Origin of the sequence: Streptomyces humidus (assembly GCF_014649655.1) — a bacterium.
GTDB classification, from domain to species: Bacteria; Actinomycetota; Actinomycetes; order Streptomycetales; family Streptomycetaceae; genus Streptomyces; species Streptomyces humidus.
Genome location: NZ_BMTL01000036.1, coordinates 1 through 56441, shown reverse-complemented (window position 1 = coordinate 56441; position 56441 = coordinate 1). Strand labels below are relative to the sequence as shown.

The window sequence follows — 56441 nt, the reverse complement described above, 5'->3', positions numbered from 1 at the left end:
GGCGCAGCCGTAGCCGTCCAGGTGCATGCCGAGTACGCCCAGCTTGCCGAGTTCCGGGGCGAGTTCGCGGGCGAAGTGGGCGTTCTCGAACCATTCGCCGATGTGCGGGCGCACCCGGTCGGCGAGGAACTTGGCGACGGTGGCCTGGATCTCGCGCTCCTCGTCGCTGAGGACGAAGGAGAGGTCGATGAGGTCCAGGGGGTCCTTCATCGGTTGGGCGCTGCTCATCATGTGCTCCTGAAGGGGGTGGTCGGGGCGCGGAAGGGGGTGCGGCCGGTGGTCAGGCGTCCAGCCAGGCCCTGAGGTCGTCGGTGTGCTCACCGAGGCGGGGCGGGCGGCGTTCGTAGCGGGGCGGGGTGCGGGAGAGACCGATCGGGTTGGCGACCAGGTCCATGGGGGCGCCGTCCGGCCCGGTGACCGTGGCACGGGGGCTCAGGCCGAGCGTGTCGGCCAGGTCGAAGGCCTGCGCAAGGTCGTTCACGGGTCCGCAGGGCACGCCGAGCGGTGTGAGGTGGTCGAACCATGCCGCCGCGGTCCGCGCCGACAGCGCCTCCCCCAGCGTTTGCGTGAGTTCGTCGACGTGTGCCACCCGGTCCGTGTTGGTCGCGAAGCGGGGGTCGTCGGCCAGTTCCGGGGTGTCGAGACCTTGGCACAGGGCGCGGAACTGCCGGTCGTTGCCGACGGCGACGACCATCGGCCGGTCCTTCGTCGGGAAGACGTCGTACGGTGCGATCGAGGGGTGCCGGTTGCCCAGGATGCCCGGCACTTCGCCGGCCAGGGTGTAGCCGCCGGCCTGGTTGACCAGGCCGGACAGCAGGCAGGAGAGGAGATTGACCTGCACGTGCTGGCCTTCTCCCGTGGCCTCACGGTGCCGCAGTGCGGCCAGCACGCCGATCGACGCGTGCAGCCCGGTCAGGACGTCCACGAGTGCCACGCCCGTCTTCACGGGCTGCCCGGGGGCCGGCCCGGTGACGCTCATCAGGCCGCCGACCGCCTGGATCAGCAGATCGTAACCGGGCAGGGCGGCACCGGCCCCGGCGCCGAAGCCGGAGATCGAGCAGTAGACCAGGTGCGGGTTCAGCTCACGCGCCCGGTCGTAGCCGAGCCCGTACCCGGCCATGGTGGCAGGCCGGAAATTCTCGAACAGGACGTCGGCTCGGCGTACCAGCTCCCGCGCCCTGCGCAGGTCCTGCTCTTCGCGCAGGTCGAGGGCGAGGGAGCGTTTGTTGCGGTTGACCGAGAGGTAGTACGTGGCTTCGCCTTGGGCGTGGGGCGGCCCCCAGGCCCGTGTGTCGTCCCCGTGGACCGGGTGCTCGACCTTGATCACGTCGGCGCCGAGGTCGGCCAGCAGCATCGTGGCGTACGGGGCGGCCAGGACCCGCCCGAAGTCGGCGACGAGCACACCGGACAGGGGTCCGCCGGATGCCGCGCTCACCGGTCCCGCCTCTGCGAGGGGCGTACGCACAGCGTCTTGGTCCGGGTGAAGAAGTCGCGTGCCGCCCTGCCTCGCGCGCCCCGGACCTCGTCGTTCGCATCGAGGACGTCGGCGGCCCGGTCCCGTGTCCGGCCCCGTCCGTGGTGAGGCGCCGCCGCCCAGCGGGGGAAAGCGTCGCGGGCGGCCGTCACGTCCTGGTCGAGATCGTGCTCCTGCGCGAGCCGGCCGACAGCCACGCTCTCACGGGGACGTGCGGGAGGGTCGTCGAGCAGTTCGTCAGCGTCGCCCGTTCGCCCCTGCCCCGCGACCAGGTGGCGCAGGGACCGGGCGGACCGGTCGATTCCGCCTGCCGCCGCGTCGCTGCCTGCGCTCTGCCGCATCGGCCTTCCTTTCAAACGGTCGTACGCGCGAAACGTTCGGACGCGTCACGCGCGCCCGGACGCGCCACGCCGGCACCTCGGGTTCATGAGGACGCCATTCTCGGGACCGGACGGGCGCCACCGCACTCGACGAGATGTCCTGCGTTGCGCAGGAGGAGCACTCCGATCCGTCCATGGCCGACCGGGCGCCACGGTGTTTGGCTCGTCGCCCCCAGTCCTTTCGCATCCCGGAGGATGTTCCATGCCCGGTGCTTCCCGTCCGGTCGGCGGTCCCGGCCTCGCGCAGGTTCGGCGGGTCGTGAGCGAGATCCCCGGCCCCCGTTCCCGTGAGCTGCTGGCCCGTCAGCGCGGCTTGGTGCCGGCCGGCGTCGGCGCCGTCCTGCCCGTGTTCGTGGAAGCGGCCGGAGGCGGGGTGATCGTCGACGCCGACGGCAACTCCTTCATCGACTTCGGCAGCGGCATCGCGGTCACCACGGTGGGCAACTCCGCCCCGGCGGTGGCGGAGCGCGCCGCCGCGCAGCTGCGCCGGTTCACCCACACCTGCTTCCTGGTCAGCCCCTACGAGTCCTACCTGGACGTGTGCGAGAAGCTGAACGAGCTGGCGCCGATCCCGGGTGAGAAGCGCACGATTCTGGTGAACTCCGGGGCGGAGGCCGTGGAGAACGCCGTCAAGATCGCCCGAGCCGCCACCGGTCGCCCCGGCATCGTCGTCTTCGACCACGGCTTCCACGGGCGCACGCTGCTCACCATGAGCCTCACCGCGAAGAACAAGCCCTACAAGCAGGGCTTCGGCCCGTTCGCCCCCGAGGTCCACCGGGCGCCGATGGCGTACCCGTACCGTTGGCCCGGCAGTCCCGAACGCTGTGCCGAGGAGGCCGCGTCCGCCCTCGCCGACCTGCTGGACCGGCAGGTGGGCGCCGACAACGTGGCCGCGGTGCTGATCGAACCGATCCAGGGCGAGGGCGGCTTCATCGTCCCGGCGCCCGGCTTCCTCGGGCGCGTCGCCGAGATCTGCCGCAGCCGGGGCATCCTGCTGATCGTGGACGAGATCCAGGCCGGCATCGCCCGCACCGGCCGGATGTTCGCCTGCGAGCACGAGGGAATCCGGCCCGACCTGATCACCACCGCCAAGGGCCTCGCCGGCGGGCTGCCGCTGGGGGCCGTGACCGGCCGCGCCGAGCTGATGGACGCCGTCCCGGCGGGCGGACTCGGCGGCACGTTCAGCGGCAGCCCCGTGGCCTGCGAGGCAGCGCTCGGCGTCTTCGACGAGATCGAAGCGGGCGACCTGCTGGAACGCGCCCGGGAGATCGGCGACACCATGCTCGAATTCCTCGGCGGACTCAGCGACCGGCATCCGGTGATCGGAGACGTCAGGGGACGGGGCGCCATGATCGCCGTCGAGCTCGTGGAACAGGACGGTGACCGGGTGCCCGCTCCCGACCTCGCCGCCCGCATCGCCAAGCGCTGCCACGCGGACGGACTGCTGGTCCTGACCGCGGGCAGCTACGGCAACGTCCTGCGGTTCCTGCCCCCGCTGTCGATCTCGGACGCCCTGCTGGAAGAAGGGCTGACCGTTCTGGGCGAGGCGATCGCCAAGGAGACCGCCTGCGCCGGCTGAGCTCACTCTCTCCCGGCCGGGCGACGCCGAGCAGCCGTGGCCGAGCGGCCGTACCGGTCACGCTCGCCCGTGCCCTCGCCATGCCGACAGCGCCAGCAGCAGCTCGGCCCGTACATGGGCCGAGTCCAGATCCGCACCGAGCAGGCTCTGGACCCGGTCCACCCGGCTGCGCAGGGTGTGGCGGTGGACGCCGAGGGCCGTGGAGGCTGCCTCCCACTGACCGTTGTGTTCCAGGAAGGCGCGCAGCGATGCGAGCAGGTCGGTGCCGTTCTCCGCGTCGTACGCGGCCAGTGGGCCGAGGCGCGCCTCGGCCAGGGACTGCAGGAGCTTTCTCGTCTCGGGGACGCCGGTGAGCAGATGCCCGGCCAGCGACTCGAAGCCGACGACGTCCGCGCTTCCCCGGGCCTGGGCGATCGAGGCGGCGTTGCACGCCTCGGTCAGGGCGACGGGTCCCGCGGTCAGGCGGTGGACGGCGCTCAGACCGGCCCAGGTCTGCGACCTCGACCGGGCCCGCACGCCGTCCGTGACCGTCTGTGCCGTGATTCCGTGGCCGGCGGGCAGCAGCACGGCCGCGCAACCGTCGTGCACGCGACCGAAGAGGGGCAGGCCCCGCTCGGCCAGCTCCTCCCCCACCGCCTGGAGGGCCTGGCGCGGGCTGCCGCCTCGCAGAGCGAGAACGCGGATGCCGTCGCGGACGGGGAAACCCGCCTCGGTGAAATGGTCCAAGGCGGCAGCCGCCTCGACGGTCCCGTCGAGCAGCATCTTCAGAAGCATGGCGTTGACGCGGTTCTGCTCGTCACGCAGGCGCAGCGGCTTCTCCGCCTCCAGCGCGACCAGCGACGCGGCGTGGCCGAGCAGGAGGTGGTCGACGGGCGTGAGCGTCCGGTCGGCTGCCAGGGCCAGACGACCGTGGACGCGGGGCCCCACCCGGACCTGCTGCAGGGCCACCACGCCGTCCGGACCGGTGCTCACGGCGGACGCCGCCTCGTCCGGCGCAAGGACGCCGTCGAGGGCGTCCGCCTGCGGGACGACGGCGTCGGGCGGGTGCGCGGCGCGGGCTTTGCCCTCGTGGTCGAGGAAGACCACGGAGGCGCCGGTGGACACGGCCAGCTCCCGCACCACAGCCTGCGCCCCGCCGTGCAGCGCGGCCCGGGTCATGCGCGGCTGGATCCGTGACGCCTGGACGACACCCTCGTACTGCTGCTCGGCCAGGCGTTCCATGACCGCCTTGGTCACGGCCACGAACGGCGTGGGCAGCGGTACCTCCAGCAGAACGATCCCGGCCTCCTCGGCGGCCTCCGCCAACTCCTCGGGCACCTGGTCGTGCGACAGGCCGGTCCCGAAACCGACGGCGGTGACCCCGGCCTTCGCGAGACGCCGGATGTAGTCGGCGCTCGCCCCGGGCGACGTGGGCAGCCGCAGCCCGGTGGTGAGCACCAGCTCGCCGCCTGCAAGCCACGGTGCCGGGTCGGCGAGTTCGATGCTGTGCGCCCAGACCACTTCCCGGTGCAGCCCGCTGCGGCCCGCCACCAGCCTCAGGCCCAGCTCCGGGCGTCGCAGCAGCCAGGCAAGGGGGACTCCCATCCGATTCACCGCCCGACGTCGTGGGATTCACCTCCAAAGATAGAGCCAGGCATGCGGTGGGCCCATCGCACAAGGCCGCGCGGCGGGTTCACCACCGGGCTGCTGCACTCGGCCGTTGAGCCAGGTCAGAAGCCGATGTCGATCGTGGTGAGGGCAGGACGGCGTGGAGGCTCGCCGCAGTTCGGACCCTTGCCTCACGGCGTTCTGGCGGGGTGAACGTCTTGGGCCGGCCGCCTTGTCCTTCGGGCAGAGGGAGTCGAAGCCGTCGGCGTCGAAGCGGTGGATCACCTCCCGGACCCGGTCTGCGCTGTGAACGCCGCCTCGGCGATCTTCGCCACGGGCATGCCCTGCGCGGACGGCAGCACCGTCCGGGCCCGCCGCCGGAGTGGGATCCGGACGACGCGTCACCTCAGCGCAGCACAAGGGTCGATGACGCGGCGCTAACCGTGATTCAGCACCTCGTCGTCCGCGTGCGCGCCGAACTCGGCGACGCGCACCTCCGCGATCTGCTCGTACCGGCTGATCCGGTCGGTCCACTCCGCGTCGACACCGAACGCCGCCTGCGCGAAGCCCACCCGGCCGACGGCCTCGGCCAGGCCAGGATCACCGGGGGCCAGCAACCGCACCGGCGCGTCGAGCGCCACGGTGTGCGGCGGCACGAAGTACTCGTCCGGCAGAACGGTGCGCGCGTGGACGAGCGCGCCGACGGCGACGACCGAGCCCGCCCCCAACCGTGCGCACTGCAGAACCGTCGCCGTGGTCGCCACATAGACGCACCTGCCGACCTCGCAGCCCAGCAGCGTGGCATGCGGCCCCACGAAGACGTGGTCGCCGACGAGCACCGGCTGATCGCCGGCGACCGCGGACCCGCGCAGCACCGCGTTCTCGCAGATCACCGCCGCTTCCCCGACCTCGATCCGAGACCCCTCGGCATCGAGCACCGCACCGTACATCACCCGCGCCCTCGGCCCCACGCGGACATCACCGACCAGCGTGGCCGTCGGGGCGACGTAGGCGGTGGGATGGACCTGCGGTTCATGCCCGCGATGCCGGATGCGGATTCCCTGCGTTTCACCGATCATGAGCGGATTCTCACCCGACCGGCCGCGAGCGGGCTGGCGGTTTTCGGACATCGCTTTCGTCGAGGCATGCGGACGAGCCTCCTACCGCCTGTTCGCCGCCGACTAACCGCGGTCAGGCCGGCGCCGGGCCTCCGAGCCAGTGCACGGCCAGGAGCGCCGCGCGGACGTTGAAGTCGTCCTCCAGGCTGCGGCCCCCTCCCGGCAGCAGCGCCGTCGCCTGCTGCACCCGGTACTGGATCGAGTTCCGGTGCAGGTTCATCGCCTCTGCCGTGGCCGCGTGGCTGCGGTGGTGGGTGAGGAACGTCCGGAGGGTTTCGCGCAGCATGGCGTTTGCGTGCGCCGCCTTCCGCGAGGCGGCCCAGCGTCGTGACCGCGAATTCCCGGGCGGCGTCCACGTCACCGGCCATGAGCGCGACGGGTGCGAGGTCGTCGTAGCGCACCCACCTCGGTCCCACGGGGCGGTGGCCCCCGGCTCCGTTCGCCTCGGTCGGGCCGAGACGCATGACGGCGATCTCCTTGACTCGCGCGGCCTGGCGTGCCGAGGCGCGAAAGCCGGCCAGATCGGCCCCGGGCCGTCCGACGGCCGCGTGGAGAGGCGTTCTCGGCGGAGGCGCCAGGGCATCGAGCGCGACCGGGTCCCCCTCCGGCAGCGCGAACCACAACCGCGCCTCCCGCTCGTCCGTCGGCACGACGAGGGACGAACGGGCGCGGAGCACGGAGACCAGGTGCGCACGGGCCTCCTCGACGGCCGGCACCAGGTCGAACGGCGTCATTCTTCCGGCCGGCCACAGCACACAGGCGAGATGGACCGCGTCCAGCGGATAGCGCAGCGCCCGTTCGGCGGCGCCGCGGTCGGCCGGGCCGTCGCCGAGCAGTTCGTTGACCCATTGCTGACGGACCCCGCTCCGGCTGGCCACCCAGCGGTCGCGTTCGAGTTCATAGGCGCGGCCCACCTGCTCGGTGACCTGGTCGACGAACTCCGCCGTCCGCTGGACCACCGCGACGACCGTCGGGACCCGCGTCTCGGCGGGGATGTCGTCCAGGACGCTGAAGGCGAGCTCAAGGGCCTGGGAGTAGCCCATGCGGTATGCCCGCAGGAGCGCCGAGAGGGAGACATCGCGCTGGGCCAGGATTCGCGCGTAGGTCAGCGCCGCCGTCGGGGCCTCCACGTACGCGGCGTCGATGCCCTGGCGCAGGAAGTTCAGTCCGGCCACGACGTTCTCGGTGATGCTGGCTTCGAGCAGGGACCGCGCGGCCGCGTCGTGCTGGAGCACGCTGATCTGGTCGCGCGTCAGCCGCATCAGGTTCGCGATGAGGCTGTCGCGCGCTTCCCAGAGGCGGTCGGCGACCCGGGCGACCAGCGCCTGTTCTCCGTGCATGCCTCACAGGCTAGGACGCGGTCCCCGTACCGCGTTCATGCGCACAGCATGAAAAGGCGTCGCCGTCTCGTGCCCCGCACCCATGGCCGTCGTCCCGCAGACGGTTCAGGCTTCACCTGAGCTTCGCTGATCAGACCACCCTCAAGGGAAAAAGCCTCATGAACCTGAGCCGCCTGCCTGCCGTGCGCCGCGAACAAGACCCGGATGCCCCGGCCGTCGGGGACGATGCCAACGGCCTCCTCTCGAACGCCGCCTTCGACGACCTGATCGACGACTACGCCCGTCACTTCGCGGGCCGGGGCGTGGGCCGGGGAGACGTGGTCGCCGTCAGACTTCCCAACCGTGCCGAGCTCGTGGTCGCGATGTTCGCCGCCTGGCGCGTGGGGGCAGCGCTCACCCCGGTCAACCCGGCGCTGACGGCCCGGGAGACAAGCCACCAGCTCACGGACTCGGGGGCGAGACTCGTCGTCGTCGAGGCGACGATCGCGCCCGGCGAGCTGCCCGGCTCCGCGGCCGTGCTCACCCTCGACGACCTCGCCGGGCAGGCTCCCGACGTCGACCTGCCGGAGCCCCTCCCGGACCCGGACGCCGGCCTGGACGACCTCGCCCTGGTCATCTACACCAGCGGCACCACGGGCCGTCCCAAGGGAGTCGAACTCACCCACGGCAACATCGACGCCATGACGGCGGCCATGGTCGAGTCGATGCGGCTGACCTCCGACGACCACAGCATGCTGATCCTGCCGCTGTTCCACGTCAACGGCATCGTCGTCAGCGTTCTGTCGCCGCTGCGCGCCGGGGGCAGGGCCACCGTCGTCGGGCGTTTCAGCGTCAGGGACTTCTTCGCGGCGGTGGAGACGGCCCGCCCCACCTACTTCTCCGGGGTGCCGGCCATCTACGCGATGCTGGCGAACCTGCCGCCCGAGGTGCGGCCCGACACGTCGTCACTGCGCTTCGTCGTCTGCGGCGCCGCGCCGATGCCTCCGCAGCTCATCCAGGCGGTGGAGCAGCGCTACGGGGTGAGGCTCATCGAGGGCTACGGCCTTTCGGAGGCGACCTGCGCCTCGACCAGCAACCCGGTCGACGGCGTGCGCAGGCCCGGCACGGTCGGACTCCCCCTGCCCCACCAGCGCGTCGCGATCATGGACAGGGACGGCCGGCCGGTCCCCGACGGCGGCATCGGCGAAGTCGTCATCTCCGGCCCCACGGTCATGCGCGGTTACCTGGGACGACCGGAGGAGACCGCTCGGGCCGTCCGGGACGGCTGGCTGCACACCGGCGATGTCGGCCGGCTCGACGAGGACGGCTACCTGGTCCTCGTCGACCGGATGAAGGACATGATCATCCGGGGTGGCGAGAACATCTACCCCAAGGAGATCGAAACCGTCCTGCACGACCACCCCGCCGTGCTGGAAGCCGCCGTGGTGGGCCGTCCCGACGAGGTGATGGGCGAGGTCCCGATCGCCTTCCTCTCGGTCCACGGCTCCGACAGGCCGTCCGCCTCCGACATCCGTGAGTTCCTCACCGCCCGGCTGGCCCTCTACAAGATCCCGGACGAGGTCCTGATCGTCCCTGAGGTGCCCAAGAACGCCGTCGGCAAGATCGACAAGCCCGCGCTGCGCCGCCGCCTCTGCGAACGCGCCGGCTGAGCCGCCCAGCCCTTCGACACAACGTGTGAGGTTCTCGTGGGATTCATCGAACCCGACCTGCCGAGCGTGGACGCCGGCGCCTTCCGGAGCATGCCTCGCGGCGAACGGCTGAAGGTGCTCACCCGTCACTGGGTCGAGCACGGCTTCGGCAGCCCGTCCTCCGTCTACCTTCTCTACGTCGCAAAGTGCCTGCTGTACGCGGCGGGCGGGGCGTACGTGATCTCGCTGACGCCCGGCATCGGATCGCTCGCCGACTTCTCCGCCTGGTGGTCCGAGCCGGTCGTCTACCAGAAGCTCGTGGTCTTCACGCTCCTGTGGGAGGTGACCGGCCTGGGCTGCGGCTCGGGCCCGCTGACCGCACGCTTCAACCCGCCGATCGGCTCGGTCCTGTACTGGCTGCGGCCGGGCACCGTCCGGCTCCCTCCGTGGCCGGCCGCAGTGCCGCTGACGCGCGGCGACCGCCGTACCGGAGCCGACGTCCTGCTGTACGCCGGCGTGCTCGTCTCGGCCGGGTGGCTGATCAGCCGGCCCGGTGACGGCACCACCGTCGACGGCTTCGGTCACGTCGGTCTTCTCGACCCCTCGGCGGCGATCCCGCTCATCGCCTGCCTGGCCGCGCTGGGGCTGCGTGACAAGACCGTCTTCCTGGCCGCCCGCGGCGAGCAGTACGGGCTGTCACTGCTGGTCTTCTTCTTCCCCTACGGCGACATGTTCATCGGCTTCAAGCTCGTGATGCTGGCGATCTGGTGGGGGGCGGCGACCTCCAAACTCAACCACCACTTCCCCTACGTGGTGGCGACGATGATGAGCAACTCGCCCGTCCTGCGCTCCCGTCGTGCCAAGCGGCTCCTGTACCGCGACCCGCCCGGCGACCTGCGCCCCTCACGCGTGCCGTTCCTGCTGGCCCACATCGGCACGGCGACCGAGTACCTCGTCCCGCTCGGTCTGGTCTTCTTCTCCGACGGCGGCTTCTGGACCTGGGCGGCCCTGATCTACATGGTGGTCTTCCACCTGAACATCCTGTCCACCGTGCCGATGGGAGTGCCGCTGGAGTGGAACCTCTTCTTCGTCTTCTCGTTGTTCTTCCTCTTCGGCGCCCACACCGACGTCACGGTGTGGCAGTTGCACTCTCCGTGGCTGCTCGTGGTGCTCCTGCCGAGCCTGCTGTTCGTGCCCGTGCTCGGCAACCTGCGGCCCGACCTGGTGTCGTTCCTGCCGGCCATGCGCTACTACGCCGGCAACTGGGCCACCAGCACCTGGATCTTCACCGGCGATGCTCGCGACCGCCTGGAGGCGGGGCTCACCACGGCCTGCCGGCTTCCCGACCGCCAGCTGGAGCGCCTCTACGACGCCGACACCGCCATGTTCATGGGCCAGAAGTCGCCGGCCTGGAGGTCCATGCACTCCCACGGCCGCGCCCACAACGGACTCGTCGACCGCGTCACCGACGGCCAGAGCGACACCGTCACGGTGGACGGGGAGCTCATCGCCGGCTTCGCGATCGGCTGGAACTTCGGCGAGGGCCACTTCCACGGCGCCCAGTTGCTCCGCGCCGTGCAGGCCAGATGCGGTTTCGCGCCCGGCGAGGTGAGGGTGATCGTCCTCGAGGGCCAGCCGATCCACCGCCGGACCCAGGCCTACGAAGTCCACGACGCCGCCCTCGGTCTGCTCGAGAAGGGACAGGTGAAGGTCCGCGACATGCTGGACCGCCAGCCCTGGCCCACCGACGGCCCGCACTACCCCGTCTACGACGTGGAGTCCTTCGGACCGTTGCGCCCGACGCCCGGCGGCCCCCCTCACCCGGTGCCGAGGGCGTCCGGCACGGGCGAGCTCTCCGCGGATCCGGCGTCATGACGTCGGCCGTCGTCGTCGGCGGCGGGCCCAACGGGCTGGCGGCCGCGGCCCTGCTCGCCAGGTCCGGAGTGGAGGTCACCGTCCTGGAAGCCGCTGACGAGGCCGGCGGCGGCACCCGCAGCCACGAGGCACTCCTGCCCGGACTGGTGCACGACCACTGTTCGGCCGTCCACCCCATGGCGGTCACGTCACCGGCACTGCGGTCGCTGGACCTCGAACGGCACGGGCTGCGGTGGCGGCTGCCGCAGATCGACTGCGCGCATCCGCTGGACGACGGATCGGCCGGGGTGCTCCTGCGCTCCGTGGCCGGGACCGCCCGCCTGCTCGGCCCCGACCACGACCGCTACCTCGCCCTCCTCGAACCGTCGGTGCGTCGCTGGGACGCTCTCGCCGAGGACGTGATGGGACCGCTGTTGAAGGTCCCGGCACACCCGCTGTCGCTCGCGCGGTTCGGCCTGCCGACGCTCCTGCCCGCCACCGCCCTGGCCCGTGTCTTCCGGACCCCCCGGGCCCGGGCCCTGTGGGCCGGAGTCGCGGCACACGCCTTCCGGCCGCTGTCCCGGCCGTTCAGCTCCGCGGTGGGCCTCGGGATCCTCACCGCCGGCCACGCCGCCGGGTGGGCCGTCGCCGAGGGAGGCTCGCGCAGCATCACGCTCGGCATGGAGCGGGTGCTGCGCGAACACGGCGGCAAGGTCGAGACCGGGGTGCGCGTCACGCAGGCCTCCCAGATCCCCCCTTGCGACGTGACCCTCCTCGATCTCGACCCAGGGCAGGTCGCCCGCATCTACGGCGACCGTCTCCCTGCCCGCGTGCGCGCCGCCTACGGGCGGTTCCGCCGTGGCCCCGGCGCGTTCAAGATCGATCTGGCCGTCGAGGGCGGCGTGCCGTGGAGCAACGTCCATGCGCGCAGCGCCGGAACCGTGCACCTCGGCGGTCCGCTGGAGGAGGTCGCGCACTCCGAGAGGGAGGTGGCCGCCGGGCGGATGCCGGAGCGCCCGTTCGTCCTCGTGGGCCAGCAGTACCTGGCCGATCCGTCGCGGTCGGTCGGCGACGTACACCCCGTCTGGGCCTACGCCCATGTCCCCCACGGCTACGACGGCGACGCCACCGGAGCGGTCCTGGACCAGCTGGAGAGATTCGCCCCCGGCACCCGCGAACGCATCGTCGGCCTGCACACCACCCGTCCCGCCGACTTCGCGGCCGCCAACCCCAACTTCTCCGGCGGTGACATCCTCACCGGCGCGGAGACCGTCCCTCGGCTCGTGCTCGGCGCCAGGCCCGCACGCGACCCGTACTCCACCGGCCTGCCCGGCGTGTTCCTGTGCTCGGCCGCCGCCCCACCGGGCCCCGGAGCACACGGCATGTGCGGCGCCGGGGCGGCCCGCTCCGCGCTGCGGCACCTCGGCATCCAGCAGCCCTGATCTGTCCGGAAGGAGGCGACCGCGGCGCCGTCATCGCGGGGAGAGCGTGTCGGCCCCGAGGATCTGCTCGCACCAGATGGTCTTCCCGGTCGTCGTCTGACGGGTTCCCCAGCGGTCGGTGAGCTGGGCGACCAGCAGCAGACCGCGGCCTCCCTCGTCGAAGGCGCGCGCCCGCCTCAGGTGGGGGGCGGTACTGGTGCTGTCCGACACCTCGCAGATCAGCGTGCGAGTGGAGGCGCTTGCCGGGGATCCGGAGGGCTGCGGGATGATCAGGCGCAGTTGGATGGGCGCGTCCCCGTAGCGAATGGCGTTGGTGACCAGCTCGCTCACCACCAGCTCGGTCACGAAGGAGACGCCCTCGAGCCCCCAGGAGCCGAGCTGGCTGAGGGACTGCGCGCGTGCCCTGGCCACCGCGGCGGGGTCCGGGGAGATGTTCCACACGGCGACCTGGTCGGGGCCCAGGGGACGCGGACGCATGAGGAGCAGGGCGGCGTCGTCGGAGGGGCGCACGGGCAGGAGCGTCTCCACCACGCGGTCGCACAGGGTCTCCAGCGAGACGGCGGGAGTGGCCAGTGTCCGGCGGAGGTTGTCCAGACCCTGGCCGATGCCGTGCTGCCGCGATTCCACCAGGCCGTCGGTGTAGAGGGCGAGCACACTGCCCTCCGGCAGTTCCAGCTCCGCCGACTCGAACGGCAGGCCTCCGAGGCCGAGGGGCGGCCCGGCGGGCAGGTCGAGGAAGGACGCGGCGCCGTCGGGGCCGACGAGGACGGGCGCGGGATGGCCGGCCCGGGCCATGGAGCAGCGCCCTGACACCGGGTCGTAGACGGCGTAGAGGCAGGTGGCTTCGATCCCGGCCCCGGACTCGGCGTCGCTGTCATGGGCCGGGTCGGCGGAGATCGCGCCGGCGGATTCCGCCGAGAGCCGGATGACCAGGTCGTCCAGGCGCGTGAGCAGCTCTTCCGGAGTGGGGTCGACGTCGGCGAGGGCGCGCACGGCCGTGCGCAGCCGGCCCATGGCCGCGGCGGCGTGGATGCCGTGACCCACCACGTCGCCTACCACCAGGCCCACCCGGGCCCCCGAGAGCTCGATCACGTCGAACCAGTCGCCGCCCACACCTGTGCGGTTGCTCGCCGGGAGGTAACGGGAGGCGATCGCCGCCGCCGCAGGCTGGAGCAGCCCCTGCGGCAGCAGGCTGCGTTGCAGAGCCAGCGCGGCGGTCCGCTCACGGGTGAAGCGCACCGCGTTGTCCAGACACACGGCGGCGCGGGACACGAGCTCCTCGGCCAGCGCGAGATCCTCCGGCTCGAAGGAGTCCGGGGTGTCCCGGGCGCGGGTGAGCATCACCACCCCCAGAGTCGTCCCGCGCGCTCTGACCGGCACGAGGATCCAGGAGTGCGTGCCGTATCTGCGGACCTTGGCCTGGCGGGCGGCGCTGGCCGCGATCCAGTTGCTGACCGCCGGGTCCGAGGTGCGGTACAGCGCCGAACTGCCGGAGGCCAGGCACAGGGCCGCCGGGGAACTGGCCAGGTAGACGTCGGCGTCGCTCGCGACGGCGACCTCCTCCGAGGAGCCCTCGAACCAGACCCTCTCGGCGATCCGGCGCAGCCGCACCGCGCCCGAGATGGGTCCCGGGGCGGGCTCGTCTCCCCTGAGCAGCCCCTCCAGCAGGTCCACGCGGGCGAAATCGGCGAACTGCGGCACGGCCACCTCCGTCAGCTCCTGGGCGGTGCGGACCAGATCCAGTGTGCTGCCGATGCGGGCGCCTGCCTCGTTCAGCAGCGAGAGGCGTTCCCTGGTCAGCCGTTCCTCGGTGACGTCGTCGACCGTGGTGCACACGCCGAACGTGCGTCCCAGGGTGTCCCGGAGCGGAGCGGTGGCCACCGTGTACACGTGAGTGCGCGACACCGTGGGCGGCTTGGCGTGGAAGTCGAAGGCGACCTGTTCCTCGCCGGTCTCCAGGACACGCCGCATCCGCCGCTCCCAGTCGGCGACGCCCGCGCCGTGGACGACCTGCGCGAGGCCCCGCCCTCGGCGCAGGTCGTCCGGCACGCCGGTGATCCTGCGCATCGCGGCGCTCTGGCAGACGCAGCGCAGTTCGGCGTCGTACACCGTGAGGGCCGTCCCTGAGCGGTTCAGCAGCCAGTCCACGAGCGCCTCCCGTCCTTCGCCCCCGAGGGGGCCGGGGGACGGCCCGAGCACCAGTACCCAGCCCTGCGGAGCCCGGTCGGACGCCAGGGGATAGCTGGACACCGGCAGGGTCAGCAGCCGACCGTCCCGGCGACGGACCGGGAGCACCCGATGGATCTCCTCGCGGGCGCCCGGGCCGACGACGGCCGGGGGCGGCAGGCCCACCAGATCCTTCAGCGACCGGCCGACGGCATGGGCGGGGGTGTACCCCAGAAGGTGTTGCGCGCCGCGGCTCCAGGCCAGGACCACTCCCCGCGCATCGGTGACAACCAGCCCCGCCGGCCGGCCCGCCGGGTCGGCGCCGCCCTCGCTCGGGGACTGGGCGAAGGTCATCATGGATCCAAGCGTCGTCCCGATCCGCCGCACAATCAACCTGACGCCGGAGGGTCCAGGATGAGCCGCTGCGGGCTGACGTCGATCGCGGCCACGGCCTCGAGCGCGTCGGCCATGGCGTGTGCCGCCGGGGTGAACAGATGACCGCCGACCCGTTCCGAGGCCAGTCGCAGGGCCTGCGTGGCGTCGAGCCCGAACCACGAGGCGATCGTGCGCAGCCCGTGCGGGGTGAGCCGCCACAGCTTGTCCGCGTCCCTGACCACGGCGTCGTCCGGGCCGAGCGAGCGGTCGCGGGTGTCGTGGCCGTCGACGATGGCCGCGATCTCGGCCGTCAGCTCAGGCGGGTATCCGAGGTCGGCCAGGATGCGCGCGGCGATGCGCGCCCCCTCCTCCTCGTGGGTGCGCACCGTCTCCCGGTTCGACGCCGGATCGGCGACCGCCTCGAGGATCCGGTCCAGGGCCACCGCCTTCCAGCCGGTGTCGTGCAGGAGGGCCGCCGGCAGCACGACACCGGGCCGGGCCTCGGGTACGTGGTCGAGCAACGCCGAGGCCAGACCGAAGGTGTACAGGGAGTGCACGTCGTTGCTGCGTACGTCGAGATGCGGCAGGGCCCGTTCCCAGACGTCCTCGAGGATGCCGGACAGGCGGACCGTGTGCTGCGGCCGGCAGTCGGTGGGGAGCCCGAGGGGAGGGGGCGGCCCGCCGGCCGCGGGATCGTGGGGCATGACGGCCTCCTGGCGCGCGGGCGGACCGACGGCCCTGTGCGGATGTCAGTCCAGGACGGTGACGGTGCCGGCCGTTCCGTCCACACGGATCCGTCGGCCGGTCGCGATGACGGTGGACGCACCTCCGGTGCCGGTGACAGCGGGCAGCGAGTACTCGCGGCACACGATGGCGGCATGCGACATCACCCCTCCGATGTCGGTGACCGCCGCCCGCACCTTGCCGAACACCGGAGCCCAGCTCGGCGCGGTGACCGACGCGACGAGGATCTCGCCCTCCTGGACGAGGGACAGGTCCTGCGCACCATGGACGACGCGGGCCGGGCCCTCGGCCGTACCCGGTGACGCCGGTACGCCGGTCAGCGCGCCGTGGGCCGAGTACCCGTCCAGCCATGAGCGGATGCGCTCCTCGTCGATCCCCCACAGCATGATGGTGAACGGCTCGGTGATCGAGGGCGGGGGCACCCCGAGTGCGGGTTCGGGGCGCCGCCGGGCGAGAGCTGCCATGATCCGGCGGCGCCGCTCGACCTCGGGCGGCCAGTAGTCGCAGCCCATGGGCCGGCCACCGGAGGCCCAGGCGTTGACGTGGTCGAACAGCGCCTCCCGGACCTCGTCACGGGTGAGGTGGAACATGTCTCCGTCGGCGGGCCAGAAACCGGCAGTCCGCAGCAGCCGGGACAGTTCTCTCGCCTTGCGCCAGAAGACGCCCATGGTCCAGTGCTCGATGTAGAAGTTGTGGTTCTCCACGTAGGGGTAGGCCTGCCGCGCGACGCGCAGCTTGGCGTCGAAGGCCGGCCGTTCCGCGGGATCGAGGAGGGCCCTGTACTCGCCGGTGATCCGCTCCCGGTCGGCGACCAGGCCGGGCAGGTCCCGGTCGATCGTCTCGCCTCGGAGCAACCGCAGCACGTAGTCGCGGATGTATCCCAGGGGAAGCGAGGGGTCGTCCCGCCAGTAGACGTCACTGGCGTAGAAGCCGTTTCCCGACGTGAAGTTGAACCACGGGTCGCGTGCGGCGTCCCAGGCGTCGAGCCAGTCCCTGCCCGGCCGGCCCGAGGCGGCCAGGGCCTCGAGGGTGTGCACGCCGGGGTCGGCAGGCGTCAGCCGGCTCTCGACGCCCAGTTCGAGGGCGAGCTTGGCCAGCCGCTTCAACTCCTCGTCGGGTCGGAACAGTTCCATGTCGACGCCCTGGACCACTCTGGCGACCCCCAGGTCGGGGATGTCGGGGAACCAGCGCCTGCATGCCAGGAAGAAGTCCAGGTAGGCGGCGTAGCCGAGGTTGAGGAACTCGAAGTGGTGCTGCCAGGCGCGATGGCAGAGCGCGATGAGGCGGTCGTACCCGGTCAGCAGTGCGTCACTGGCGTCGGGGCCGGCGCCGGCCTCGATGTCCTCGACGGACCGGGTCTGCGGCAGGGGGTCGAACCTGACGGCTTCCAGTTCCCGTACCGTGTCCAGCACCTTGCGCTTCCAGTGGGCCAGCAGGTGCTCCCAGTGCCCGAAATAGTGACCGGCACGCCTTTCGAACTCCGGTACGCGCTCTGCGACACGGTCGGCGGGCACCGGAACCGGGCTCAGGTAGCAGTAGCCGTGGTGAATGCGTCGTTCGAGCCCGTACGAGGTCGGCACCAGGAAGTACCTGGTGTTGTACTCGCCGAGGCACTTCACCGCGAAGTCCACGCCGATCGTCTCGAACGGCTTGATGACATCGGGCCAGTGCTGGCTGTCGCAGAACCAGAACGCGGACTCGTCCTCCTCCCGCCGCTCCGGCTGGAACAGCAGGTGATACGGGTACAGGCGCTGCCATCCCTCGGCGCCCGGTGGCTCCGGCAGTTCGAAGGGGCTGGGGAACTCGCCGTGGGAGGTGATCGCCATGGGTGCGGTCCCTTCCTCGTCGGTGCTCACATGCCCGTCAGGGCCTTGGCTATTCCGGCGGCGCCCGATGCCGCGGTGACCTCGGCGGCCGGTCCCGACCTGCGGCTCCAGACCGTCTCGGCGCGGCTCTGGAGCAGCCGGAGGCCACTCGACGCGGGGAGGCCGCGGGCGAGCGCCCACTCGATCTCCTGCGGCGCCCCGCAGCTCCGCTCGGCCTGCTTGGCGACACGGGCGATCTCCACGACCTCTTCCGTGGACAGGCAGGGAGTGGCGCGGCGTGCGTCGTCGACGGGGCGGCGGAGCAGCCCCTGACCGCCCGGAGCAGGCACCATCTCGTGGAACTTGGCTCCCACCACGGTCCGGACGGGGACGAGCAGCACCTTGTCGACGAGGTAGTGATCCGGCGTCACCTCGCCGGAGAGGACGGGTTCACCCAGTCCCCACCCGGCCTCTATGACGATCTTCGACCGGTCGCCGTTGACCGGATTCAGCGTCATGGCGACGCCCGCCGTGCGCGCGTCCACCATCTCCTGCACGCACACCGCCATGCCCAGCTCCTCGTCGGACACGCCGTGAGCGGCCCGGTAGGTGAGGGCGCGCGTGGTCCACAGACTCGACCAGCAGTGCCGTACGGCGTCCAGGACGGCCTCGGCGCCCTGGATCCACAGACAGGTGTCGTACTGCCCGGCGAAGCTGGTCTGCGCCAGGTCCTCCGACGTGGCGCTGGAGCGGACGGCCACGGGCGCGTCCGGCCGCCCGAGCGCCGCACAGAGGGCCCGGTAGGCGGCGCTGATGTCCTCCTCGATCTCCGACGGCACCGGATGCCCGGACACGAGGCGGCGGATCTCGGAGCTGACGGTCTCGGTCCTCGCGAGATCCGCGGGGTCCAGGCCGGCGAGGGCGGCACCGACAGACTCGCGCAGTGCGGGATCGGTGAACAGGGCCCGGAAGGCGTCCACCGTCACCGCGAACGCTCGCGGCACCGGCTGTCCGGCGCCGACGAGCGCCAGCAGACCGGCGCACTTGCCGCCCACCAGATCCGCAGCGGGTTCCTCCGCCGCCGATTCCAGTGAGACGGCGTACCGGCTGGACATACATCAAGCTAAACAGCTCTCGTGGTCATGGCAAACCGCGGGAGGAACGACATCAGATCCCGGCTGTCCGGTACGCCCCGGCCCGGCCGCGACGGGTGGCGGCACCTCCCTCCCCAACACCGACGACGCCGTACAGCAGGCGTTCCGCCCGGATCGCCGGCCACTCCGTCCCGGCCCTCCCGGCCGGCACCGAGCGGCCGCGACCGGGTGGAGCCGGCCGCGGTCAGGGGCGCGGCCAGGTTTCGGGCAGACCGTGCCCGCCGTCGGCCACCAGCACGGATCCGGTGACGAACGACGCCGACTCGTGCGCCAGGAACAGCACACACGCCGCGATCTCGTCCGGGGTGCCGCTGCGCCCGAAGGGCCCCGCCGCTGCCGCCGCCGCCTCGAACTCCAGCTGGGAGCCGGTCGCGACGTAGCCGGGGGCCACGACGTTCACGGTGACGCCGTCCCCGACGACCTCGAGGGCGAGTGCTCGGCACAGTCCGACCAGCCCGGCCTTCGCGGCCGTGTACGTGGCCTGCCCGGGCATGGCGTTGACCGTGCCGGTGGTGGAGCCGATCGACACGACGCGTCCGTATCCGGCCGCCGTCATGGTCGGTATCACGGCCCGGCACATCAGGAAGGCGGTGGTCAGGTTACGGGCCAGGGCTTCGTCCCAGCCGGTCAGGGACAGCTGGGCGACGTCGTCGTCGGCGTCCCACCCCGACGCGACCGATGTCATGCCGGCGTTGTTCACCAGCACGTCGACCCGGCCCCAGCGTTCGAGAGCGGCCCGGACCAGGGCGTCCGCGGCCCCGTCGACGGTGAGGTCGGCGACCACGCCGACGGCGGCGGGGCCCAGTTCGGCCGCACGCCGATGCACCCGCTCGGAGGTCGCGCCCAGGACGACACGGGCGCCTTCCTCGACGAGTGCCCGGGCCACCGCGGCGCCGATCCCGTCGGCGGCGCCGGCCCCCGTGACGATGGCCACCCGGTTCTGAAAACGCTTCATCGATTACCACCAGAGGTCGAGTTGCCGGGAAGTGTGTTGAGGCGCACGGATGTGGCCGTGCGCGACTGAGACGGGGTCGGTCGTGCGCGCCTCGTGCGGCGGACGTGGAGGGCGTCCCGGACATGCGGGCCCGGTCGGAGGCGACGACTCCTCCTCGAACGCCTGATGGGCGCATCCCGCGGAGCAGGCGGTCAGAGCGGTCCCGACGTCGATCCGCTCCCCGGGGAGCCAGCCACCCTCGGGTGTCCCGTCGGGTGTCCGGCGGTCACCGCGGTGGCGATGCCCCGCAAGGGCTCGCGGGCGGTGGCCGGCCGGTCGCTGACGAAGGAGATCCGGGCGCCGGATGCCGCCATGGCAGCGATCTGTGCTGCCACACGGCCTCGACGACGCGCTCGGCGCTTCGGAGGTTCCGGACCCGGACCCCGTGCAGCTCCGGTCCGCCCATCACCGGATGGACACGGCCGTCGCCGAACGCCGGGAGCAGCGCACCACCGGCCGGTCGACGACGCCGGTGAGAGGACCGCGAGCGGCCGGCACAGCCGCCCCCGGGGCGCTGATCCGGCCGCCGACGACGGCGAGCGCGTCGTGAACGGAGGCCCGCACGGCCCCTGTCCGGACGGCCCCACCGTTGAAGACGACGTCGGCATGCATGGAAGTGACGGCCCTCCTCTCATCCGACCACCTAACTGAAAGGTGTTCGGTTTCAGCTAATGTAAGTCTCGCCCGCACCGACAGGAAGAGATTTACCGAAGGCCATTCGGTTACGTCCGGGTCGCCGCGTCGCGCTGAGCGCGTCGTGAAACCCAGCGCCGCGGCACAACGGCTAGGAGTCACGGCGGGACGGCCAGGCAGCCCCAGGGGGCCCCGGCGCCGGAGCCCGACGGCCTCCACCACGAAGTTGTCCGGCTCGACCGGGCAGGGCACGAGCCGACGCCCCGTCACCGCCCGGGCCGCCGTACGGAACGAAACGGCCCACTCGGTGACGAGGCGGATCAGGACCGGCTCACCGGCGAAGCGACGCCGGCACGTCGGCGGAGTCTCCGATGCCGACCAGGTAGTCCGCGTACTTCTTGACGTTTTCCTTGGTGACGAGTTGGCCTTGCAGAGTCTCCTCCTCGGGCACCGTCTTCCCGTCGAGAACGTTGCCCGTGAGGGTGATGACCTTCTGGCCGAGGGCGTAGGGCGACTCGGCGTTGGTGGCGTACATGGTGCCGGCGGCGACGGCCTCCAGCGCGTCGGAAATGCCGTCGTTGCCGACGAGTTGGACCTTCCCGGCCAGCTTGCGGGACTTCAGCGCCGCGAGAGCGCCCATCGCCATCTCGTCGTTGGCGGCGTAGACGCCGTCGATGTCCGGGTGGGCCTGCAGCACGTTGGTCATGACGTCGAGCGCCTTGGCCCGGTCGAAGTCGGCAGCCTGCTTGGCGACCGTCTTGATCTTCGGATACTTGGCGATCTGCTCCTCGAAGCCCTTGCTGCGGTCCTGCGCGACGTTCGTGCCCAGGAGCCCCTGGATCTCGACGATCGTGCCCTTCTCGTTCAGCGACTTGGCCAGGGCGTCCGCGGCGTTGCGGCCGGCCTGGATCGCGTCGTAGCCGATGAAGGACGCCAGCTTGCCGCTCTCCGGCTTGCGGTCGAAGGCCAGGACCGGGGTGTTCGCGTTGTTGGCCTGGCTGACCGACGAGGTGGCGGACTGGCTGCTGACCGGGTCGATGATCAGGGCTCCGACCTGCTTGGAGATGGCGGTCGTCGCCAGGTTGAGCGCGACGGAGTCGGAGTTGTTGGCGTTCTGCACGCTGAGCTGCACGCCGGACTTCTTCGCCTCGGCCTCGGCGCCGTTCTTGACGCTGACGAAGAAGGGGTTGTTCAGGGTGCTCATGATCAGGGTGGCGGTCTTCTTGCCGCTCGCCTTGCCTGCGGACGTGTCGGTCGCGGTGTTCTGGGCGCCGCGGCTGCAGCCGGTCAGGGACAGGGCGGTCACGGCCGCGAGCACAGCGGCTGATCTGAGGGTGCGGTTGTGGGACATGGTGCGGCTCCTTCGGGGACGGGGCATCACGACGGGGGACGTCGGGCGGCGGAACATCAGGGGGTGGGACGCACGGTGGAGACGCCCGCGGGCTTCTGGGCCGCCTCCGGGGCCGGTGCGGGTACCGGGTCGGGGCGATCGGCGTGGAGGTCGCCGCCGGTCGCGGAGGTTCCCGACGGCGCGGAGGGGCCACGCCAGGTGACGAGGGCGCGCAGCATGTCGACGTTGCGGTCGAGGAACACGGCCAGCAGGATCACCAGGCCCTTGACCACGCTCTGCAGGAACGGGGACACGTCGAGGAGGTTCATGCCGTTGTCGATGACCCCGAGGACGAGCGCGCCGACGAGCGTGCCGATCAGCCGGCCCCGGCCGCCCGCGAGGCTGGTGCCGCCGATGATGACGGCCGCGATGGCCTCCAGTTCCAGACCGGTGCCGGCGGTCGGCTCGGCGGTGGACAGACGGGCGGTGAGGATGAACCCGCCGAGGGCTGCCAGCAGACCGCTGATCATGAAGGCGAGGATCTTCACCCGGTGCGTTCTGATCCCCGACAACCGCGCGGCCTCCTGGTTGTCCCCGGTCGCGTAGACGAAGCGGCCGAAACCGGTACGGCCGAGCAGCACGCCGAACAGTCCGTAGCCGACCACCATGATCCACACCGGGACCGGGATTCCGGCGAGGTAGGCCTGGCCGATCCCCTGGAAGTCGTAGTCGGTGATCGCCACGGGGTTGCCCGAGGTCAGCTGGAGCGTCATCCCGGCCAGGATCGACATCATGGCCAGCGTGGCGATGAACGACGGCATCCTGGTCCGCGTCACGAGCAAGCCGTTGACCAGGCCGACGGCGGCGCCGACGCCGAGTCCCGCCGCCAGCGCGGGAATCAGGCCGTGGTCGCGCAGGACGAGGGCGGTCACGACGGAGGAGAACCCGAGCGTGGCGCCTACGGACAGATCGATCTCGGCAAGAATGATCACATAGGTCTGGCCGATGGCCAGCAGCGCCACCACCGCGGTGGCCAGGCCCACGTTCAGCAGGTTGCCGCTGGTCAGGAAGACGGGCGAGGCGATGCTGAGGATGACACCCACCAGCAGCAGCATCCACACGGCGCGCAGTTGGCGGGCTGCGGAGGCGAGGGTCGAACGGTTCGGAATCATGCGGCACCTACCAATGCGTGCTCCAGGACGGACTGCTCGTCGAGGCGGTCGCCGGTGAGTTCGGCCACCACCCGCCCCTGGCGCATGACGATCGCCCGGTCGGACATGGCGACGAGTTCGGGAAGATCGGAACTGACCAGGACGACGGCGACCCCGTCGGCGGTGAGCTGGTTGATGATGCGGTAGATCTCGGTCTTGGCGCCGACGTCGACCCCGCGGGTGGGCTCGTCCATCAGAAGGACCCGTGGGCCCGTCAGAACCCACTTGGCGAACAGCGCCTTCTGCTGGTTGCCGCCGGACAGGGACGACATCGGCACACCGGGCGAGGCAGCCCGTACCCGCAGCCGCGACATGACATCGCCGCAGGCGCTGCGCTCCTTCGCCCGGCGTACCAGGTCCGCCCGGCCGGTGTAGCGGCGCAGGGTGGCCAGGGAGATGTTCGCCTCCACCGACAGGCCCGCGCACAGGCCTTCCGCTCCCCGGTCCGGCGTGAGGTAGGCGATCCTCTGGCGCAGGGCGTCGGGGATGCCGCGCAGCCGCACCGGGCGTCCGTCCACCTCGACCGTCCCGGCGGTGAACCGCTCCAGGCCGAACAGGGCGCGCAGCAGTGCGCTCCGGCCGCAGCCGACGACGCCGCCGATGCCGAGCACCTCGCCCGCCCGGACGTCCAGATCGATGCCGTGGAACGCGTTCGAGGCGGCCGCACCGCGGATCCTGAGCACGACGTCGTCGCGCTGGTTGCGCTCCTTGGGGTAGAAGTCGTCCACGGCGTTGCCGACCATGGCCGCGACGACCTGGGCCGGGCCGGTCTCGGCGGTGGGCGCGTTCAGGGCGACCTGACCGTCGCGCAGGACGACGATGCGGTCGGCGAGCTGAAAGATCTCGTCCAGCCGGTGGCTGATGTAGACGATGGACACGCCCTCGGCGCGGAGACGCTCGATCTGCTGAAAGAGCTGCTGCGACTCGCGCTCGTCGAGCGCCGCCGTGGGTTCGTCGAGGATGAGCAGCCCGAGGTCGTGCGAGGTGGCCTTGGCGATCTCGACCATCTGCTGCTCGGCGACGCCGAGCGATCCGACGGGCCGGCGCACGTCGATGTCCATGCCCAGGCCGGCGAGGACGGCCTGGGCCTGGCGGACCATCCGCTTCCGGGACACCAGCAGTCGCCCGAAGCGCCGCTCGCGGTCGAGGACGTGGATGTTCTCGGCGACCGTGAGGTGCGGGAACAGGTTCTGCCGGAACTCCTGGTAGATCACCTCGATGCCGCGAGCCATGGCGGCCTGGGGGTCCTTGAACGTCATGGGTTCGCCGTCGATGAGGACCTGCCCGGAGTCGGGCCGGTGCGCGCCGGAGATGACCCGGGTGAGCGTGGACTTGCCGGCGCCGTTCTCCCCGGCCAGGGCCACCACCTCGCCCGGACCGACCTCGAAGGTGACCCCGCGCAACACGCTGTTCTCACCGAAGGACTTGCGCACGTCCTGAAGTCGTAGCCGCATGTCTGGTCTCGATTCTCAGTACACGACACCGGCGGTGAGCAGCACGTTCGCGTACGGGGTGAACTCCCCGGATCGAACGGCGGCCCGTGCGCCGGCGGTCGCCTGCTTGAAGACGGTGTGGGGTACGAAGCGCAGTCCGATCCCCTGGGCGGCGAACCGCTTCTCGATCTCGGCGAGCATCCGGGGGCTCGCCTCGCTGATCTCCTCGGAGAGGAGCACGTCCTCGACCGCGACCTCGGCCAGGACCACGTCGAGAAGGTCCAGGAAGGACGGCAGGTTCTCGCGGACGGCGAGGTCGACGCGTTCCACTCCGGGCGGGATGGGCAGGCCCGCGTCGGTGACGACGAGCTGATCCGTGTGGCCGGTCTCGGAGATGACCCGGGACAACTGGGCGTTGAGGGTTCCGTTGTTGCGCCTCACGAGGCGGCTCCTTCCGTGATGTGCGCGGGGGCGGGGTGCGAGGAGAGCGGGGGGTGAGCGGCGAGCAGGGCCGAGACCGCCGTCCGGTCCGGCAGCGAAGGGCTCGCACCGGCGACGGTGGTGGCCAGGGCGCCGGCGGCCATGCCACGACGTACGGCGTCGTCGTTGCCGAGTCCGGCGGCGAGCGCGGCGCCGAGCGCTCCGGTGAACGCGTCGCCGGCCGCCGTCGTGTCCACGGGGACGACCGGGAAGGCGGGGAACCGCGAGGTGACGTCGGAGCCGTCGGCCGCGCGGAGCACCGACACCGCTCCGGCGCCGCCCAGGGTGATGAGGGCCTGCCGTACGCCTCGGTCCAGGAACCAGCGGGCGGCCCGCTCGGCGGATTCGAAGCCGTGGACCTCGATACCGGTCAGTGCGGTGGCCTCGCTCTCGTTGGGCGTGACGATGTCCACGTGGGCCCACACGTCCTCGGGCAGCTCCTGGGCGGGAGCGGGGTCGAGGACGACGGTGAGTCCGGCTTCGGCGCCGGCCGCGGCGGCGTGCCGCGTGACCGCGGCGGGGACCTCCAGCTGCAGCAGCATCACGCGGGTGCGGTCCCGGGTGGCCGCGATGCTCAGGTCGACCATCTCGGTGGTGAGGGCGGCGTTGGCGAGAGGAGTGATGACGATGTCGTTCTCACCGGAGGCGTCGACCCGAATGTGGGCCACCCCGGTGCGGCCGGGCACCGTACGCACCTCGGAGGTGTGGACGCCGTGCTCGCGCAGGGAGTCCATGACGATGCCCCGGAACAGGTCCTCTCCGACGCAGCCGGCCATCCAGGTGGGCGCGCCCGCCCTGGCGGCGGCGACGGCCTGGTTGGCTCCCTTTCCGCCGAGGAAGAGGGTGAAGTCGTCCCCCAGCACTGTTTCGCCACGTCGTGGCAGCCGGCGGCTGAATGCGGTGACGTCTGCTGTGATGCTGCCGACGACGAGAACACCGTCCCGGGCCATCGCGGTCCTCCTGTTGGGGCTGTGGGGTTCATGGGGAACGGGCTGTTTCGGGGATGGCTGGGGTAGGGACACGGCCCGGTGGGCCGTGCCCGCTCGTACGGGAGAGGTTGCGGTTGTCCGGGCGGTGTCGCCCGGGATCGGTCAGGTCCCGACGGGGTGCCAGACCGTCTTGGTCTCCAGCCAGTGCGTGAGTCGGGTGAGGCCGGGTTCGGCGGCCCAGTCCTCGGCGCACGGGCGCAGGACCCGTTTGAGGTTGTGGGTCGCCGCCGTCTCCAGCTCGCGGGCCAGGTCGCCGGGGGCGCCGGCGAGGTCGAGTCCGTTGACGTCCATGTGGGCGGCCAGGGCGGGGGCGATCTCGGCGGTGCGGCCGGTGAGGACGTTGACGACACCGCCGGGGACGTCGGAGGTCGCCAGTACCTCGCCCAGGGACACCGCCGGCAGCGGGCCGGTTTCGCTCGCCGCTACTACCGCCGTGTTGCCTGTGATCACCACAGGGGCGACGACGGAGATGAGGCCGAGCAGTGAGGACTCGCGTGGTGCCAGAGCACACACCACCCCGGTGGGCTCGGAGGTGGAGAGGTTGAAGTACGGCCCGGCGACGGGGTTGGCGGCACCGGTGATCTGGGTGATCTTGTCGGCCCAGCCCGCATACCAGACCAGCCGGTCGACAGCAGCGTCGACGACGGCGGCGGCGTCCTTTCTCGTGAGCCCTTCCGCGGCCCGCACCTCGTCGGCGAACTGCGCACGTCGGCCTTCGAGGAGTTCCGCCACCCGGTAGAGAACCTGGCCGCGGTTGTACGCCGTCGCCCCGGACCAGCCGGGGAACGCCTTGCGCGCCGCCACCACCGCGTCACGGGCGTCCTTGCGCGATGCCCTGGCGGCGTTGGCGAGAAAGCCGCCCGAGACCGCGGTGACCGGGTAGCTGCGTCCTGATTCGCTTCGCGGGAACCCGCCGCCCACATAGAGCTTGTACGTCTTGCGCACTGCCAGTCTCTCGGTGCTCATCGGAAGTCCTCCAGGACCGCTCCGGGGCCGGGGCCGGTCCCGGAGCCGAGGTGACCGCGGCGGTCGGGGCCGTCGGGGGCGAGGTAGGCGTCGAGTCCGTGCCGGCCGCCCTCGCGCCCGTACCCCGACTCCTTGTAGCCGCCGAACGGTGACGCCGGGTCGAAGCGGTTGTAGGTGTTGGTCCACACCACGCCGGCCCGCAGCCGGGCGGCCGTCCACAGCGCTCGTGAACCCTTCTCGGTCCAGACGCCGGCGGAAAGCCCGTACGGTGTGTTGTTCGCCTTCTCGACCGCCTCCTCGGCGGTGCGGAAGGTGAGCACCGACAGGACGGGCCCGAAGATCTCCTCCCGGGCGATGCGGTGCGCCTGGCTGACGCCCGTGAACACGGTCGGCGGGAACCAGTAGCCCTGGCCGGGCAGCTCACAGGCCGGGGACCAGCGCTGGGCGCCTTCCGCCTCACCGGCGTCCGCGAGTTCGCGGACACGGGCCAGCTGTCCGGCCGAGTTGATGGCCCCGATGTCGGTGTTCTTGTCCATCGGGTCCCCGAGGCGCAGGGTGGTCAGGCGGCGGCGGAGCGCGGCGAGGACCTCCTCGTGCACGGACTCCTGCACGAGCAGCCGGGAGCCGGCGCAGCACACGTGGCCCTGGTTGAAGAAGATGCCGCTGACCACGCCCTCCACGGCCTGGTCGACGGCCGCGTCGTCGAAGACGATGTTGGCGGCCTTGCCGCCCAGTTCGAGCGTCACCGGCTTGCCGGTGCCGGCGACCTGGCGGGCGATGGCCTTGCCGACCTCGGTGGAACCGGTGAAGGCGATCTTGTCCACCCCGGGGTGTCCGGCAACGGCGCGGCCGGTCTCCCCGGCGCCCGTCACGATGTTGACGACGCCGGGCGGCAGTTCGGCCTGCCGGCAGACGTCCGCGAACAGCAGCGCGGTGAGCGGGGTGGTCTCGGCGGGCTTGAGGACGACGGTGTTTCCGCAGGCGAGTGCCGGGGCCACCTTCCACGCCAGCATCATCAGCGGGAAGTTCCACGGGATGACCTGGCCGACCACGCCCAGCGGGTGTGCGGGCAGGCCGCCGGTGGCATGGCGGAGCTTGTCGGCCCAGCCCGCGTAGTAGAAGAACCAGGCCGCCGAGAGAGGGACGTCGACATCGCGCGACTCCTTGATCGGCTTGCCGTTGTCCAGGGTCTCCAGCACCGCGAACTCGCGGGCCCGTTCCTGCAGGATCCGGGCGATGCGGAAGAGGTACTTGGCGCGTTCCGATCCCGGCAGCCGGGACCAGGTCCGCTCGTAGGCACGCCGGGCGGCCCGCACCGCACGGTCCACGTCGCCCGCACCGGCCTCGGAGACCTCGCAGAGGACCTCCTCGGTAGCCGGGTTGACGGTCTTGAACGTGCCGCCGTCGGCCGGTTCGGTGAACTCGCCGTCGATGAAGAGTCCGTAGGAGGGGGCGATGTCGACGACCGAGCGCGACTCGGGCGCGGGGGCGTAGCCCAAGGCTCTGCTGGTGCCGCTGCCACTGCTGCTGCCTGTCATGGCGGTCACCGTCCTCAGTCCAGGGAGACGTAGTCGGGGCCGGAGTACCGGCCGGAAGCCGCCTTCGCGCGCTGCATGAGCAGGTCGTTGAGCAGGCTGGACGCGCCGAGGCGGAACCAGCGCGGATCCAGCCAGTCCTCGCCGGCGGTCTCGCCGACCTGGACGAGGTGGCGCAGGGCGTCCTTCGTGGTGCGGATGCCGCCGGCCGGTTTCACACCGACCTGGCGTCCGGTGGCCTCCCGGTAGTCACGGACCGCCTCCAGCATCACCAGCGTCACGGGCAGCGTCGCCGCCGGGGACACCTTGCCGGTGGACGTCTTGATGAAGTCGCCGCCGGCCAGCATCGCCAGCCAGGAGGCCCGGCGCACGTTGTCGTACGTCGCGAGCTCGCCGGTCTCCAGGATGACCTTGAGGTGCGCGCCCGCGCAGACGTCCTTGACGGCGCGGATCTCGTCGTACACGTGGAGATAGCGGCCGGAGAGGAATGCTCCCCTGTCGATCACCATGTCCACCTCGTGTGCGCCCGCGGCCACCGCGTCCGCGGTGTCGGCGAGTTTCACGGGCAGCGCGGCCCGGCCGGCCGGGAACGCGGTCGCCACGCTGGCGACCTGCACGGGGCTGCCGTCCAGTGCTTCGACGGCGACGGGGACGAGGTCGGGGTAGACGCAGACCGCGGCCACCTGCGGGGTGGTGGGGTCGGCCGGGTCCGGGCGGCGGGCTTTGGCGCACAGGGACCGCACCTTGCCGGGGGTGTCTGCGCCTTCGAGTGTGGTCAGGTCTATCATGCGGACGGCCAGATCGATCGCCCGGGCCTTGGCCGTGGTCTTGACGGACCGGGTGGCGAGGGCCGCGGAGCGGGCCTCCACGCCCACCTGGTCCACGCCGGGCAGACCGTGCAGGAAACGGCGCAGCGAGGCGTCGGAGGATATGAGGTCCTCGACGGCACCGGGGTCGATGACTCCGGGGTCGAGGCCGGTCAGTGGGGCAGTCACAGTCGCGTGTCCTTCCGGACTGTCCGGATGTACCGGACGGCGGCGCTGCGGGGGTGAGTTACTGCCGTGGCAGTCCCGTGGAGCCGCGTCAACGATGATGCGGTGCTCCCCCTGCGGCACCCGGACGGGCTGACGCAGGGTCGCGGTCATCGGTGACGCGGCGCAGGACGCACGGGTGATGGGCGGCGGCACCGCCACCGTCTTCCCGCCCCATGTCGTGACCCCCCTCGCGGGACTTCGCGCCGCCCTGCCGCGCGAGGTGGAGATCGTTCACGCCCAGGGTGCCGACCCCCGCACCAACCTCACCCCCGCTCTCCACGGCTTTACCCTGCGCTCGCAGTTCCGTGACAGCGCGGGCACCGTCATGGCCGACCTTCCCCAGCCGGACGGCAAGGTCCAGATGTTCGGGAGCATGCCCATCGGCGTCAGCTCCGACCGGCTCCGTTCCGCACGGATCACGGGATCGTTCACCCCGGACCGCACCGGTGAACACACCTTCGCCGTCAGCGGCCACGGCCATCTTCAGTTCGCCCTCGACGGACGCGTGCTCTACGAGGCTCACCTCGCCCCGGACAGCGACGACCCCTTCCTGGCCGTCATGTCGCCGTCAGAAGCGCGCCTCACCGCACACCTGGAGGCGGGCAGAACGGTCGATGTGACACTGGACTACGTTCCCACCGGCCGTGACGTGGGAGCGGGAATTCCGGCGCTGTCCTTCGGACTGGGACACCGGCCGCCGACACGGCCGGACGAAGACCTGCTCCGGGAGGCCGTGGACGCCGCGGCGCGCGCCGATGTCGCCGTCGTCGTGGTGGCGACCACAGAAGAGGTCGAGAGCGAAGGGTTCGACCGCACGGATCTGAGACTGCCCGGACGCCAGGACGAGCTCGTCGCCCGAGTGGCCGCCGTCAATCCACGGACGATCGTGGTGGTGAACACCGGCTCTCCGGTGGAGATGCCCTGGCGTAACGACGTGTCGGCGATCCTGCTCACCTGGTTCCCCGGCCAGGAGGCCGGCCACGCGCTCGCCGACATCCTCCTCGGCGCAGCCGAGCCCGGCGGCCGACTGCCCACCACCTGGCCCGTCAAGGCGGAGGACTGCCCGGTTCTGGATCCCCGGCCTGCCGACGGAGTGCTGCGCTACGAGGAAGGGCTCCTCATCGGCTATGCCGCATGGCAGCGCGGGCAGACGGAGCCCGCCTACTGGTTCGGACATGGTCTCGGATACACCGAATGGGACTACGAACAGGCCGAGTTCATCCCCTGCGGATCCGGATCGTCCGATGTCCTCGGCACACTCCGCGTCCAGGTCCGCAACGTGGGTTCCCGCGCCGGCCGGGAGGTCGTACAGACCTACGTCGAGTCGGCGGAAGCCGCATCTCCTACGTCGTCGTTGACGTTGACTCCGCTGCGGCGCCTGGCCGGATTCGCCACCGTCCAGGCCGAGCCGGGCCAGTCGACGACTGTCGAGATCACCGTGCCACGGCGCGCCGTGCAGGCATGGGACACCGCCACCGGAACATGGCGCACGGTGACCGATGAACACCAGCTGCGCACCGGTCGAAGCTGCGTGGACCTGCTCCTGCGCACCCCGATCACGGTGATCTTCCCCTGACGACTCCCGCCGGGGTCCTCCCCTACCCGCCCCGCGTGGATCCCGGCGCCGGAGTCAAGGGCCCTGGTACGAGGACCTGTTCCTCGTACCAGGGCCCGCCCATGCGGCGAACACCGATCCGGACCACACACGTGACGTGAGGACACACGCCAAGTCACGGTCCTGGTCGCCGTGGACAAACCGGCCGCCCAGAAACCCAGGCAGTCACCGTCGCCCGCGTCTTGGGATACATCCGGGCCGGTCCATGCGCCGACTCGCCGCAGAACAACAGCTGATGGGTCCGGGGTGCGGCAAGGGCTCCCACCCCCGCACCGCTGCCGAACGCCGCCCGAACGGTGGCCGCGCCGTCGCCCACGCCGCCCAGCAGGCCCTCGGCCGGGACCCGTACCCCCGCGAAGTCCAACTGGGGCAGCGGGTGCGTGGCCATGCCGACCGTGCGCGCCATGGGGGTGCACGTGAGTCCCTGAGGCCTGCCCGGGAGAGCGAACACCGCGAGGGAGGTGCCGGGATCACCAGGGCCTGCCACCGCGGTCACCGTCAGCAGAGCGGGTCCGTCCCCGCGCCGGCCCATCGCGTTGGAGATCCACTGCTTCGTTCCCGTGATCACCCAGTCCGCGCCGTCCCTGGTGGCCTTCGTCCGGGTGCCCCCAGCCGGCGCCGGGGCGTCGAAGTCGGCGCTGCCACCGGGCTCGGAGAACGCGAAGGAGGCCAGCGGGGTGCCTGTCCGGGGCAAGAACGGCGGCAGACAGGCGGCCTTCTGCTCTGCCGAGCCGACCGTGAGCAGAGGCGCGAGACCGAGCGTGGTGGCGAGCAGGGTCAGCGTCCCGCCCGGCTCCACCGCTGCGAACTCTTCCACAATGGCCAACTGCTCGAGCACACTGACGCCGTCTCCGCCGTGCATGGCCGGGATGAAGGCGCGCAGGTAGCCTTCCCGGACCAGCTCGGCGCAGTACGGTTCGGTGGCCGCGAAGTCCTCCTGCGGCGAGTTCCGGCGGGTCGATGAGCTGGACCAGGTCGAGCATCGATGAGGCCGTGCCCGGGCAGGTCAGGATGGCTGCGCGGAGCTCGTGCACGGTGATGCCCAGATGAGGTGCGACATCGGTGCCTTCGATGTGGATGTCCTCGGCCACTGCGAAGCCCAGAGCGGTGTAGAACTTGATGGCCCGATCCATGTCGGACACACAGATGTTGAGCTGGTAGAAGCGGTCGAACATGATTCTCCTGTCTGCGGACGGGGCGCGTTCAGAGGGCGGAAGGGCCTGTACGGCGACGGGTGAGCAGGGCTGCCATGCATACGGCGACCGTCAGTGCGGCGCCGTTGAACACCGGCTCGACCCAGGCGGCTACCCCGCTCAGTGTCAGACCGGATACGCAGGCCGCGACGAACAGCAGGCCCAGCACGGTGCCCGCGATGTTGTACCGGCCGGGCTGCACCGCGCTCGCGCCCAGGAACACGGCGGCGAGGGCGGGGAACATCATCCCGGCGCCGCCGTCGGCGGCCGAGCCGCCCATTCGTGCCAGGTAGAGGGAGCCTGTCAATCCGGCGATCAGCCCGGACACGGCGAAGGCGGAGAAGACCAGCCGGTCGGCGCGGATGCCGATGAGCATCGCGGCCCGGCTGTTGGATCCCACGGCGTACAGCCGACGACCGTACGGAGTGTGTCCGAGCAACCACCAGAAGATCAGCAGCACTACGGCGACAGGGTAGGTGACGAGGTTGAGACCCGCGAACCGCTGCGCGGACAGCTCGGACAACCCGGTGGGGCGGGACGGAGTGATCTGCTGCCCATCCGTCGCCCACTGCACGACCCCGCCGAGGAGTGTCGCCATCGCCAGCGTGGTGACGAACGCGCTGGTGCGCAGCCTCACCACCAGTAGCCGTTGACGGCCCCGACCAGCGTGCCCGTCGCCATTCCGGCGGCCACCGCCATCCACAGCGGCCAGGAGAGATCGGTGATCCCTGCGGCGACGACCACCACGTGATCACGAACATCATCGTGCCGCAGAAGTTCCTCAAGGAGCACCCGGACGTCGTCGAGGCCGTGCTGCGCGGTTCGGTGAAGACCAACGCGTGGATCAACGCCAACCTGGACGATGCGAAGGCCTCCGCCAACAAGGCGCTGGAAAGGCTGTCGGGCAAGGCGCTTCCCGCCGACGTCATCGACCCCGCCTGGAAGTTCATCCAGTTCACCGACGACCCGCTGGCCTCCACCCTCAACACCGAGGCGGAGCACGCGGTCAAGGCCGGTCTGCTGGAGAAGCCCGACCTGAAGGGCATCTACGACCTCACCCTCCTCAACAAGGTCCTCAAGGCCGAAGGCAAGAGCGAGGTCGACGACGCCGGTCTCGGCGCCGAGTAACCAGGAACCGGAACCGATGAGTCCCCAGGAGGTGACGACCATGGCCACCACGATCGCCAAGGCTGCCGAGGACGCCACGGCGGTGACGTACGCCGCCCGTGTCGAGCACGTCTCGAAGTCCTTCCCCGCACCGGGCACGCCCGGCGGACGGCAGCGCGTACTGGACGACATCAGGCTCGACGTCGCACCGGGCGAGTTCGTCACCCTCCTGGGAGCCTCCGGCTGCGGCAAGTCCACGCTGCTCAACCTGGTCGCAGCACTGGACCAGCCGTCCACGGGCACGATCGCCACGGACGGCCGGCCCGCCCTGATGTTCCAGGAACACGCCCTCTTCCCATGGCTGACCGCGGGCAAGAACATCGAACTCGCCCTGAAGCTAAGCGGAGCCGCGAAGCCGGAGCGCCGCGCAGAGGCGGAACGGCTGCTGGAACTCGTACGACTGCAGGACGCCCACCGCAAGCGGGTGCATGAGCTGTCGGGCGGTATGCGCCAGCGGGTCGCTCTGGCCCGGGCGCCGGCCCAGGACAGCCGACTGCTGCTGATGGACGAGCCGTTCGCCGCGCTGGACGCCATCACCCGGGACGTGCTGCACGACGAGCTGACCCGCATCTGGAGTGAGACGGGACTGTCGGTGCTGTTCGTGACGCACAACGTGCGCGAGACGGTACGGCTTGCACAGCGGGTGGTGCTGCTGTCCTCCCGCCCGGGCCGCATCGCCCGGGAGTGGACCGTCGGCATTCCGCAGCCACGCCGCATCGAGGACAGCGCGGTCGCCGAGGTGTCCGTCGAGATCACCGAAGAACTGCGTGGGGAGATCCGCCGCCATGGCCAGCACTGACACCGGCGTCGACACCGAGAAGGACGGCTCCACAGCGGCCGAGCAGAACCGGGACGCTTACGGTCTGGTGGGACTGGAAGCCGGCCTCGACGCCCTGGACTCGGTGCAGTCCGGCCGCACGCAGCTGCGCGAGACCCTGATACGCAAGGTCCTGCCGCCTGTCACCGCTGTGGCACTGGTACTGATCGTCTGGCAACTGCTGGTGTGGGCGAATGTCGCCCCCGACTACAAGCTGCCCGCGCCCTCCGATGTGTGGGGTGAGGTAAGCGATGCCCGGGTCCAGGGCACCCTGCTCGACTACATCTGGACATCCGTCTCCCGCGGTCTGCTCGGCTTCCTGCTGGCGCTCGCCGTCGGTACGCCGCTCGGCCTGCTCGTCGCCCGGGTGGCCTTCGTCCGGGCGGCCATCGGCCCCATCCTGTCCGGCCTGCAGTCGCTGCCGTCGGTGGCCTGGGTGCCGCCCGCCGTGATCTGGCTGGGCCTGAACGACAAGATGATGTACGCCGTGATCCTGCTCGGCGCGGTCCCTTCCATCGCCAACGGCCTCGTCGCGGGCATCGACCAGATCCCGCCGCTGTTCCTGCGGGCCGGCCGGACGATGGGCGCGACCGGCCTGCGCGGGGCCTGGCACATCGTGATGCCGGGGGCGCTCCCCGGCTACCTGGCAGGGCTGAAGCAGGGCTGGGCGTTCTCATGGCGGTCCCTGATGGCTGCCGAGATCATCGCATCCTCGCCCGATCTGGGCGTCGGTATGGGCCAGTTGCTGGAGAACGAGCGGAACAACTCCAGCATGCCGCAGGTGTTCCTGGCCATCTTCCTGATCCTGCTCGTCGGCATCGCCATCGATCTGCTGATCTTCAGCCCGCTGAAGCGGTGGGTGTTGCGCAGCCGCGGCCTGCTGGCTACTCGCTGAAGGATGCCTTCAGGAGGACACGGTCAGGGATTCGTCCAGGCCTCGGGGTCCTCCGCGAGGCTCAGGACCTCGTCGGGCAACTTGGCCGCGGCCACGTGGGCCAGGGTGACCTCGCCAAGGATCTTGCGGACATTGGCGCGTACGGCGATCCACAGCGGCAGCAGCGACTCCGCGGGGCCGCAGTAGGAGAGCTCGGGTGGGCGCACCCCCCGCACCGACACCAGGGGGCCGTCCGCCACACGGATGACGTCCGCGATGGCGATCGAGTCCGCCGGGCGGGCGAGCCTGTAGCCGCCCTTTCCGCCCCGCCGGCTGACCACGAGACCACCCCGGCGCAGGTCGCCGAGGATGCCCTCCAGGAATTTATGCGGGATCCCCTGCGCCGCGGCGATCGCCTCGGCCTTGAGTGAGGCCTCGTCCCCTGCCGCGGCCAGCTCCAGGGCCGCCCGCACCGCATAGTCCGCCCGCGCCGAGATCCGCATGCCGCGATTATCCATCACTGCGGAGTCCGCCCGTCACCGGCTGCGCCGTCAGGCAGGAAGGATGAAGGACGGGTGCGTACCGTTGAGGAAGTAGTCCCCGATCTCACGCAGTCTGTGGGCGGCCGGTTCACGCAGGCTGTGGGTCCGGGCGTCACGCCAGAAGCGGTCGAAGCCGTGCCGCATGGAAGCGGCCTCGACTCCGACGACCTCCAGGGCACGGTTAGTGATCTCCTGCGCGGCCCGGGAGGCCGCGGCTTCGGCCACGCTCGCGAGGACGGCGATCTCCGCGCACTCCTCGTCGTCGACGTCCTCGCCCCGCGCGAGGCCGCGCAGGAGGGCATCCACCGCCTGCTCGGCGAGAGCGGACGCGGCACGTGCGACGACGGCGAGCTCGCCGTACACGGTCAGCGCGTAGGGATCCTGCGGGGGACTGCCCGGCCAGGGCTGGGGCGAGAAGGGCTGCCAGGGCGACCGCACGGCCCTTCCGTGCTCGTGGACCTCGTCCAGCAGTCCCTCGGCGATGCCGAGACAGAACTGGGCGGACACCAGCCGCGCGGTCGGCACAGCAAGAGAGGCGAAGGGTGACAGGACGCCCTCGTCGGGCGAGAGCGAGCCGAACACATCGTCCGCCGCTACCGGTACGGAGTCGAACTCCACGGCGCCACCGGCTGCCAGCCGCTGGCCGAAGGTGTCCCCGCTGCTGCCGCTCACGACACCCAGGTGGGTGGGGTCGACAAGGACGGCCAGCGGCTCACCCGTGCCGTACCTGGCGGCTCGGACCACCAGCCGGTCGGCGATCCCGACGCCGGTGGCGTACCTCTGGTAGCCGTTCAGCAGACAGCCGCTCGCCGTGGGAGTCAGGATGAGCGGTGGTTCGTGTGAGGCGATGCCGCCTCCCCAGCACCACTGCCCCTCCGTCGCCTCCCGCTCGACACGGGCGGCACGTGCAGGGTCTGCGAAGAAACGGGCGGTGAAGCACAGGAAGTAGTGGTGGCCCAGCAGGTGGCCGATGGCCCCGTCGGCCGCGGCGACGGTCCGTACGACCGTGTAGGCCATGCGCCAGTCCGCACCTCCTCCCCCATGCTCGGCCGGTGCCAACAATGTCAGCAGCCCCGACTCGCGCAGCCGTGCGACCTCGTCAAGCGGTAATTTGCCGGCCTGTTCGCGCTCGACCGCGTCCGTGGCCAGGTCGTCCGCCATCTCACGGGCTATGTGCAGCCAGTCGACCTGCCCGGCTCCCGCGTCGGTCACCTCGTCGGCTGTCACCGTCATATCCGGACCCGCTTCATGCGACTGCGGCTGTCACTGCACCTCAGTGCTGTTGTCATGGCGTCTTCCTTCAGGGGCCGAGGACGACGCGGTGCTCGGCGAGGCGGCGTGGGAGTGCAGCAGTGCGCGGAGAGGCGTCGGCTTCATCATCCTCGCTCTCTTCTCCAATTACCGTCAACATTTCCCTAGTAATTCAATAGGAAAACTAGGGATACGGGCACGCTCCGGCTGATTCACGCTCCCGGATGGCGAGTTCGCGATGGCGGGCGGCCGGGCGGTCGTCCCGGCCACGAAGGCCCGACCGGGCCGTGGAGGCACTCGCGGAGCGTGGCGCCGCCGGACGGGGCCAGGGGCCTGCCGCGGCTGCGCGGCCTCGCGCGCGAACTTGCCGGCCAACTCGGCGACGACGACCGTCTCTGCGTCGTCAGCGATCACATGGGCGCTTCCGACCTCCACCGCGATCGCGCGGTCATCGCGGGCCCCCGGCGCCGGCGAAGGGCACCTGGGCCGAGGGGGCCGTCTGCTGTCCGTACGGGTGCTGCCACAGGCCCTGCGCCTGAAGTTTCGGCAGGACGCCCTCGCCGAACCAGTAAGCCTCCTCCAGGTGCGGATAGCCGGAGAGCACGAACTCGTCGACGCCGAGGGCGTGGTACTCCTTGATCCGCTTGGCGACCTCGTCGTGGCTGCCGACCAGGGCGGTGCCGGCGCCGCCGCGCACCAGGCCGATGCCCGCCCACAGGTTGGGGTGGATTTCCAGGCGGGTGGGGCCCCCGCTCGAGCGAAGCCGAGAGTGGGGGAGGCTGCCGCCGTCGTGCAGGGCGAGCATGCGCTGCTGGCCCTCGGACTCGCTGCGGGCCAGGCCCGCCTGGATGGTCTTGACCGCCTCCGGGTCGAAGCCGTCCAGGAGCCGGTTCGCCTCGGCCCAGGCCTGCTCGGAGGTGTCGCGGGTGATGACATGCAGGCGGATGCCGAAGCGGACGCGACGGCCCTCCTTGTCGGCCAACGCCCGGATCCAGGCGATCTTCTCCGCGACGGCGGCGGGCGGCTCGCCCCAGGTGAGATAGACGTCGACATGCTTGGCGGCGACTTCTCCGGCGATCGGCGAGGAGCCCCCGAAGTACACCTCGGGGACCGGGTCGGGTACCCGTGCGAGCTTCGCGTCCTCGACTTGGAGGTGCTCGCCGCGCAGGTCGACGGTCTTGCCCTCCCACAACCCTCGTACGATCTCGAGGAATTCGCCGGTACGGCGGTAGCGCGCGTCCTTGTCCAGGAAGTCGCCGTAGGCCCGCTGCTCGTGGCTTTCGCCGCCGGTGACGACGTTGAGCAGGAGCCGTCCGCCGGTCTGCCGCTGGAAGGTGGAGGCCATCTGCGCGGCGAGCGTCGGTGAGACGAAGCCGGGCCGGAAGGCGACGAGGAACTTCAGGCGCTCGGTGTTCTGGCTGACCATCGCGGTGGTCAGCCACGCGTCCTCGCACCAGGCTCCCGTCGGCGTGAGTGCGCCGACGAAGCCCAGGTCCTCGGCTGCGCGGGCGATCTGGCTGAGGTAGGCGACCGTCGGCGGCCGGTCGCGACCGGACTCGGTGGCGGGGGTGCCGTGGCCGCCGCCGACGACGTGGCGGCTGTCTCCGTTGGTCGGCAGGAACCAGTGGAAGGTGAGGGACACTCAGGGCTCCGATCAGGGGTGCGATCAGGGGTGCGATCAGGGGACGTTCGTCGGAGCCGAGGCGGAGAGCCGGTCCAGCCACTCGCGGGGAAACCGGCGTGCGGCGTCGCGGGCCGAAGCGCCCGCCCGGAACTCGTCGGCCAGGGCGGACGCGACAGCGACGGCCTCGGCTTCGTCGGCAATGACCTGCGCGGTCGTGGCCTCAGCTCGCCGCGGCCAGGAGCGGGGTACGGCCCAGCGCCAGCGAGAAATGGTCGACGACCTGGGTGAGGGCCTCGGCGGCGGCCGGTGCGACGGTGACCGAGCCGTCGTCGTGGGCGGTGATGTCCTTGTCGAGGGTGAACCAGCCCTGCACGATGTGCGCGGCGCCCATGGAGTTGAGGACCGGACGCAGGGCGTAGTCGATGGCGAGGACATGCGCGGTGGAGCCGCCGGTGGCGAGAGGGAGGACCGTCTTTCCGGTGAGTGCGTACTGCGGGAGCAGGTCGAGGAGCGCCTTGAGGACTCCGGAGTACGACGCTTTGTAGACGGGTGTTCCTACGACGACGCCGTCGGCGCTCGCGAACAGCTCGGTGGCCTCGACGATCGCCGGATGCCGGAAGTCCGCGCCGAGCAGGGCCTCGGCGGGGATGGTGCGAACGTCGAGCGGAACGACGTCGTGCCCTTGCGCGGTCAGCCGCTGGTCCAGGTGGCGCAGCAGGCGGTTGGTGCGGGAGGAGACGGAAGGGCTGCCGGAGACGGACAGGACAGTGGCCATGGGTCCTCTTTCAGGGAGATGGGGGCGCCTCCGCCGGGGAGGCGCTCTGAGGGCGGTCAGGAGTACCAGGTGGGTTCGGGCAGTTCGCCCTCGATGACCCAGCGCCCGACCTCTGGCCGCTTGTGGGCGACAGGGTCGTGGAGGGTGTGGGTGCGGACGTTGCGCCAGAAGCGGCAGGCCCTCGGATGCGGCGGTGGCGCGGGCGCCGGTCACTGCGAAGGTCTGGTCGACCATCTCCAGGGTGACGTCGGCGGTGCGGGCCTTCACTGCTGGAAGGAGTGCCCCCGTCGGCGCCATTCCTCCGCGAGCAGTTCGTAGGAGCGGACCCGGTCCGTGTGGTCGTGGGTGATCGTCGTGATGAGCAACTCGTCCGCGCCCGTGGCCTCCTGCAGTTGTTCCAACTGGTCGGCGACCCGGCCCGGCGAGCCGACGAACTGGGTGTCGAGGCGGTCCTGGACGAGGGCCCGGTCCTCGTCGGTCCATGTGTGGGCGCGCGCTTCCTGCGGCGTCGGGAACTCGATGGCGCCCTCGACGGTGCGGATGCTGCGCACCCACGGGCCGTAGCCGGTGGCGAGTTCACGGGCCGCCTCGTCGTCCTCGGCGACGACGACGTCCGCCGAGACGCTGACGTACGGCTTGTCGAGGAACTCGGAGGGCTGGAAGAAGGACCGGTAGCCCTCCACCGCCTCCAGGACCGTGGCCGGGCTGACGTGATAGTTGGCCGCGAACCGCAGACCGTTGCCGCCCGCCACCTCGGCGCTCTGACCACCGCTGCTGCCCAGGATCCACACCTCCACGTCGGCGCCCTCCCCCGGCACGACGTGCGCCTCGACGCCCTCCGGCGAGCGGTAGGCGCCGGCCAGCAGGGCGAGGATGTCGCCGATCTGCTCGGCATAGTCCTGTGACTCGGCGCCCGGCAGCAGAAGCAGCCTGCGCTGCAGCGCGATGCGGGGTGAGCCGAGCAGATACTCGAAGGAGAAGCGGGGTGGGATCAGCAGGCCGTTCGGGGTGCGGCCGTCGACGACTGGGGTCGCCGTGGGCAACGGTGCGGCCGGCTGTCCCGGCGGGCGGCCGCCCGAGCGGCCCAGGCCCAGATCGAAGCGGCCCGGGTGCAGTGTGTCGAGCAGGCCGAACTCCTCCACGGTGGACAGCGCCGTGCGGTGCCCGAGTTGCACGGCCCCGGATCCGAGCCGGATGGTGGAGGTGGCGGATGCGGTCAGCGCCAGGACGACAGCGGGTGACGTGCCCGCCACGCCGGGATTGAGGTGATGCTCAGCGAACCAGTAGCGGGCATATCCGAGGCGTTCGGCCTGCTGTGCGAGATCGATGGAGTTGCGCAGGGCATCGGCTGCCGTAGATCCGGAGGAGATCGGGACCAGGTCAAGGACGCCGAGGGAGATGTCAGACACGGACGGACTCCTGGGTGATCGGTGATGCCGGAAGCACGGGGCCCCAGGCGAACGGCGGGTCGGGGATCTCGCGGCGCAGCACGGGGGCGACCTTGGACTGGAACAGCTCGAGGGAGGCGCGGTGCTGGGACTCCGGCAGCCCACCCGCGTCGGCGTGCAGGTGGACGACCGTGTGGCCGAACTGCTCGTGGTAGCGGTGCACCTTGTCGACGACCTGTTGCGGGCTGCCGATCAGCGCCGAGCTGCGCTCGACGAAGTCCTCCAGGGTCTCGAAGACCACCGGCAGGCCTGCCTTCTTGAAGAAGGCCAGGTTGGCCTCGAAGATCGGCCGGTACGCGGCGAGCGCCTCCTGCGAGGTGGGGGCGACATAGATGCCCGCGGTGCCGGCGCCGACGGCGATCTGCGCCGGGTCGTGGCCGTAGAACTCCCAGCGCTCGCGGTAGTGGCGGATCAACTCGGCGTACGGACCTATGGGGTTGGTGACATTGGCCGAGAACAGCGGGTCGCCGTAGCGGGCGGCGAGGTCGACCGACTCCTTGCTGGTGGCGCTGCCGTGCCAGACCCGGACCGGCTGCTGGTACGGCCGCGGCCACACCTCGGCATCGGTCAGCGGGGGACGGAAGCGGGTGTCGGCGGTGACCTTGTCCTGGCGCCAGATCTTCCGGAAGACCTCGTAGCTCTCGGCGTTGCGGCCCCACTGGTCCTCGGGCGTGACGTGGAACAGGTCCCGTTGGGCGGCCCCGTTGCCCTTGCCGATGATCAGGTCGAGGCGGCCGCCCGAGAGCTGGTCGAGGGTGGCGTAGTCCTCGTACGCGCGGACCGGGTCCAGCAGGCTGAGCGTGGTCACGGCCGTGAAGAGGCGGATCCTCTTGGTCAGGGCGGCCACATGGCTCAGTACGACGGTCGGGGACGAGGAGATGAACGGCCGCTCGTGCCGCTCCCCCACGCCGAAGCCGTCGAAGCCCAGCTCCTCGGCGAGCAGGGCGTTGTCGAGGACCTCGCGGAACCGGTCGTGGGTGGACTTCTGCACCCTGGTGACCGGGTCCGGTCGATGCACGATCAAGGTGATCGCGAGGAACTTCACGACGCCGCCCGCTCGTCGGACGCCTCGTCCGGGTGGGCGAGGTCGAGGTGGTGCCGGAGCGTCGGGCCCTCGTAGTCGGTGCGGAAGGCGCCCTGTTCCTGCAGCAGCGGGACAACCCTGTCGGCGAAGTCGTCGAGGCCGGTCGGGGTGATGTGCGGGACGAGGATGAAGCCGTCACTGGCGTCGGCCTGGACGTAGTCGTTGATGGTCTTGGCGATGGTTGCCGGGGAGCCGATGAAGTTCTGGCGGTTGCCGGTGTTGATGACCAGGTCGCGGATGGACCAGTTGTTCGCCTCGGCCAGCTCGCGCCACTCGCGGGCGGTGGCCAGCGGGTCGCGGTACATCCGGACCTGGGCACGGCCCTTGGAGATGTGGTCGTCGCTGACGTCCGGGTCCATGTCGGGCAGCGGGCCTTCGGGGTCGTAGGCGGACAGATCGCGGTTCCAGACGAACTCCAGGTGCTTGATGGCGGTGGCCCCGCTGACCTGCTGGCGGCGCACCTCCCGGGCCAGCTCCTCCGCCTCGGCGTCGGTGTCGGCGAGGGCGAAGGAAGCGGCGGGCAGGATGAGCAACTGGTCATGCCGTCGGCCGTACTTGGCGAGGCGGTTCTTGACGTCGGTGTAGAAGGCATGGCCCTCCTTGAGGGTGGCGTGCCGGCTGAAGATGGCGTCAGCGCTCGACGCGGCGAACTCGCGGCCCTCCTCGGAGTCGCCGGCCTGGAAGATCACCGGGCGGCCCTGCGGGGAGCGCGGGACGTTGAACTGGCCGTGGATGTCGAAGTGCTGGCCCGTGTGGACGAAGGAGCCGGCCTTTGCGTCCCTCAGGAAGGCACCGGCGGCCTGGTCGGCGACGATCTCGTCACCGTGCCAGGAGTCGAAGAGCTCGTTCGCGGTGGCCAGGAACTCCTTGGCGCGGGAGTAGCGCTCCTGTTGCGGCAGGAAGCCGCCGCGGCGGAAGTTCTCGCCGGTGAAGGCGTCCCAGGAGGTGACGACGTTCCAGGCGGATCGGCCGCCGGAAAGGTGGTCGAGGCTGGCGAACTGGCGGGCCACCTCATAGGGCTCGTTGAAGGTGGAGTTGATGGTCCCGGTCAGGCCGAGGTGCTCGGTGACGGCGGCGAGCGCGGCGAGGACGGTGAAGGTGTCGGGGCGGCCGACGACGTCCAAATCGTATATTTTGCCGCCCTGTTCACGCAGCCGCAGCCCCTCGGCGAGGAACAGGAAGTCGAACTTGGCGCGTTCGGCGGTCTGCGCGAAGTGCACGAAGGAGCTGAACTCGATGTGGCTGCCGGCCTTCGGGTCGCTCCACACGGTGGTGTTGTTGACGCCCGGGAAGTGTGCGGCCAGATGGATCTGCTTCAGCGGCTTGCTCATGTCGGTGCGGTCCTTCCGGCTCAGACAGTGGCGTAGCGGTTGGCGGGGCGGGCGAGGCCCAGCAGGCCGCGCAGGGTGTCGGCCTCGTAGGCGGTGCGGAAGGCGCCGCGGCGCTGGAGTTCGGGCACCAGGCCCCGGGTGACGGCGGGCAGGTCGTGCCCGGCGACGGCGGGCCGCAACCGGAAGCCGCTCAGCCCCTCCATCGTCAACTCCTGCAGCAGGTCAGCAAGTTGAGCTGGCGTACCGGCAAAGATACGGGCGTCGCTGGTGTACGGCTCCCCCGCGAGGGCGTCGAGACGTGCACGGCGGTCCTCCGCCGCGGCCGGCTCGTCGTCGAGGAAGACCACCAGGTCACCGAAGACGTGCAGGAGTTCGTCGCCGCGTCCGGCCGCCTCCTGCTCGGCTCGGATCTCGGCGACGACGGCGCGGGCCTGGCCGGCGTCGTGCGGGGTGACGTAGCCGACGTCGGCCTGGCGGGCCACCAGCCGGTACGGGATCGTCTGGTGAGCGAGGGCGGTGACGAGCGGCTGGCCCTGGGGCGGGCGCGGGGTGATGGACGGGCCCTTCACACTGAAGTGCCTGCCCTCGAAGTCGATGTAGTGCAGCTTGTCTGGGTCGATGAAGCGGCCAGTGGCCACGTCCCGGATCTCCGCGTCGTCCTCCCAGCTGTCCCAGAGCCGGCGCACGACCTCGACGTAGTCGGCGGCCTCATCGAAGTGGTCGGTGAGCAGTTCCTGGCCGGCCGGACTCTGGATGCCCTCCAGGCTGAAGGGTGGAAAGGTGCGGCGACCGAAGTGAGCGGCCTCGTGCGGCCGGGGCGGGATCTGCACGCGCAGGCCGGCCCGGCCGCTGCTGACGTAGTCGAGAGTGGCGATCGCCTTGGAGATGTGGAACGGCTCCGTGTGGGTGGTGATCACGGTCGGGACCAGCCCGATGTGGCGGGTGAGGGGTGCGATGCGGGAGGCGATCAGCACAGCGTCCAGGCGTCCGCGGACCTGGTCGGTGCGGCCGTCCGGCTCGCCGAAGTGCGAGGACTGCAGGCCGAGGCCGTCCTCGAGGGTGACGAAGTCGAGCAGGCCGCGCTCTGCCTCGGCGACCAGGTCGGCCCAGTAGCCGGCCGTGAACAGGTCCCGGGGGCGGGCGGACTGCTCGCGCCAGGAGGCAGGGTGCCAGCCGGTGCCGTCGAGGGCCACGGCAAGGTGCAGGAAAGAAGATGGCGTTGAGGACACGAGGGAGCCTTCCTGAAGGTCCATACGAGATCGCCGGCCCGGGAGAAGGTGGGGCACGGCGGCTGGGGCAACGGGTCAGGAACTACAGAGGGCGCCGGCCACGCGCTGGAGGTCGATGTGGGGCCGGGAGTGGAGCGGACGGCACGGAGTACACGTGTCATGTGTCGCATCCATCCGTCCGAGCGGTACAAACACGCCTTCGACAAGGACAACGGCACAGCTATGCCGTTTCCTCCGGGGCGGCGGCCCCGGTGTGCCGGACGAGCGAGAAGACCGTACGACAGCGCAGGGTGAAGCCGATCGACTCGTACAACCGGATCGCGTTCGCGTTCGTGGCCGCGGCGTGCAGGAAGGGACATTCGCCGCGTTCCCTGATGCCGGCGGCGACCGCACGGACCAAACGGGTGGCCAGGCCCCGGCCACGGTGGTCGGGGTCGGTGCACACGGCGCTGATCTCCGTCCAGCCGGGCGGGTGCAGCCGCTCGCCGGCCAGGGCGATCAGTCGGCCGCGGTGGCGGATGCCGAGGTAGGTGCCCAGCTCGACGGTGCGGGGCAGATAGGGGCCCGGCTCGGTGCGGGCGACCAGGTCGAGGATCTCGGGCACGTCGTCGGGACCGAGCCGTACGGCCTCGGGATCGGGCTCGGCGCGCAGGGCGGTGTCCACGAGTTGGACGCCGTGTGCGGTGCGCACGACCTCCCAGCCCTCCGCCGCCTCGGTCACACCCCGCACCACGGCGGTGCCGCCGGCGCCGACGAGTGCGGCGAGGTCGGCCCAGGCGCGTGGGTCGTCCTCGTCGGACAGGGCGTGGAAGGGGGCCACGTCCTGCTGGTAGCGGACGGCGTGCCCGATGCGTTCGGCGAAGTGGGCGTGGGGTCCGGTGAGGGCGGCCCAGGCGGGGTTGTCGAGGACGTGCGAGGACGTGGCGATGGTGACGGACATGGTGTGGCGGTCTCCGGGGTGCGGCTCGAGGTGTCCGGCGCGCGGGGACTCCACCGCTGGGTGGATGGCGGAGTCCCCGGCAGCACGGTGTGGTCAGGAGTTGTCGAGCGGGAGTCCGGGCGGGTTGACCTCGGACTCGGCGACGGCCTCGTTGGACAGGTCGTAGGCCTTGAGCCACTCGGCGTACTGACCGTTCTCGATCAGGTGGTTGATGGCGTCGGCGAGCGGCTTGGCCAGTCCGCTGTCCTTCTTGGCGGTGGCCGCGATCAGGCCCTGCAGGCTCGCGCCTGCGCCGGAGTACGTGCCGGCGGTCCGGGTGGCGTCGGGCGTGTTCGCGACCTGGCGGTTGTGGTAGGCGATGCCGGGGTTCGGGCCCAGGTAGGCGTCGACCTTGCCGCTGGACAGGGCCAGGTAGACGCTGTTGCCGTCCTGGAAGTACTTGACGGTGAGCTTCTTGCCTTCCTTGGCCAGTCTGGCCTTCCACTCCAGCAGGATCCTTTCCTGGTTGGTGCCGGAGCTGACCGAGACGGTCTTGCCCGCGAGGTTCTCGTAGTCGCCGTCGAAGTTCCAGGTGCTCTTCTTCGGCACCACGAACGCCAGGTTGTCCTGCCGGTAGGAGGCGAACTCGTACTTCTTCTTGCGCTCTTCTGTGTCGGTGACGTTGGAGAAGGCCACGTCGACCTTGCCGCTGTCGATGCCGACGAAGAGGTTCTCCCACGTGGAGTTCTTCACCTCGGGCTCGAGTCCGAGGACGGCGGCGACCAGGCGGCCGAGGTCGGGCTCCGCGCCGGTGAGGGTCTTCTGGTCGCTGCCGACGTACGCCAGCGGCGGGAAGCCGGCCGGCAGGGCGCCGATGCCGATCTTCAGCCTGCCGTTCTTCTTGAGGGCGGCGGGCAGTTCGGCGCTGATGGACTTGACCTCGGAGACCTTGATGACGGTCTGCTTGGCGGCCCCGTTGGAGACCTGGCCGATGACGACCTCGCCGGACTTGGCGGCGGTGTCGGTGGTGGTGGCCGCGTCGCTGTCGCCACCGCAGGCGGCGAGCCCGGTGGCCAGGGAGGCGACGGCGGTCGCCGCGGTGATGCCGCGTATCAGGCTGCCTCGGGTGAAGTGGGTGGACATGGCCGTTCCTTGTCGCTGGAGGTGATGAGAGTGGCGTGGGGGGAAGTCGAGGGGTGTGGCGGATCAGAGGACCTTGCTGAGGAAGTCCCTGGTCCGCTCGTGCCGGGGCTTGTCGAGGACCTCGGAGGGTGGGCCCTGCTCGATGATCTTGCCGCCGTCGATGAAGACGACCCGGTCGGCGATCTCGCGGGCGAAGCCGATCTCGTGGGTGACGATGAGAAGGGTGGTGCCGCTGGTCGCCAGGTCCTTTATGACGGCGAGGACCTCGCCGACGAGTTCGGGGTCCAGGGCGGAGGTGGGCTCGTCGAAGAGGATGACGCCGGGGCGCAAGGCGAGGGCGCGCGCGATGGCGACGCGCTGCTGCTGACCGCCGGAGAGCTGGCGCGGGTAGGCGCCGGTCCTGGCGGCCAGGCCGACCCGGCCGAGGAGTTCGCGGGCCAGCTCCTGGGCCTCGGTCCTGCCGAGTCTGCCGGTGGCGACCGGGGCGGCGGCCACGTTGTCCAGGACGGTCAGGTGCGGGAAGAGGTTGAAGTTCTGGAAGACGAAGCCGATCCGGCCACGCTGGGCAAGGATCGCCCGCTCGCTCAGCTCCCTGAGCCTCTCGCCCTGCCGCTTCACGCCGATCAGCTCGCCGTTGACGCTGACGTAGCCGATGTCGGGCTTCTCCAGGTGATTGATGACCCGCAGCAGGGTGGACTTTCCGGAGCCGGAGGGACCGAGGATCACGGTGACCTCGCCGGGCCGGACGGTCAGGTCGACACCGTCCAGCACCCGGTGGGTGCCGTACCACTTGTGCACGTCGTGGACCTCGACGGTGGCGGCCTCGATGGTGTCGGTGGTCATACGGCGGCCTCCCGGCGGATGCGGGCCCGCAGGGCGGTGAGCCCGGTGCGGAGCTTCTGCAGCGGTGTCGGCGGCAGGCCTCGGGTGGCACCGCGGGCGTAGTGCCGCTCGACGTAGAACTGGACGACGGAGACGACGCTGGTCAGGATCAGGTACCAGACGGTGACGACGAGCAGCAGCGGCACGATGTCGCCGGGGTAGGTGGAGCCCATGGTCTGCGCGGAGCCGAACAGGTCGAGCAGCGAGACGTAGAAGACCAGGGAGGTGCCCTTGATCAGGCCGATGAGCTGGTTGACGTAGTTCGGGATGATCGAGCGCAGCGCCTGCGGGAAGACGATCTTCGTGAACTGGTAGCTCTTCGGCAGGCCGAGCGCGGCGGCGGCCTCGTGCTGACCCTGGTCGACGGAGAGGATGCCGCCGCGGACGACCTCGGCCGCGTAGGCGGCCTCGTTGAGGCTGAGGCCGATGACGGCGACGACCATGTCGGTGGCGAACCTCGACTCGTCGAAGGAGAAGAAGGCCGGGCCGAAGGGGATGCCGACGCTCAACGTCTTGTACAGGGCGCTGAAGTTGTAGAGGAAGATCAGCACCACGATGAGCGGGATGGAGCGCAGGGCCCAGACGTACGTCCAGCTGACCGCACGCAGGACGGGGCTCTTCGACAGCCGGGCCAGGGCGAGCACGATGCCGCCGATCAGGCCGAGCACCGCGCTGTAGGCGGTGACTTCGAGGGTGATGAGCAGGCCGTCGAGGATGGTGGGGCGCAGGAACCAGTAGCCCCAGCGGTCCCACTGGTAGAAGGGGTTGGAGACCAGTCCGTGCACGAACTGGGCGACCAGGACCAGCGCTACCGCGGTGGCGATCCAGCGTCCGGGGCGGCGCAGCGGCAGAACTCGCTGTGCAGCGAAGGTCTTTGACGGTTCGTCGGCGGTCGGCGCCTCGGGGAGGGTGACGGTGGCGCCAGGGGGTTCACTCATGGTGGGCTCCGGCTGGGTGGGTACACCCCGGAAGCGCGGCGGCATGCGGGGGCGCACACGACGGCGAGGTACCGGGGACGGGGAGGACAACGGCACACCGCACGGGCGGTGTGCGTCAGGGAGTGCGGGGGCTGCGGGGAGGTGTCAGCCCCGGCAGCGGGCACAGTCCGGTGCGGTACACAGTGCGCTGTTCACGCGGAGCAGATCGACGGCGCGATCGGCGACGAGAGGGTTCGGGTACGGCTGTACGCGGCCCGGGGAGCGGCGCGCGGCCGTCCTGAGAGCTGCGTACATGGCGTCACCATCACTGTTCCGGCCCGGTGGGCCTCGCGCTTACCGAAACGTCTTCGGTCCGGTCGTCACCTGGGGCACCCCACCGCGGAGCGAGGGTTGCCGGTCAGCAAGCCAGGGCTTGTCGCTGACACTCATGACCGTTCTGGGCCATAGTTAAGACAACTGCCCGAACGAATGTCAACGCCGGTCCACCAGGTGGAACGGCTAACGGGCCGCGTGTGCTGCCCAGTCCAGGATCTGGACGGCTGCTCCCGCGGCCTCCAGGCCCTGGCAGCGGGCGTGGTGACGGCGCTCGATGCCGTCGAGGTCGAGGTGGCCGCCGAAGGCAGGGTGGGCGTCGAGCCGGCGGGCGTAGGCCCACAGGGTCGGGTTGTCGGCGATGCGCTGGACGGCGGAGGCATCGAGGTGGTTGCGGTGGACGGTGTCGAGCTGGACCAGGGCGACCCACAACTCGACGTCGGCTGCGGTGATTTCGTCGCGGATCAGGTACGTGCGTCCTTCGAGCCAGCGTTCCAGGGCCCTGAGCGTTTCGAGCAGCGTGCCAAGTGCCGTGTCACGGTCCACCGGCTCGCCACCGGCCGATCCGGCGTGCTGCGCGGCCTGTTCGATGCCCTGCGCGCACATCCGCTCGACCGCCTCGATCTCCGACTCCGCGCCGCACGGGTAGAGCAAGAGACCCTCTCCGCCAAACCGGCGGTCGAGGTCGCGCATGATGTCCGGGGCGTGGGTGCTGACGATCCGCCCGGACCAGTCGTCGCTGAGCACCGGCGCGACGGCCGGACCGGGGTACCGGTGGGCGCTGGCCTCGTACAACGGGCGCAGGGCGGAGTGGCCGCCCTCGGGGGAGTCGGGGACGGCGGGCAGGAAGGTCGCCGGACACACGGTGTCCAGCCCGAGCAGGGTGTGGACGACGGCGATGCGCAGGCCGTCGGGACACGCGGTCGACAGATGGAGGCGGTAGCGGCCCGGCACGGCGTAGTGGCCGCTGCGCGCATCCCGGCCGATCCGGCCCCGGAAGGCGGGGGCGGGTCGGTCGGAGGCGTGGGCGGCCAGCGGTGTGACAGTCATGACTCTCCCCGGGAGCGGGCGCGGACGTACGCGCGGCGGAAGCGACGTCGGGTGAGGGAGCGGAATTCTCCCGTACGCACCGGACGGCACGACGCCCGAGGGCGTCTCCGGTGCGGGATGGGCGCGGCTCAGCCCCGGGGGCAGATCGCGCTGCAGACACGCAGCAGATCGATGTGGCGGCGGGAGGTCAGAAGAGGCGAACGGGTCACTCGGACGGTGACCGACCCCAAGCGCCTCATAAATTTCCCTACCTATTCACTAGGATTCCCTCAGTGAGTGTCGATCCGACCGCGAACCACGTCAAGAGGGGCGTCCCGCATTGCGGACGCCCCGATGGACGGCTGCCCGCCTCGACACGGTCACCACACGTTTCCCACTGCAACCGTCGGGACGCGGCGACGGTGTCGAGTCGGCGTGGATGACGTGCCGACGAGCTGCGTGCTCACCGCAGAAGGCCCGGACGAAAGGGCCCGCAGACTCTCGCCCGCGAAGACTCCTCGCACCGTCGGGACATCATCGGGACGACAGGTTGTGAACCTGCGATCCCCTGTCCCCGTTTGCGGAGCATCTGAGCGACGTGCGACAAATCGTTCTTCGGGGTCGGTGTCCGGCGTCCTCGGCCGGGTAAGGAGTCTGAACCTGGATCCTGCGACGATCCAGGCCCTGGTCAGTCCGGACACTCCGGTCCGACCGCAGTGCGGGCGCCGAGCGTCCTTCCCCTGCCCCAGCCGAGCTCACGCCGGTATCCGCCGGCCGGCCCGCTTCCCGTGGCCGACCCGCTTGCGACTCCCGCCGCTTCCACGGGCAGCGGTTCAGGCCCGGAAAGCGGGTCAGCCACGGAACTGGTTCGCGGGCACCGGGAGCCCGTAGTGCTCACGCAGGGTGGTGCCTTCGTACTCCTCCCGGAACAACCCCTTGCCGCGCAGGATCGGCAGGACGTGCTCGACGAAGGCCGCCAGGCCCGACGGCAGCGCGGGGGCCATGATGTTGAACCCGTCCGCGGCACCGCCCTCGAACCAGGCGATGATCGTGTCCGCCACCTGCTCGGGTGTGCCGACGAACTCGAAGTGGCCGCGTCCGCCCCCGAGCCGGGAGATGATCTGCCGGACCGTCAGCTGCTCGCGCACCGCGAGATCGATGATCAGGTCGGAACGGCTCTGCGAACCCTCCAGCTTCGGCCTCGCCAGGATGGACTCCGGTAGCAGCTGGTCGAGTGCGAAGGCCGATGGCTCGGTCTCGAACACGGCGGCCAGCTGACGCAGCCCGTACTGCGGGACGCGCAGCTCGTCGAACCGCCGCGCAAGCGCCCGGGCCTCCTCCTCGGTCGAGCCGATGTACGGGACGATGCCCGGCAGGACGATGACGCCGTCCGGGTCGCGCCCCGCGGCCCTGGTCCGTGCCTTGATGTCGGCATAGAAGCCGGCCGCACGCTCGTATGTCGTGTGCGCGGTGAAGATCGCCTCGGCGTGCCGTGCCGCGAAGTCCTTGCCGTCCTCCGAGGAACCGGCCTGGACCAGCAACGGGTAGCCCTGCGGCGGACGCTCGACGTTGAGCGGGCCAGCCACCTTGAAGTACCTGCCCTCATGGCCGAGACCGTGCAGCCGTGCAGGGTCGGCGTAGCGTCCGGCGGCCTTGTCCGCGACGACGGCCTCGGACTCCCAGCTGTCCCACAGCGCCTTGGCGACCTTCAGGAACTCGTCGGCGCGGGCGTAGCGTTCGGCGTGGCCGGGGCGGTCGTCGAGGCCGAAGTTGGCCGCCTCGTCCGCCCCTGCCGAGGTGACGATGTTCCAGCCGGCGCGGCCGCCGCTGACGTGGTCGACGGAGGCGAGGCGGCGGGCGAGGTTATAGGGCTCGTTGTACGTCGAGGACACGGTCGCGATGAGGCCGATCCTGCTGGTCGCCTGGGACAGCGCGGTCAGCAGCGTCAGCGGTTCGAGCTGGCCCGGCGGGCGGAACTCGCCGGTACCGATGAGGGCCGGGCCGTCCGCGAGGAACAGCGAGTCGAACTTGGCGCTCTCGGCGAGCTGTGCCAGCTCGATCCAGTGCCGTAGGTCGAAGTCCGCCCGGGGATTGCTGTGCGGCAGCCGCCACGCCGCCTCGTGGTGGCCCGCTTCCATGAGGAAGGCGTTGAGGTGGAGCCTCCTCCGTCCCGCGCTCATGAGGTGACCTTCAGCTTCGAGCTGTCGTAGCCGGCCGGCAGAAGGTTGTCGACGATCGACGGGACGTCGACCTTCTTGGTGATCTGCCCCGCCTCCAGGAAAGCGTCGGCGAGCTTCTGCTCCAGCACGATGTCCGCCTTCTCCACCGGCGTCACCCGGTTCGAGTAGGCAGCCAGGGACGCCTTGGCGTCGGCCAACGGGATGCCCTGCTCCTTCGACAGCGCCTGCGCGTATTTGTCGGGGTTCTTGACCGCCCAGGCGAACTCTCGCGACAGCCTCTTCAGAACGTCCGTCAAAGCCGCACGCTTGGTCTTGTCCTTCAGCGACGTGTCGCTCGCGACGTAGTAACTGCTGGTCTGATCGATCGGCGGGAGGCCCTTCACCAGGATCCTCGCGCCGTTCTTGACCGCGATCGCCGACTGCGGGTTCCAGATCGACCAAGCGTCCACCTTCCCGGTGTTGAACGCCGTGGCACCGGCCGCCGGGTCGAGGAAGACCAGCTTCACGTCCTTCGGGGTCAGACCGACGCTCTTCAGCGCGTTCAGGGCCAGACCGTGGGCCGAACTGCCCTGCGGGACAGCGATCTTCTTGCCCTTGAGGTCGGCGGCCGTCTTCAGCTGCGAGCCCTTCGGCACGATGATGTTCTCTACCGCCTGGTCGGGCGTGAGGGAGCGGTTGACGGCCACGACCTTGAAGCCGTACTCCTTCGCCGCGCCGGTGATCGGCGGTACGTCGCCGACGCTGCCCAGGTCGATGTCGCCCGAGGCGGCGGCCTGCACGAGCGGCGGGCCGTAGGTGAAGCGGGCGAACTTCACCTTGTAGGGCGCGTTGTCGAACACGCCGGTGACCAACGCCAGTTCCTGGCTGCCGTCACCGCCGTTGTCGCCGATGGCGAAGGTGTACTTGCTCCACTCGGGGTGCTTGGGGTCGCTCGCGTCGGCGGCGTTGCTCAGCGGCGCGGCGGTGTCCGACGAGGATCCTCCGCAGGCGACGAGGGTACTCGCCAGAGCGAGCGAGCCGACGGCACCGATGAGTCTCGTGGTTCTCTTTCGCATGGGTTGGTGTGCTTTCTGTGCTGGGTGAGGGTGTTCGAGCAGGTCAGTGCTGGCCGGCCAAGCCGAGGTCTTCAAGGAGCCGGGCGCGGAGTTCCTCGCGTGCGACGCTCGCCTCGCGGTCCGCGGCGGTGAGGTGCACCTCGTGCGAGGTACCGATGCGGCCGTTGCTCATAACGACGATGCGGTCCGCCAGGGCGATCGCCTCGTCGACGTCGTGGGTGACGAGCAGCATGGCCGCCTGATGCTTGGTACGCAGTGCGCGTACGAGGTCGTGCATGCGCAGCCGGGTGATGGCGTCGAGGGCGGCGAACGGCTCGTCGAGCAGCACGAGTTCGGGTTCGGAGACGAGCGCCCGCGCGAGTGAGACCCGCTGGGCCTCGCCGCCGGAGAGCTCCTTGGGCCATGCCTTCTCGCGGCCGGCGAGGCCGACCTCGGCGAGCACGTCGCGGGCCCGCTGCTCCGCGTCGGCCCCGTGCAGGCCGAGCGTGACGTTGCGCAGTACCCGCTGCCAGGGCAGCAGCCGGTCTGCCTGGAAGACGATCGCCCGCCGCGCCGGGACCTCCACGCGCCCGCCGTCGGGCCGGTCCAGTCCGGCGAGCAGCCGCAGCAGGGTGCTCTTGCCGCAGCCTGAAGGACCGAGCAGGATCACCAACTCCTCGTCGGCGATGGTGAGGTCGAGGTGGTCGAGCACCACTCGGTCACCGAACTGACGGACCACCTGCTCGACGACGACCCCGGTCTGCCGACGGGGCTTCGTCGCCATCGTGCTGCTCATGACGCCTCATAACTGGGTCGCCACCGCAGCAGCACCCGCTCGAGAGCCCGGACGAACTGGTCGGCGAGCAGACCGAGGAGCGAGTAGATCACCAGCCCCACGAAGACCTGGTTGGTCTGGAGATACGTCTGCCCCTGAGTGATGAGGAAGCCAAGTCCCTTGTCCGCGTTGACCGTTTCGGCGGCGACCAGACCCAGGACGCTGTACGCGAGGGAGAACCGGAGGCCCACCAGGAACCCCGGCAGGGCCCCTGGCACCAGCACGCGCGTCACCAGACGCCAGGTGCCCGCGCCCGTCGTGCGCGCCATCTCGATCAGCCGCTGGTCGACGCCCCGAATCGCGGCGAACAGGTTGAGATACATCGGGACACCGGCGCCGAAGGAGATCAGCAGCACCTTCGTGAGCTCGTCGATGCCGAACCACACGATCATCAGCGGCAGCACCGCGAGGAGGGGAATCGTGTTCAGCACCTGTACCAAGCCGTTGAACAGGTACTCACCGCTGCGTAGCAGCCCGCCGAGCACCCCGCTGACGATGCCCACCGTCAGACCGATCGCGAGACCGATGCCGGCCCTCTGCAGCGAGATGGCCAAGTCCGGCCCGAGGACGCCCTGTTGCCAAAGATCGGCGGCGGACCTCACGATCGCCGTCGGCGCGGGGGCGTAGGTCTTCGACACCACTCCGGCCCGGGCGAGGATCTCCCAGGCGATGAGGATCGCGACCGGAGTCGTGTAGATGCCCAGCGGCCAGCGCAGGCGCTCGCGGAGTGTGCTGAGCGGCGTCCGGCGGCGGGCGTCGCGCGGCAGGAACACCTCGCGTTCGCGCGTGCCCGTCGACTCGGCGTCCGGGACCTTGGTGACGAACGGCGCCTTGAGGCTGAGCTCGGTCATGCCGCCACCGCCAGCACGCTGCTGTAGTGCGAGGCATCGCCGATCAGTTGCTCGCTGCGGCGGCCGTCGACACCCGTCGGTACCTCTCCTGCGATGGTCACCCGGTTGAGGCGGCGCGGGTGGTCGTCGTAGTTGTCCACCGCGTAGTGCTGGGTGATCCGGTTGTCGAAGATCAGCAGCTGGTTCGGAGACCAGGTCCAGCTCAGGACGTTCTCCGGACGGGTCACGTACGACTGGAGGATGCGCAGCAGATCTGCCGAGTCGCTGCTCGACAGGCCGACGATCCGCTTGGCGAAGCCACCGATGAACAGCCCGCGTTCGCCAGTGAGCGGATGGACTCGTACGACCGGGTGCTCGGCCTCGTAGGGCGTCGAGACGAAGGCCCGGTCGTACTCCTGTCGCTGCGTCGTCGTGGCTGCGGGGCGTGCGTAGTCATACTGGTTGGTGTGCACGACGCGCAGCGTGTCCGCGAGGGAGCGCAGCGGTTCGGGCAGGTCGCGGTAGGCCGCGGCGGCGTTGGCGATGAGAGTCTGGCCGCCGTAGGGAGTGGTCACGATGGACCGGAGCGTGGTGAGCTGCGGCGGGTTGACCACGAAGGTGACGTCCGTGTGCCACTCGTTGGCCTTGGACGTCGTGCTGTCGACGGCGAGAACGTTCGTCGTGCCGTCGGCGGCCGGCACGTTCGGGTGGGCGGTGGTGAGTTCGCCGAACCACCCGGCCACGCGCTCCTGACCGGTGTTGTCGAGCTGCACGTCGTCGAACACGATCGCCTTGTGCTCGTTGAGGGCGTCTCGGAGCGTCGTGACTGTCGAGAGGTCGGGTGGCGCCGCGAGGTCGACGCCGTCGACGACCGCGCCGATGCGGCCGGTGAGCTTTCGGATGGACGGAGGCATGAGGGGATCCCTCCCGGGCAGATGGGCACGCCAAGGGGTGCTGAGGAACGGGAAGTCGAGTGAAGGGGGTGGGTACGGCGCAGGACTGATTGACCAGGCGGAACACCGGATTGGGCCGGCCGGAGAGAAGACGCGTGGTCGCAGAAGGCGCGTGGTTGCAGGACCGCTACAGCCGCGTTCTCAGCGACCGCGTCGGCGTGCGCGAACAGGCTCCCGGCTCACACGAGAAGGAGATGAGAGGAGAGGGGAGCCATCAGGAGGTGGATACGACGATCCCTTGCCGCGTCAGCGACAACAAAACGCGCTGGAGACGTGCGCCAGGTCGATGTGGCGCCGCCGAGTGAGGTCCACGCGCGGGTTCATAGGACGGGAGTTCAGCAGAGATCCACCACTTCGGTCAATATCTTTCCGGACGGGTCTTGCATTGCGGACACGGAGAACGCCTCCGCCTGGTCGTGGAGATCGCAGAGGCCGCATTGCTTGCCTCTGACGTGTGCGTCAAGGGCAAGCCTCCTGCGCGGCAGCGTCGACCGGTCGTCCACGCTCGGCCCGTTTCCCTCGATCAGACCCGGGGGTCTGTCCAGCCGACGGTGTCGCCCGCTCGAGCTGCTACTACTGGTGCCGGACGGCTGCGGACCGGGCCGCCCCGCAGGTGGCCGATGCGAAGCCGGCCGCCCGGATGCGGGAAGTGCATCAGGAATCGGACGGCACATACGGAGCCCCGAGGATCACCGCCGAGCTCCGCGAGACGAGCGGAGAGGCGGTCAATCACAAGCGCGTCGCCAGAATCATGCGGGCGTCCGGGATCGAAGGCGTGCGGTATTGCGCCGCCGGCACCGCACCACCCTCGCAGATCCGGCTGCGGCCAGGGCTGCGGACCTGATCGGCGCGACTTCACCGCCCAGGCTCCGAACATGAAGTACGTCGGCGACATCACCTACCTGCCCATCGACGGCGGGAAGTTCTGTTACCTGGCGACCGTCATCGACCTCGCATCGCGACGTCTGGCCGGCTGGGCGATCGCCGACCACATGCGCGCGGACCTCGTCACCGACGCCCTGACCGCGGCGATCCGTGCCCGAGGCAGCCTCGCCGGGTCGATCACGCACACCGACCACGGAGCCCAGCTTGGACTCAACTGGTCGTCGCAACACCAGCTTCCTGTAGTGATAGTAGGTGCTCGTTGAGGGCTTCGGCGGGGGTCTTCCAGGCGAGGGTCTTGCG

49 protein-coding genes, 6 pseudogenes and 1 riboswitch (1 of these 56 running past the window's edge) are annotated in these 56441 nt (G+C 70.7%); of the genes and pseudogenes, 9 read left to right on the top strand and 46 right to left on the bottom strand.

What is annotated here, in order from left to right; translation table 11 throughout:
• The 3 genes in view from IE239_RS33295 to IE239_RS33285 are tightly spaced (at most 52 nt apart) and all read right to left on the bottom strand, a layout consistent with a single transcriptional unit that may run on beyond the window.
• Nucleotides 1–228: the beginning of an acyl-CoA dehydrogenase family protein gene (locus tag IE239_RS33295; RefSeq protein WP_229878512.1), read on the bottom strand. It extends 951 nt beyond the left edge of the window; the window shows 228 of its 1179 coding nt (coding positions 1–228); it begins with the start codon at nt 226–228; its stop codon lies beyond the left edge, outside the window.
• Nucleotides 229–280: 52 nt separating this feature from the next.
• Nucleotides 281–1435 (bottom strand): CaiB/BaiF CoA transferase family protein, encoded by a 1155-nt coding sequence (locus tag IE239_RS33290; protein WP_190153191.1) that lies wholly within the window; start codon nt 1433–1435, stop codon nt 281–283.
• A complete protein-coding gene (locus IE239_RS33285) occupies nt 1432–1815 on the bottom strand; it encodes a hypothetical protein (protein WP_190153190.1) in 384 nt (127 codons plus the stop codon). The genes IE239_RS33290 and IE239_RS33285 overlap by 4 nt, the downstream gene beginning before the upstream one ends.
• A 241-nt stretch (nt 1816–2056) precedes the next feature.
• Between IE239_RS33285 and gabT the strand changes: the two genes are divergently transcribed.
• Nucleotides 2057–3433 carry a 4-aminobutyrate--2-oxoglutarate transaminase gene (gene gabT, locus IE239_RS33280; RefSeq protein WP_190153189.1) on the top strand — a complete coding sequence of 459 codons (1377 nt, stop codon included), beginning with the start codon at nt 2057–2059 and terminating at the stop codon, nt 3431–3433.
• A 57-nt stretch (nt 3434–3490) separates the two neighbouring features.
• Here the strand turns inward: gabT and IE239_RS33275 are convergent, their stop codons facing one another.
• The 5 genes and pseudogenes from IE239_RS33275 to IE239_RS43375 form a co-directional block, all read right to left on the bottom strand.
• Nucleotides 3491–5017 carry a PucR family transcriptional regulator gene (locus IE239_RS33275; protein ID WP_190153188.1) on the bottom strand — a complete coding sequence of 509 codons (1527 nt, stop codon included), beginning with the start codon at nt 5015–5017 and terminating at the stop codon, nt 3491–3493.
• Between the two features lie 187 nt (nt 5018–5204).
• Nucleotides 5205–5397, bottom strand: a pseudogene (locus IE239_RS43150) (helix-turn-helix domain-containing protein); the annotation flags it as partial.
• 60 nt (nt 5398–5457) lie between these two features.
• Complete coding sequence (locus IE239_RS33270) at nt 5458–6099, bottom strand: gamma carbonic anhydrase family protein (protein WP_190153187.1); 642 nt, start codon at nt 6097–6099, stop codon at nt 5458–5460.
• A 112-nt stretch (nt 6100–6211) separates the two neighbouring features.
• The gene (locus IE239_RS43380) at nt 6212–6424 is read right to left on the bottom strand and encodes a helix-turn-helix domain-containing protein (RefSeq protein WP_352306372.1); all 213 of its coding nucleotides are present in this window, start codon (nt 6422–6424) and stop codon (nt 6212–6214) included.
• Between the two features lie 205 nt (nt 6425–6629).
• Nucleotides 6630–7478, bottom strand: a pseudogene (locus IE239_RS43375) (RsbRD N-terminal domain-containing protein); the annotation flags it as partial.
• Nucleotides 7479–7636: 158 nt separating this feature from the next.
• On the opposite strand from IE239_RS43375, the gene IE239_RS33260 reads away from it, so the two are divergent.
• Genes IE239_RS33260 through IE239_RS33250 form a run of 3 tightly spaced genes read left to right on the top strand, consistent with a single transcriptional unit; the run spans nt 7637 to nt 12402 of the window.
• On the top strand, nt 7637–9127 hold the full coding sequence (locus tag IE239_RS33260; protein WP_190153185.1) for a class I adenylate-forming enzyme family protein: 1491 nt from the start codon (nt 7637–7639) through the stop codon (nt 9125–9127).
• Between the two features lie 36 nt (nt 9128–9163).
• Nucleotides 9164–10981, top strand: coding sequence for a DUF3556 domain-containing protein (locus IE239_RS33255; RefSeq protein WP_190153184.1), 1818 nt, complete (start codon nt 9164–9166; stop codon nt 10979–10981).
• Nucleotides 10978–12402: a phytoene desaturase family protein gene (locus IE239_RS33250; RefSeq protein ID WP_190153183.1), complete on the top strand. Its 1425-nt coding sequence runs from the start codon at nt 10978–10980 to the stop codon at nt 12400–12402. Before IE239_RS33255 ends, IE239_RS33250 begins: the two co-directional genes overlap by 4 nt.
• A 30-nt stretch (nt 12403–12432) precedes the next feature.
• On the opposite strand, the gene IE239_RS33245 is transcribed toward IE239_RS33250, so the two are convergent.
• The 14 genes from IE239_RS33245 to deoC all read right to left on the bottom strand — a co-directional run bounded on the left by IE239_RS33245 (nt 12433) and on the right by deoC (nt 29200).
• Nucleotides 12433–14925: a SpoIIE family protein phosphatase gene (locus IE239_RS33245; protein WP_229878510.1), complete on the bottom strand. Its 2493-nt coding sequence runs from the start codon at nt 14923–14925 to the stop codon at nt 12433–12435.
• Nucleotides 14926–14957: 32 nt separating this feature from the next.
• Nucleotides 14958–15647, bottom strand: coding sequence for an HD domain-containing protein (locus IE239_RS33240; RefSeq protein WP_190153182.1), 690 nt, complete (start codon nt 15645–15647; stop codon nt 14958–14960).
• A gap of 45 nt (nt 15648–15692) precedes the next feature.
• Nucleotides 15693–17513 carry a PEP-utilizing enzyme gene (locus tag IE239_RS33235; protein ID WP_229878508.1) on the bottom strand — a complete coding sequence of 607 codons (1821 nt, stop codon included), beginning with the start codon at nt 17511–17513 and terminating at the stop codon, nt 15693–15695.
• A 26-nt stretch (nt 17514–17539) separates the two neighbouring features.
• On the bottom strand, nt 17540–18607 hold the full coding sequence (locus IE239_RS33230; RefSeq protein WP_190153181.1) for a PEP/pyruvate-binding domain-containing protein: 1068 nt from the start codon (nt 18605–18607) through the stop codon (nt 17540–17542).
• 223 nt (nt 18608–18830) lie between these two features.
• Entirely contained in the window at nt 18831–19601 is a 771-nt protein-coding gene (locus IE239_RS33225; protein ID WP_190153180.1) for an SDR family NAD(P)-dependent oxidoreductase, read from the bottom strand.
• Nucleotides 19602–20045: 444 nt separating this feature from the next.
• The gene (locus IE239_RS33220) at nt 20046–20252 is read right to left on the bottom strand and encodes a hypothetical protein (RefSeq protein ID WP_190153179.1); all 207 of its coding nucleotides are present in this window, start codon (nt 20250–20252) and stop codon (nt 20046–20048) included.
• A gap of 352 nt (nt 20253–20604) precedes the next feature.
• Nucleotides 20605–21624, bottom strand: coding sequence for a substrate-binding domain-containing protein (locus tag IE239_RS33215; RefSeq protein WP_190153178.1), 1020 nt, complete (start codon nt 21622–21624; stop codon nt 20605–20607).
• A gap of 56 nt (nt 21625–21680) precedes the next feature.
• Complete coding sequence (locus IE239_RS33210; RefSeq protein WP_190153177.1) at nt 21681–22775, bottom strand: ABC transporter permease; 1095 nt, start codon at nt 22773–22775, stop codon at nt 21681–21683.
• The gene (locus IE239_RS33205; protein WP_190153176.1) at nt 22772–24268 is read right to left on the bottom strand and encodes a sugar ABC transporter ATP-binding protein; all 1497 of its coding nucleotides are present in this window, start codon (nt 24266–24268) and stop codon (nt 22772–22774) included. Before IE239_RS33205 ends, IE239_RS33210 begins: the two co-directional genes overlap by 4 nt.
• A gap of 15 nt (nt 24269–24283) precedes the next feature.
• Nucleotides 24284–24688 (bottom strand): D-ribose pyranase, encoded by a 405-nt coding sequence (gene rbsD, locus IE239_RS33200; protein ID WP_190153175.1) that lies wholly within the window; start codon nt 24686–24688, stop codon nt 24284–24286.
• Nucleotides 24685–25677: a ribokinase gene (locus IE239_RS33195; protein ID WP_190153174.1), complete on the bottom strand. Its 993-nt coding sequence runs from the start codon at nt 25675–25677 to the stop codon at nt 24685–24687. The genes rbsD and IE239_RS33195 overlap by 4 nt, the downstream gene beginning before the upstream one ends.
• A gap of 141 nt (nt 25678–25818) precedes the next feature.
• Nucleotides 25819–26682 carry an aldehyde dehydrogenase family protein gene (locus IE239_RS33190; protein WP_190153173.1) on the bottom strand — a complete coding sequence of 288 codons (864 nt, stop codon included), beginning with the start codon at nt 26680–26682 and terminating at the stop codon, nt 25819–25821.
• Nucleotides 26679–28220: an aldehyde dehydrogenase family protein gene (locus IE239_RS33185; protein ID WP_190153172.1), complete on the bottom strand. Its 1542-nt coding sequence runs from the start codon at nt 28218–28220 to the stop codon at nt 26679–26681. Before IE239_RS33185 ends, IE239_RS33190 begins: the two co-directional genes overlap by 4 nt.
• 14 nt (nt 28221–28234) lie before the next feature.
• On the bottom strand, nt 28235–29200 hold the full coding sequence (gene deoC, locus IE239_RS33180) for a deoxyribose-phosphate aldolase (RefSeq protein ID WP_373308181.1): 966 nt from the start codon (nt 29198–29200) through the stop codon (nt 28235–28237).
• Nucleotides 29201–29360: 160 nt separating this feature from the next.
• Between deoC and IE239_RS33175 the strand changes: the two genes are divergently transcribed.
• Nucleotides 29361–30827 carry a glycoside hydrolase family 3 C-terminal domain-containing protein gene (locus IE239_RS33175; RefSeq protein ID WP_268254546.1) on the top strand — a complete coding sequence of 489 codons (1467 nt, stop codon included), beginning with the start codon at nt 29361–29363 and terminating at the stop codon, nt 30825–30827.
• Between the two features lie 154 nt (nt 30828–30981).
• On the opposite strand, the gene IE239_RS33170 is transcribed toward IE239_RS33175, so the two are convergent.
• From IE239_RS33170 to IE239_RS33165, 3 genes and pseudogenes are all read right to left on the bottom strand, one after another.
• Nucleotides 30982–31767: an acyl-CoA dehydrogenase family protein gene (locus IE239_RS33170; RefSeq protein ID WP_268254545.1), complete on the bottom strand. Its 786-nt coding sequence runs from the start codon at nt 31765–31767 to the stop codon at nt 30982–30984.
• Between the two features lie 91 nt (nt 31768–31858).
• Nucleotides 31859–32041 (bottom strand): annotated as a pseudogene (locus IE239_RS43370) (VOC family protein); the annotation flags it as partial.
• Nucleotides 32042–32069: 28 nt separating this feature from the next.
• Complete coding sequence (locus tag IE239_RS33165) at nt 32070–32696, bottom strand: ABC transporter permease (RefSeq protein WP_190153168.1); 627 nt, start codon at nt 32694–32696, stop codon at nt 32070–32072.
• Between the two features lie 98 nt (nt 32697–32794).
• Between IE239_RS33165 and IE239_RS33160 the strand changes: the two are divergent.
• From IE239_RS33160 to IE239_RS33150, 3 genes and pseudogenes are all read left to right on the top strand, one after another.
• Nucleotides 32795–33187: pseudogene (locus IE239_RS33160) on the top strand (sulfate ABC transporter substrate-binding protein); the annotation flags it as partial.
• A 40-nt stretch (nt 33188–33227) separates the two neighbouring features.
• Nucleotides 33228–34025, top strand: a complete 798-nt coding sequence (locus IE239_RS33155) for an ABC transporter ATP-binding protein (RefSeq protein WP_190153216.1) — start codon at nt 33228–33230, stop codon at nt 34023–34025.
• Nucleotides 34012–34938, top strand: coding sequence for an ABC transporter permease (locus IE239_RS33150; protein WP_190153167.1), 927 nt, complete (start codon nt 34012–34014; stop codon nt 34936–34938). Before IE239_RS33155 ends, IE239_RS33150 begins: the two co-directional genes overlap by 14 nt.
• A 23-nt stretch (nt 34939–34961) precedes the next feature.
• On the opposite strand, the gene IE239_RS33145 is transcribed toward IE239_RS33150, so the two are convergent.
• The 21 genes and pseudogenes from IE239_RS33145 to IE239_RS33060 all read right to left on the bottom strand — a co-directional run bounded on the left by IE239_RS33145 (nt 34962) and on the right by IE239_RS33060 (nt 55217).
• On the bottom strand, nt 34962–35420 hold the full coding sequence (locus IE239_RS33145) for an RrF2 family transcriptional regulator (protein ID WP_190153166.1): 459 nt from the start codon (nt 35418–35420) through the stop codon (nt 34962–34964).
• Nucleotides 35421–35468: 48 nt separating this feature from the next.
• The gene (locus tag IE239_RS33140) at nt 35469–36692 is read right to left on the bottom strand and encodes an acyl-CoA dehydrogenase family protein (RefSeq protein ID WP_190153165.1); all 1224 of its coding nucleotides are present in this window, start codon (nt 36690–36692) and stop codon (nt 35469–35471) included.
• 466 nt (nt 36693–37158) lie between these two features.
• Entirely contained in the window at nt 37159–38352 is a 1194-nt protein-coding gene (locus tag IE239_RS33135) for an LLM class flavin-dependent oxidoreductase (protein ID WP_190153164.1), read from the bottom strand.
• 202 nt (nt 38353–38554) lie between these two features.
• A complete protein-coding gene (ssuE, locus tag IE239_RS33130; protein ID WP_190153163.1) occupies nt 38555–39109 on the bottom strand; it encodes an NADPH-dependent FMN reductase in 555 nt (184 codons plus the stop codon).
• A 56-nt stretch (nt 39110–39165) separates the two neighbouring features.
• Nucleotides 39166–39466: pseudogene (locus tag IE239_RS43145) on the bottom strand (acyl-CoA dehydrogenase family protein); the annotation flags it as partial.
• Nucleotides 39373–40518 (bottom strand): LLM class flavin-dependent oxidoreductase, encoded by a 1146-nt coding sequence (locus tag IE239_RS33125; protein WP_190153162.1) that lies wholly within the window; start codon nt 40516–40518, stop codon nt 39373–39375. The pseudogene IE239_RS43145 and the gene IE239_RS33125, both read right to left, overlap by 94 nt.
• Nucleotides 40511–41602: an LLM class flavin-dependent oxidoreductase gene (locus IE239_RS33120; protein ID WP_190153161.1), complete on the bottom strand. Its 1092-nt coding sequence runs from the start codon at nt 41600–41602 to the stop codon at nt 40511–40513. The genes IE239_RS33125 and IE239_RS33120 overlap by 8 nt, the downstream gene beginning before the upstream one ends.
• On the bottom strand, nt 41599–42972 hold the full coding sequence (locus IE239_RS33115) for an NtaA/DmoA family FMN-dependent monooxygenase (RefSeq protein ID WP_190153160.1): 1374 nt from the start codon (nt 42970–42972) through the stop codon (nt 41599–41601). The genes IE239_RS33120 and IE239_RS33115 overlap by 4 nt, the downstream gene beginning before the upstream one ends.
• A gap of 20 nt (nt 42973–42992) precedes the next feature.
• Nucleotides 42993–44201 carry an LLM class flavin-dependent oxidoreductase gene (locus tag IE239_RS33110; protein WP_190153159.1) on the bottom strand — a complete coding sequence of 403 codons (1209 nt, stop codon included), beginning with the start codon at nt 44199–44201 and terminating at the stop codon, nt 42993–42995.
• A gap of 75 nt (nt 44202–44276) precedes the next feature.
• Nucleotides 44277–44375 (bottom strand): putative leader peptide, encoded by a 99-nt coding sequence (locus IE239_RS43365; protein ID WP_350820170.1) that lies wholly within the window; start codon nt 44373–44375, stop codon nt 44277–44279.
• A gap of 46 nt (nt 44376–44421) precedes the next feature.
• Nucleotides 44422–45141, bottom strand: coding sequence for a GNAT family N-acetyltransferase (locus tag IE239_RS33105; protein WP_190153158.1), 720 nt, complete (start codon nt 45139–45141; stop codon nt 44422–44424).
• 93 nt (nt 45142–45234) lie between these two features.
• A complete protein-coding gene (locus IE239_RS33100; protein WP_190153157.1) occupies nt 45235–46263 on the bottom strand; it encodes an ABC transporter substrate-binding protein in 1029 nt (342 codons plus the stop codon).
• Nucleotides 46264–46326: 63 nt separating this feature from the next.
• Entirely contained in the window at nt 46327–47106 is a 780-nt protein-coding gene (locus IE239_RS33095) for an amino acid ABC transporter ATP-binding protein (RefSeq protein WP_190153156.1), read from the bottom strand.
• Complete coding sequence (locus IE239_RS33090) at nt 47103–48083, bottom strand: amino acid ABC transporter permease (protein WP_190153155.1); 981 nt, start codon at nt 48081–48083, stop codon at nt 47103–47105. Before IE239_RS33090 ends, IE239_RS33095 begins: the two co-directional genes overlap by 4 nt.
• 324 nt (nt 48084–48407) lie before the next feature.
• A riboswitch (SAM riboswitch) is annotated at nt 48408–48516 on the bottom strand.
• A gap of 65 nt (nt 48517–48581) precedes the next feature.
• The gene (locus IE239_RS33085; protein ID WP_190153154.1) at nt 48582–49445 is read right to left on the bottom strand and encodes a glutathione S-transferase C-terminal domain-containing protein; all 864 of its coding nucleotides are present in this window, start codon (nt 49443–49445) and stop codon (nt 48582–48584) included.
• Between the two features lie 128 nt (nt 49446–49573).
• Nucleotides 49574–49684 carry a putative leader peptide gene (locus IE239_RS43360; RefSeq protein ID WP_350820167.1) on the bottom strand — a complete coding sequence of 37 codons (111 nt, stop codon included), beginning with the start codon at nt 49682–49684 and terminating at the stop codon, nt 49574–49576.
• Nucleotides 49685–50275: 591 nt separating this feature from the next.
• On the bottom strand, nt 50276–51604 hold the full coding sequence (locus IE239_RS33080) for an LLM class flavin-dependent oxidoreductase (protein WP_190153153.1): 1329 nt from the start codon (nt 51602–51604) through the stop codon (nt 50276–50278).
• On the bottom strand, nt 51601–52659 hold the full coding sequence (locus IE239_RS33075; RefSeq protein WP_190153152.1) for an aliphatic sulfonate ABC transporter substrate-binding protein: 1059 nt from the start codon (nt 52657–52659) through the stop codon (nt 51601–51603). Before IE239_RS33075 ends, IE239_RS33080 begins: the two co-directional genes overlap by 4 nt.
• 43 nt (nt 52660–52702) lie before the next feature.
• The gene (locus IE239_RS33070) at nt 52703–53434 is read right to left on the bottom strand and encodes an ABC transporter ATP-binding protein (protein WP_190153151.1); all 732 of its coding nucleotides are present in this window, start codon (nt 53432–53434) and stop codon (nt 52703–52705) included.
• On the bottom strand, nt 53431–54324 hold the full coding sequence (locus IE239_RS33065) for an ABC transporter permease (RefSeq protein WP_190153150.1): 894 nt from the start codon (nt 54322–54324) through the stop codon (nt 53431–53433). The genes IE239_RS33070 and IE239_RS33065 overlap by 4 nt, the downstream gene beginning before the upstream one ends.
• Entirely contained in the window at nt 54321–55217 is an 897-nt protein-coding gene (locus IE239_RS33060) for a TauD/TfdA dioxygenase family protein (RefSeq protein ID WP_190153149.1), read from the bottom strand. The genes IE239_RS33065 and IE239_RS33060 overlap by 4 nt, the downstream gene beginning before the upstream one ends.
• Before the next feature lie 574 nt (nt 55218–55791).
• On the opposite strand from IE239_RS33060, the pseudogene IE239_RS42575 reads away from it, so the two are divergent.
• A pseudogene (locus tag IE239_RS42575) lies at nt 55792–56344 on the top strand (IS3 family transposase); the annotation flags it as partial.
• Nucleotides 56345–56441: the final 97 nt, after the last annotated feature.

Excerpts from the sequence above, each read along its gene's own strand:
- IE239_RS33230 (WP_190153181.1), bottom strand. The coding sequence starts at position 18,607 with ATGTCCAGCCGGTACGCCGTCTCACTGGAATCGGCGGCGGAGGAACCC.
- IE239_RS33250 (WP_190153183.1), top strand. The coding sequence starts at position 10,978 with ATGACGTCGGCCGTCGTCGTCGGCGGCGGGCCCAACGGGCTGGCGGCC.
- IE239_RS33235 (WP_229878508.1), bottom strand. The coding sequence starts at position 17,513 with ATGGCGATCACCTCCCACGGCGAGTTCCCCAGCCCCTTCGAACTGCCG.
- IE239_RS33190 (WP_190153173.1), bottom strand. The coding sequence starts at position 26,682 with ATGAGCACCGAGAGACTGGCAGTGCGCAAGACGTACAAGCTCTATGTG.
- IE239_RS33060 (WP_190153149.1), bottom strand. The coding sequence starts at position 55,217 with ATGCCTCCGTCCATCCGAAAGCTCACCGGCCGCATCGGCGCGGTCGTC.
- IE239_RS33115 (WP_190153160.1), bottom strand. The coding sequence starts at position 42,972 with ATGAGCAAGCCGCTGAAGCAGATCCATCTGGCCGCACACTTCCCGGGC.
- IE239_RS33270 (WP_190153187.1), bottom strand. The coding sequence starts at position 6,099 with ATGATCGGTGAAACGCAGGGAATCCGCATCCGGCATCGCGGGCATGAA.
- IE239_RS33150 (WP_190153167.1), top strand. The coding sequence starts at position 34,012 with ATGGCCAGCACTGACACCGGCGTCGACACCGAGAAGGACGGCTCCACA.
- IE239_RS33155 (WP_190153216.1), top strand. The coding sequence starts at position 33,228 with ATGGCCACCACGATCGCCAAGGCTGCCGAGGACGCCACGGCGGTGACG.
- IE239_RS33205 (WP_190153176.1), bottom strand. The coding sequence starts at position 24,268 with ATGCGGCTACGACTTCAGGACGTGCGCAAGTCCTTCGGTGAGAACAGC.
- IE239_RS33105 (WP_190153158.1), bottom strand. The coding sequence starts at position 45,141 with ATGTCCGTCACCATCGCCACGTCCTCGCACGTCCTCGACAACCCCGCC.
- IE239_RS33075 (WP_190153152.1), bottom strand. The coding sequence starts at position 52,659 with ATGCGAAAGAGAACCACGAGACTCATCGGTGCCGTCGGCTCGCTCGCT.
- IE239_RS33220 (WP_190153179.1), bottom strand. The coding sequence starts at position 20,252 with ATGCATGCCGACGTCGTCTTCAACGGTGGGGCCGTCCGGACAGGGGCC.
- ssuE (WP_190153163.1), bottom strand. The coding sequence starts at position 39,109 with ATGGCCACTGTCCTGTCCGTCTCCGGCAGCCCTTCCGTCTCCTCCCGC.
- IE239_RS33065 (WP_190153150.1), bottom strand. The coding sequence starts at position 54,324 with ATGACCGAGCTCAGCCTCAAGGCGCCGTTCGTCACCAAGGTCCCGGAC.
- IE239_RS33285 (WP_190153190.1), bottom strand. The coding sequence starts at position 1,815 with ATGCGGCAGAGCGCAGGCAGCGACGCGGCGGCAGGCGGAATCGACCGG.
- IE239_RS33145 (WP_190153166.1), bottom strand. The coding sequence starts at position 35,420 with ATGCGGATCTCGGCGCGGGCGGACTATGCGGTGCGGGCGGCCCTGGAG.
- IE239_RS33275 (WP_190153188.1), bottom strand. The coding sequence starts at position 5,017 with ATGGGAGTCCCCCTTGCCTGGCTGCTGCGACGCCCGGAGCTGGGCCTG.
- IE239_RS33095 (WP_190153156.1), bottom strand. The coding sequence starts at position 47,106 with ATGACCACCGACACCATCGAGGCCGCCACCGTCGAGGTCCACGACGTG.
- IE239_RS33085 (WP_190153154.1), bottom strand. The coding sequence starts at position 49,445 with ATGACTGTCACACCGCTGGCCGCCCACGCCTCCGACCGACCCGCCCCC.
- gabT (WP_190153189.1), top strand. The coding sequence starts at position 2,057 with ATGCCCGGTGCTTCCCGTCCGGTCGGCGGTCCCGGCCTCGCGCAGGTT.
- IE239_RS33210 (WP_190153177.1), bottom strand. The coding sequence starts at position 22,775 with ATGATTCCGAACCGTTCGACCCTCGCCTCCGCAGCCCGCCAACTGCGC.
- IE239_RS33245 (WP_229878510.1), bottom strand. The coding sequence starts at position 14,925 with ATGATGACCTTCGCCCAGTCCCCGAGCGAGGGCGGCGCCGACCCGGCG.
- IE239_RS33225 (WP_190153180.1), bottom strand. The coding sequence starts at position 19,601 with ATGAAGCGTTTTCAGAACCGGGTGGCCATCGTCACGGGGGCCGGCGCC.
- IE239_RS33100 (WP_190153157.1), bottom strand. The coding sequence starts at position 46,263 with ATGTCCACCCACTTCACCCGAGGCAGCCTGATACGCGGCATCACCGCG.
- IE239_RS33195 (WP_190153174.1), bottom strand. The coding sequence starts at position 25,677 with ATGGCCCGGGACGGTGTTCTCGTCGTCGGCAGCATCACAGCAGACGTC.
- IE239_RS43380 (WP_352306372.1), bottom strand. The coding sequence starts at position 6,424 with ATGCTGCGCGAAACCCTCCGGACGTTCCTCACCCACCACCGCAGCCAC.
- IE239_RS33240 (WP_190153182.1), bottom strand. The coding sequence starts at position 15,647 with ATGCCCCACGATCCCGCGGCCGGCGGGCCGCCCCCTCCCCTCGGGCTC.
- IE239_RS33090 (WP_190153155.1), bottom strand. The coding sequence starts at position 48,083 with ATGAGTGAACCCCCTGGCGCCACCGTCACCCTCCCCGAGGCGCCGACC.
- IE239_RS33140 (WP_190153165.1), bottom strand. The coding sequence starts at position 36,692 with ATGACGGTGACAGCCGACGAGGTGACCGACGCGGGAGCCGGGCAGGTC.
- IE239_RS33070 (WP_190153151.1), bottom strand. The coding sequence starts at position 53,434 with ATGAGCAGCACGATGGCGACGAAGCCCCGTCGGCAGACCGGGGTCGTC.
- IE239_RS43365 (WP_350820170.1), bottom strand. The coding sequence starts at position 44,375 with ATGGATGCGACACATGACACGTGTACTCCGTGCCGTCCGCTCCACTCC.
- IE239_RS43360 (WP_350820167.1), bottom strand. The coding sequence starts at position 49,684 with ATGAGGCGCTTGGGGTCGGTCACCGTCCGAGTGACCCGTTCGCCTCTT.
- IE239_RS33215 (WP_190153178.1), bottom strand. The coding sequence starts at position 21,624 with ATGTCCCACAACCGCACCCTCAGATCAGCCGCTGTGCTCGCGGCCGTG.
- IE239_RS33260 (WP_190153185.1), top strand. The coding sequence starts at position 7,637 with ATGAACCTGAGCCGCCTGCCTGCCGTGCGCCGCGAACAAGACCCGGAT.
- IE239_RS33080 (WP_190153153.1), bottom strand. The coding sequence starts at position 51,604 with ATGAGCGCGGGACGGAGGAGGCTCCACCTCAACGCCTTCCTCATGGAA.
- IE239_RS33185 (WP_190153172.1), bottom strand. The coding sequence starts at position 28,220 with ATGACAGGCAGCAGCAGTGGCAGCGGCACCAGCAGAGCCTTGGGCTAC.